This is a genomic window from Paenibacillus sp. UNC451MF, from assembly GCF_000686845.1.
Classification (GTDB): domain Bacteria; phylum Bacillota; class Bacilli; order Paenibacillales; family NBRC-103111; genus Paenibacillus_S.
Genome location: NZ_JMLS01000009.1, coordinates 230,687 through 288,357, shown reverse-complemented (window position 1 = coordinate 288,357; position 57,671 = coordinate 230,687). Strand labels below are relative to the sequence as shown.

Below are 57,671 nucleotides of genomic sequence, written 5' to 3'. Positions count from 1 at the left end.
CGGACCAGATAACGGATTTGATCCACCAGCGCTTCGATACCGAGCTTACCCTTGAGGCTTGCGCAAGGCAATTGAATTACCACCCCAACTATTTGGGGCCGCTGTTCAGTAAGGAAAAAGGAATCAGCTTCAGCGAGTACCTGCAAAACTACCGTTTGCAGATGGCGAAGCGATGGCTGGTCGAGACGGATATGAAGATCGCGGATATTGCGGAAAGACTAACCTACACCAACCCTCAGAATTTCATCCGCTTTTTTCGCAAGATGGAGAACATGACGCCCGGACAATACCGGGAATTGCACTGCCATCACAAAATATGAATTCAATTGAAGACTCCCTGCGGTAGGGGGTCTTCTTCATTTTGATGCTAAGGGTAACAAGAGGTTTCCACGGCCTTGGCCTCATGATTATTCCACACGTGATGATGATTATAGCCCCAACAGAGGCAAACTCCTTTCCTGATGATTATCCCTCGATTATAGACGTCCGCCTGTCCGCCGCTTATCTTGAAGGTACGCACAAAAAAAGACAAGAAACACGAAGGTGGAGTCGAAGATGAATCAAATCGAAGGAAATCTTGCTCTTGAAATGTCTGCCGTTAAGCCGAAGAAGCAATGTTTCTGGGGCCAGGTACGGAGAAACAAATGGCTTTATGGGATGCTGGCCCCCGGGGTGCTTTACTTCTTGTTGTTCAAATACGCTCCTATGTGGGGACTTCTCATGGCTTTCAAGGATTATCAGCCTTACCTGGGCTTTTTTGGAAGTAAGTGGGTAGGCATGAAGCACTTCGAGCGGCTGTTCCATGACCCGGTGTTCTGGATGCTTCTGAAGAATACCCTGGTGCTGGCCGGGTACAATATTATCTTCTTTTTTCCCGCACCGATCCTGCTCTCTCTCATGATTAATGAAGTGCGCCGTGAAAAATTCAAACGGGCCATACAGACCGTGATCTATGTACCCCATTTTGTCTCCTGGGTTGTGGTGGTCGGCATCGCCTATACCTTTTTTACCATCGACGGCGGATTGGTGAATGAAGCCATCATGGCAATGGGCGGGGACAAGATCAATTTTCTCGCCAGCGCAGGCTGGTTTAGAACCATGATTACATTGGAGGTGATTTGGAAGGAAACAGGATGGGGAACTATTATATTCCTTGCAGCCTTGGCAGGAGTCGATCCCCAGATTTACGAGGCCGCAAAAATGGACGGAGCGGGAAGATTGCGACAACTATGGCACGTGACGCTTCCGGCCATCCGCTCTACCATTATCATTCTTTTCATCCTCCGGCTCGGTACCTTTTTGGACACGGGCTTTGAGCAAATCTTCCTGATGCTGAATCCGATTAACCGTGAGGTCGGGGAAGTGTTTGACACTTATGTATATACGGCGGGGATTACGCAAGGGCAGTTTAGTTTCAGTACGGCTGTCGGCCTTTTCAAGTCGGTTGTCGGATTTGTACTGGTTATCGGCTCAAACTGGATGGCCAAAAAATTCGGTGAGGAAGGGGTGTACTAATTTATGAATCAACAAAACCGAAGCTGGGGAACCCATCTGTTCGAGTGGACTAACGTTGCCATCCTGCTGTTGGTGTCGGCTGTGATGCTCATCCCGTTTCTTTATATCATACTGATTTCCTTCGCGACTGAGCAGGAGGTATTGTCCAAGAGCTTCCTCGTATTTCCAACGGAATTCTCGCTGACGGGCTACCGTTACATCTTCTCTACTCCCATACTGCTTCGCAGCCTGGCAGTGACCATTGGGGTGACGGTGATAGGGACACTTGTGAACCTGCTGATGACGGTGCTGATGGCGTATCCGCTTGCCCGCAAGGATTTGTACGGACGCCGTCCCGTCATGCTCATGGTTATCTTCACGATGGTGTTCAACGCCGGTATCGTGCCTACCTTTTTGATTGTCAAAGCGCTGCACCTTACTAATACCTACTGGGCGCTTATTATTCCTGGCGCGATCAGCGCTTTTAATATGATCATCATCAAAAATTTCTTCCAGCAGCTGCCTGACGGTTTGGAGGAATCGGCCAAGATCGACGGTTGCAATGACCTTGGGATTTTATTCCGTATCGTCATCCCGCTATCTCTGCCTGCTATTGCAACCTTTGCGCTGTTCTATGCAGTAACTCATTGGAATACCTTCCTGAGCGCTATTTTGTACATCAACGATTCGAAGAAATGGCCCATCCAGGTCCTGTTAAGACAGATCGTGATCTTGTCGGAGAAGGGGTTGTCCGATATGAACGAGGCGCCTCCTCCGCCGTCCAAGATTATCAACATGGCGGTTATCGTGTTCTCCACCGTCCCGATTTTGTCGGTTTATCCATTTTTGCAAAAGCACTTCGCTAAGGGAGTGCTGCTGGGTTCGGTTAAAGGATGAACCTGTTCATCTTTTGATACAATATGTTCAATATTATGAGGGGGAGTAAGATTTGAAGCAGTTAAAGCACAAAATGTCCCTAACGGGTCTCACAGTAATTCTGACGGCCGCCAGTTTGTCGGCATGCGGAGGCAATCCGGAAGAGAAGAACCCGAATGCAACGCCAAGCGGACGATTAACATTCACGATGATGAACCAGTATTCATCGACCGAGCCTCCCAAGGCCGACAATCCGATTATTAAGAAGATCGAGGAATACACGAATACCAAGATCAATGCCACTTGGGTTCCGGCGTCTGCTTACAATGACAAGGTTAACGTCTCCATCGCCTCCAATGATCTGCCTCAGGTACTGATGATTGCGGATACCAAGTCCTCATCCATCATCAATGCAGAGCGGTCGGGCATGTTCTGGGAGATCGGACCCTATATCAAGGAATTTCCTAATTTGAGCAAGTACAACGCTAGTGAGCAGGTACTGAATAATATCTCTGTGGATGGCAAGGTTTACGGTTTGTACCGCGCCAGAGCGCTGGCCCGCCAGGGCATCAACTTCCGGCAGGATTGGTTAGACAATCTGGGCTTGCAGCAACCCAAGACCATCGATGATCTCTACAAGGTCATCCAGGCATTCGCATTAAACGATCCGGACAAAAACGGCAAAAACGATACCTTCGGGCTAGTGGAGGCCGAGGATTCCGGAGGCGCAGGCGCCATGGGTCTCACCGGCTTCCAAACCATCGCCTCTTTCTTCGGAGCGCCTAACCAATGGGATATTCAGGATGGCAAAGCAGTTCCCATGTTTATGACTAAAGAAAATATGGAAGCCATGAAGTTCTACAAGAAGCTGTATGACGAAAAACTGATTAATCAGGATTTTGCGGCAACCAAAGTCAGCAAACAGCAAGAGCAATTTTTTCAAGGCAAGGCCGGTATGCTATTCACTACCCTTGACTTCGTGATCACAGGAGGAAACGAGCTGAAGAAGGCCAATCCTGCCGCCAAGATCGATATTGTCAGCAAAATTCAGGGACCTAAGGGAGAGCGGGTATTTGCAACCACGGGGTATAACGGAATGTTCGTGTTCCCGAAGGCCACCGTCAAGTCGGAGGCGGAGCTGAAGCAGCTTCTTGGTTTCTTCGACAAAATCGTCGATGACCAAATGATGTATACCTGGACGTGGGGGATCGAGGGAGTCCATTACACCAAAGGAGCGGACGGAGAACCGGCCATCTCTGACCAGACGGCGTATGCCAATGAGGTATCTCCTCTAAAGCAGCTGCCTACCTATGACGGTGCGCTGATGATCTGGAAGGGGAAGGGAGAAGCGGACAATAAATTCCGCACTATGATGAAAAACAATGAGGCCATTGCCGTATCGAACCCGGTGGAGCCCCTGATCTCTCAGACCGCTGTGGAGAAGGGAACGGAACTGAACAAGATCATTGCCGACGCCCGTGTCAAATTCATTATGGGAACCCTTGATGAGGCCGGCTTCAATAAAGAAGTGGAGAAGTGGCGCTCTCAGGGTGGGGACCAGATGATTAAGGATTATATAGAACTGTATACGAAGCAGGCTAAGAAATAATACGGCTATGTAAAGAAAATGAGGGGTGTGTTATGAGCGAGTCTTATGATTTTGATATTATCATCGCGGGCGCGGGTGTAGGAGGAATTAGCGCGGCGCTTGCTGCTGCAAGATTGCAGATGAGGGTGCTGCTGATTGAGCAAGCCAAGGAAGTGGGGGGGACAGGTGTATTCTCCAGTGTATCGCTGGTATGCACCTTCCGGGATTCCTGGGGAAGACCGATTACCAGCGGCATTCACCGGGAGTTGTTTCCCGCCTCATACACGCATTACAATGAGAAGCTTGTTCCTACTTATGATGAGCAGGAGTTGAAGGCTGCATACGAGAGGCTATTGGCTTCGGAACCGACCCTTACGTTGTGGACCGACTGTAAGGTTTCCCAAGCGGATAAGCAGAACGGACGAATTGTCCGTCTACATATCCAGGGCAGCCGAACAGCTACAGTTACTGCCAAGATATACCTCGACGCCACTGCCGACGGCAATCTTTCCGCGTTGGCGGGATTGGAGTACAAATTGGGCAGAGAAGGCGATGGTAGGTTGCAATCCGCTACGGCCACCTTCAAGGTCAGCGGCATAGACTGCTCCCTGCTGAAGGAGCCGGATATTCGGCAATGGTCGGCCATACATTCGTTACGCAGGGAGCTATTGCCTTATTACCTCGACATGAAAGCGGCAGGCCGCACTGGCAACCCCCGACAGGGCATCACTTGTTTTCCTTATCCAGACGGCAAAGCCCTGCTGTTCAATTCTACTTCGGTGCTGGATGTAGACCCCACCCGCCCAGAAACGGTTACAAGAGGCAGAGAAGAGGGAATTCAGCAGGTGCAGGAGTTGTTTGAGGCCATCCAGCAGCATCCCGCTTTCCATAATGCGAAGCTGGATTACATTGCCCCCAAGCTCGGTGTTCGAGAGGGGCGGCGAATTGTCGGAGAATATGAACTGACCGCAGAGGACTGCCTGCAGAGCAGGCGCTTTGACGATATGGTGGCGGCATGCGCCTATTCCTTGGACATTCATAGTCCGGACGGAGGCGCCTCTAGGCTTGAAAGTATTCCCGAGCCAGGCTATTACCATATCCCATACCGTTCGCTTATTCCCAAGGGCTGCGCCAATCTATTACTCAGCTCCCGTTGCATCAGCGGCACCCACGAAGCTCACAGCTCCTACCGGATCATGGCTTCGGTCAGCGCCATCGGAGAAGCAGCGGGAACAGCAGCAGCGCTCTGTGTGTTCCAGGGTCTTCAGGATGTCCGGGAGGTCAAACCATCCCACATTCGTTTCATTCTCCAGCTGCGGGGTCAGTTTATAGAAGGAGAGATGGAGCGGATTCCGATGCCCGCAAGCTCTGCATGGGCGGCGGAAATGAGTTAATAAGGAGGGGACAGCAGCAGCGGCTCTAGTAGCCTAGTGAACAACGAGCGAAGGGTCCATCTGTCTGGAAAAGCGTAAGCGTTCGTTCGCCTAAGAAAATCGGATTCGCTCCATAATCAGGAGTAAAAAATCCAAAGAATCCGATTTCCACAGCGATTGGAAGATCTAATGGACACCGAAGCGGACGAGAGCAGACAATTAGACCAACTTTGGTAACCGCTTACATATAACTTGCGATTGGTTTTCAAGCCAAGATAAGGGAGTGAACGTGATGTTCGTGAAAAAGTGGATGATCCGTTTGATGCTTGTTTTGCTTTTGTCAGTCAGCGTTTTTGGGGAGATGGCGCTCCAGGTTGTCGCTGCCCAGCCGCAGGCCGACGTCATATTTAGTTCGCCCCCCGTTTATAGCGGCGTCAGCAAGGCTTGGCCCGGCGACGCGGACAAAGATCCGACGCACGCCGCGACGACCAGGAACGGTACGGCGTGCTGGACAACGTCACAAAATCCGCTAAATCCCTACGTCTATGTTGATATCGCAAGCTCCGCGAAACCCGCGGGAGCGACATACGCGATTGTGTCCGTTGATTACTTTGACGCAGCGGCGACAACCATGGCCATCGAGTATGACGGCCAGAGCAACGCATACCAGGCCACCCCGTGGATGCCCACGAGCGGCAGTCAGACCTGGAAGAACCAGATCTTTGAACTGAGCGGAATCAAGTTCGCCAACGGCACGAACGGCGCAGATTTCCGTCTGCGCGTTCATAGTCTCAACGGTGTCATGCCGGAAATGTGCTTCGCACGAGTCCAAGTCACCTTTGCAACGACTCCAGCGTTGGCAGTAATGAACCCGAGCCTGCTCTTCACAACCAATTCCGCAAACTTGGATTTCGGCACGGTGGGTGACTTTGTCTCATATGACATTTCAGATGATCAGGGCGTGAGTTTTCGCACGGGATCTATACCCGTAGGCTCTGACGGACATGCGTTGCTATCCGTGCAGGACCTCGGGCCGGGATTCTACAACCTCACTTTCTCAAGCCTGATTGATGGTCAGACACTAACACGCATCACAACGTTTGGCATTGTGACTCCCACCCCAGCGGGTGCCTTGAGTCCTGACTCCTTCTTCGGGATCGACTCTCATTTTGGTCACTACAAATCCCTCGAAGATGGACTCATGAACGCATTGGCGACAATCGGCTACGGCCACATTCGAAGCGACATTAACTGGTCGTTAATTGAAAAGCAGCCAGGCGTGTACAACTGGGCCGGGTATGCCTTTGAAGCCAAGTCACAACAGGCTCTTGACCTCGGCATGACTCCCCAGGGAGTCGTGGCATACAACAACGCCAATTATGACAACGGGAAAACGCCGAGCTCCGCGGCTGGTCTGGCCGCATTTGGTCAGTTTGGGAAAGCTGCCGCCGAGCACTATAAAGGCAAGGTACGCGATTTCAATATCTACAACGAGTTTAATGGCACCGGCTTCAACAATGGTGCTTGCGGTACTACCGCAGCCTGCTATCTGCAGATGCTTCAGGCCATGTACGGACCCATTCACGAAGGAAATCCGGACGCGAACGTCATGGGCCCGATTGCAACCACCTTTGACGATAACTGGTATAGTGCCTTTTTCGCTGCCGGCGGTATCAATTACATTGATACGTTTGCGACGAATGTCTACGGCTACGCTTTGGAGGGGGCAAACACCCCGCCCGAGCGCACACTGTTGGTATCGAAGCTTCCTGCGTTGGTGCAGCAGGTGAAGCAGGCGGCTGGAAATCGGCACGTCCCCGTGTGGATTACGGAGAACGGCTGGCCGACGTATGCCGCCGCCTCCACGGAGCCCCAGCAAGCGGACAACCTGGTGCGTGCTCAGGTGCTAGTGATGGCAGCTGGCGTGGACGTCTTTAACTGGTACTCGGCTATGGATGACGGTACGGACCCCAATAATAGGGAACATCACTTTGGGTTGTTCAGGCAGCCCGTCGATGGCGTACTTGGCGTAGCTCCGAAACCGGGAGCTGTCGCAAACGCCGTGCTCATTCGCGCGGTGACCGGAAAGACGCTTGGTGATCGCGATGACCTTGGCTCCGCTACCGCCTACTCGTATCCTTATGCGGGAGGAGGCTCGACGACTCGGGTGATGTGGTCCACTGGCTCCGACACCATTGCTTTGCACACTACCCAGCCTCTTATTATCACTAATGAGTATGGCTCAACGCAGACGGTGAATCCGACCGACGGCACGGTCGTTCTGACACTTACCGGCAGCCCGATCTACGTCACCGGCAACGTTGAAACCTTGGGCGTGACGCAGTATGCGGTTACGATGAAAGTCGCCGACCAGTCAATCCAAGGAGATACGGTCCCTGTTACAGTGACTGCGGACCGATCGAACCGCAAGACGGACCTTCCCAATGAGTTGACAATCATGGCGAACGGGGCGCAGCCTGTGAAGCTTCGCACTTCCCCAGGCAAAGTTACGAGCGCCACTATCAGCGTTCCGGCAACCACGCTCCTCGGCCAGCGGACTGTAGCTGTCGATGTAACGAAAGTGAAGCCGGGGAACGGAGGCAATAACAATGACAAGCACAAGCCGAGTCTTGTAGCCAGCCTGAGGACGACGACAACTGTCGTCAAACCGTTCGAGATCAGCGTCCAACCTACGATCACGTCGGACGCGACGTCCAGAAGCTACTTTCTCGATATAGCGCTGAAGAATAATCGGACCAGCGTCCTCACGGCGACCCAAGTTACCTACCAAGTAGGGCCGGCATCCGGGACAGTGTCGGATAGGGTGTATGTCCCAGCAAGTGGAACCGCTTCGATGCGCGTTCCGGTCACCGGCATTCCGTTATTCGACTCCTTGAGCTATAGCGTGGCGGTCGACAGCGCCGGCGGTTCGGACGCTTCATCCGGATCGATTTCTTACGCTCCCATCGAGCGCGCGGATCGCCAAACCTTACCCGCAATCGACCTGGCGACGCAAGCAACCTGGGTATCGATATTAGGGGCGCGCAGCGGGAACAGCGACCTAAGCGGTCAGCTGCGTATCAACTACAACAACGACGGGCTTGTGATCGACACCACGATCACCGATGACAAACATTTTGGCGCACGCACACCAAACACCATGTGGCAGACCGATTCCATCCAGTTCAGCACCTACGACCGGGTGCCGGGACAGGCCGGAGGCCAGCGCGTCGAAATCGGCGCAGCGCTTCTCGACAGCGGACCGTCGGTTTACACTTTCGCAGCGCCTGCTGGCCAGCAGGCGGGACCAACTCCTGGCGCCGAAGCGAGCATCATTCAAAGCGGCAGCAACATACACTATGTCATCTCTGTTCCTTGGGCCTCGCTAGGGTTTAGCGGGCCACCAATGCATACCATCGGAATGTCGTTCCTGGTGAATGACGATGATCGGGGCTCCACGGGTGATTCCCGCGATGGTTTCTTGCAGTGGGGATCGGGAGTCGGAACGACACCTAAGGACCCCTCGCTGTTTCGCGACGCACAACTGGTGCAGTAAAGGACGGATCTGATCCGAAGATCATCAGGACTGACCCGGGAAATGGGCAACCGGCTTGGTGATCCGTGAGGAGAAAAGTTCACACTAGAGAAAATCGTAACAACATTAACGGAGCCTCGCGGATTTGCGAGCTCCGTTTTCTAATTAATTCTGGAATATCACTGGCATTGAGGATCCCTAAGTAGAAGCAACTCATAAAAGGACATCGGAAATTTCTGGAGAATTGATATTACTAAGAGACTGATTTCAGTCCTGTGAGTGCTGTTCCAGAGTGCTCTGGAGCCTCGTTAACTGAGAACGATGCAGTCAAAAATCAATAGTAAAGGATGGAAACCGATGCTGCCGGATCACATACTTAGATGGGTTGTTGATGCCATTGACCCCGATGCAAGCCTTGTCGCGGAACAAAAGCTCCAAGGGGGGATTTCCTCTTTAGTGTCGGGACTTACATTGCGTGTAAACGGAGTTGAAAGAGCCGTCGTACTGCGTCAGTTCGATAATGCGGAGTGGGTAAGGGATGAGCCTGACCTTGCTTTGCGGGAAGCGGAAAGCTTGCGCCGGGCTGCTCAAGCGCTCAGCTTGCAGACGCCTAGGCTGGTTGCATTCGACAAGACTGGAACTCAATGCGGTGCACCAACAGTGCTAATGACTCGACTCGAAGGCGAAGTTGTATTGGAGCCGAACAATATGACCCAATGGCTGGATGGAATGGCCGAAGCGCTTACCCGGATTCACGCGGTGGATGCGAGCGATTTTCCTTGGAAATACAAAACCTATTGCGATGTTTCCACGCTGGATACCTCATCTTGGTCGCAGATCCCGGATAAATGGCAGATTGCGTCTAATATTGTTCAAGGCTCCAGACCTGTAGTTACCGAGCGATTCATTCACCGGGACTACCACCCGACCAATATTTTATGGAAAGGTGAAGAGGTAAGCGGCATCGTAGACTGGGTCAACGGCTGTGTCGGTCCGGCAGGCATCGATGTGGGGCATTGCCGTGTCAATTTAGCGCAATTGTACGATGTATCGACTGCAGACGCATTTTTATCTGCTTACCAAAGCCATGCCGGGGCGTCTTTTTCCTATGATCCCTACTGGGATCTTGTCAGTTTGATCGATTTTGCCTACTGGGAGCCTGAAGTGTATGGCGGATGGACAGCTTTAGGTATGACAGGACTAACCAAACAGATGATGATTGAACGTCTGGATTCTTACTTGGTCAGCCTGTTAAATCGTTTTTCCTAAGAATAGCCATGACGCAAAATGAATACAAAAGAAGTGCGTGGGCTCTGTTGGCTCACACACTTCTTTTTTTTGAAGCATCTCCTTCATCTGGGAGGCAGGCTTGATAACATAGAGTTTCACTCGTTTCGGGCAAGCTCTTTACGTACGATAGGTGCAACGCGGGTACCTAGCAGCTCGATAGCGTGCATGACATCACGATGCGGCATAGTGCCTACGTTCACATGCAGGAAGAAACGGGTGACGCCCAAGTTTTTGCGCAATAATAGAATTTTTTCCGCCACATATTCCGGATCTCCGACATAGAGTGCGCCTCGGAGGCTGCGTGCGGCATCAAAGGTGGAGCGAGTGTAGTGCTGGCCCCAGCCTCTTTCACGTCCAATGACGTTCATTTGAGCCTGCGTTGAAGGGAAGAATAAATCCGCAGCCTGTTCCGTTGTATCTCCGACAAATCCGTGTGAATGAGTGGCAATTTCCAGTTTGTCAGGATCGTGTCCTGCACGTGCGGCAGCCTCTTTGTAAAGAGTGACTAGCGGAGCGAAGCTCTCAGGCATTCCGCCGATTATGGCGAAAGCGATTGGAAGACCAAGCATGCCGGCCCGAACAGCCGATTGGGCATTTCCGCCGCTTGCGATCCACACCGGAAGAGGGTCTTGGACGGAACGGGGATATACCCCCAGGTTATTGATGGCAGGACGATGGCCGCCGTGCCAAGTTACTTTCTCCGATGCTCTGATCTTAAGGAGCAGCTCCAGATTCTCTTCGAACAATTCATCATAATCATCCAGGCTGTACCCAAAGAGTGGGAAGGATTCAATGAAGGAGCCCCGACCAGCCATAATCTCAGCCCGACCATTAGAAATGCCGTCAAGGGTGGAAAAAGCTTGATACACGCGCACTGGATCGTCCGAGGACAATACGGTAACAGCGCTCGTGAGCCTGATCCGCTTGGTCATGGCAGCTGCTGCAGCCAGTACAACAGCAGGCGCGGTACCGGCATAATCGGCACGATGGTGCTCTCCGATGCCATAGACATCAAGACCGACTTGGTCGGCAAGTACAATCTCCTCAACCGCATCGCGCAGCCGCTCTGCATGACTGATGGTTTTACCGGTTACAGGGTCGGGCGTAGCTTCCAGAAATGTGCTGATTCCAATTTCCATGTTGTTTGATACGTTGGCCATTTGGATTGCCTCCTTTAATACTTATACTTTACTCATTTTTTTATCGTTTCTCAAATAAAGTAAGTTGATAATATATATTGTAACATATTTAAGGAGTCTAGCCATTGGAACCTATAGTAAAAAACTGATTAGAATTATGAATCCCGTTAGTAGAAATATGAAAGGATGATTCAATTGATAAAAGTAAGACATCTGCAGCCAGCTGAGTATGATTTTTTCATGGATATGCACTATGAATCCATTCATATAGTACAGGGTAAGCCACCCAAGGATGAGCTGCTTAATGCTCCGAATTTAAGGAAATACAACGAGTATTGGGAAAGGAAGGGGGATAGAGCAGTAATAGCTTTAATTGACGATATCCCGGTGGGGGCCGCATGGTATAGATTATTTGACGAGTCCAATCAGGATTATGGCTTTGTGGATGTTAAAATCCCGGAACTAGGGATTCTAATACAAAAAGAACTGCAAACAGACTGCCGGGATACTATGTATTCGGCAGTTTGTTCTATTTATGAAGCACCCCATCTCCTTAGAGGCAGGATTGACGCCATCAGGGTGTCAGAAGGTTTCTCATCTTAGAAACGGTATCTGCATCTTCTAACGGTAAATTGATCGTCACCGTGAGGTTGGGGGATGTCGTTGAAAGAAATGAGATCTGATCGAATACCAGTCGCCCCGCTGACGGATGCTCGTTGATTTTTTTTCCTTCGGGACCGCTCAGAACGTCATGCTGCGGCCACCATGATCTGAATTCCGCGCTGGCTTGATTCAATTCCTCGATAAGCTCACCCCACCAAGGGTCACCGACGAAATTACCGTATTTAGCACGAAAGTTAGCCAAACGATGGCGCGCGTGATTCTCCCAGTGTTCCTTCAGTAATTGTCGGACATAAGGCGATGTAAACGTCCGCCAGACGGTGTTCCGTTCACGAGCTGACATAGCTTCATAATCCCCGTATACGAGGCAGGCCGCCTTGTTCCAGGCAACGATATTCATGCGCTGATCCGTTACATAGGCGGGACTTGTCCCTTGCAGATCAAGGAATGCTTGAAGCGTCGGGCTTATCCTGTCATCGAACGGTGTTACTTCCGCAGGCAACTGTTGAATTGCTAACATGAATAAATGCTTGCGTTCATTGTTATCAAGCTGGAGAGCGCGTGCAATGCTGTCCAATACTTGAGCGGATACCTGAATATTTCGCGCTTGCTCGAGCCATGTGTACCAGTCCACACTGACACCTGACAGCATTGCCACTTCCCCGCGACGTAGTCCAGGCGTGCGACGTCTGCCTCCGCCAGGCAAGCCGGCTTGCTCGGGAGTAATACGTGCGCGACGGGTTCGTAAAAACTGGGCCAGCTCATGAAGCCGTTCATTAGATGTTGGTTCCATCCGGTTCACCTACCCTCAATAGTTGATTATCGTAGGAGAAATTCTCCTAGGATAAACCCTCATCTTATTTCACTCCACCATCCATTATACACTGTCCGTAAGAAATGGAGCTCATGCTTCCAGTTTACGATGAAAGGAGATTTACTATGGAAAAAATCATGCAACTACAATGCGGCAGCACCAGTAAGTGGATGAAAGTGCTGCTTCTTCTTGGAATTTCGCTCGGCTACTTCATGGTACTTCTGGATACGACAGTGATAAGTATTGCTCTGCCAGCGATTCATAATGAATGGGGTGGAGGAATGGACGGCCTGCAATGGATCGTGAATTCTTATACCATTGTCTTCTCCGGATTGCTGCTCTCTATGGGAGGAATTGCCGACAAATTGGGGGCTAAACGAGTGTACCTAGCCGGTCTTACATTATTTCTTGTCGCATCGGCGGCCAGTACCGTCGTTCCGTCACTCTACCTGCTTATTGTCATGCGCGCGATACTCGGTATTGGAGGAGCAGCGTTGATGCCTTCTTCGCTTTCGCTTCTTTCCCATGCATTTCCCGAACCGGTAGAGCGTGCGCGGGTACTAGGCATTTGGGCGGCGGTAACCGGGATAGCCATGGCGGCAGGTCCTGTAGTCGGTGGCTTCCTGGTTGACTCGTTCGGGTGGCGCAGCATCTTTCTTCTTAATGTGCCTCTCGCCGTCGCTAGTTTAACGATGACTTCGCTATTGATCACCGAAACGAAACGAAAGCGGGGGAACGGCTTTGATTGGACAGGTCAAGTCTTGGCCATCGCGGCCATATCTGCACTGTCCTTTGCGATAATGGAAGGGGAAACGTATGGGTGGAAATCAGCGGTTATTTTAGGGGCATTTGCTTTGGCGCTGCTTAGTTTCATTCTTTTCTTGATCGTAGAAGCAAAAGGGAAGGCACCGCTTCTTCCGCTCACCATTTTCAAAAATGCCACTATATCGGCAGGAATGGTTGCCGGTATGGCGATTAACATCGGTTTGTCAGCGATTCTTTTTGTCCTGCCCTTATTTTACGAACAAGTAGGCGGATTATCCGCTCATTTAGCTGGACTTGCGCTCCTGCCGATGATGATTCCTCTTGCCGTCAACCCTATTCTTACCGGACGTATTGTTGGACGTATTGGAGCCCGAATACCCATGACCGCCGGATTCAGCCTTACGGCACTGGGGATATTGCTGCAAGTGGGAGTGGACGCTAACATGAGCTATGTCCTTTCCTGGGTTGGATTGCTCTTGATAGGCTTCGGAGTATCCTTCACAATACCTTCGCTAATGGCGGCCGTAATCTCTGCTGCACCCAAGGATCAAACCGGTACCGTATCCGGTGCCCTCAATTCAAGCCGACAAATCGGCGCTACGCTCGGCGTTGCTTTCGCTGGCTCCATTGTGAGCGGTAGCGAATCTTTCATTGCCGGGATGCAGGATGCTTTTATTGTTTCAGCTGTAATCTTACTAGGCGGCGGCATACTTTCTTTCTTTTATATGGGTCGTCCGAAGCTGTAGATTTTATAATGTGCAGCACTCTTCCGAAATCTATTGATCTCTTCTGAACGCGGGAGTATAATCTCCAAATATTAGATGAAGGAGGGGGATTAAATGAAAAGAGTCGATGTAGCATTAGTATGGATAACCGATGACGCAGGCAACATCCTTATAGTTAAAAACGTGAAGGCAAATACAAGCTACTGGGATCTTCCAGGAGGCGCGGTCGAAGAAGGGGAAACTTTAGAGCAGGCGGCCATACGCGAAACGAGAGAGGAGACAGGATTTAATGTCGTCATCACAGGCTTGAGCTCGCTGAGAGAGAAGTTCTTTGCTAAGGCAGGTGCACACGCCTTGATTGTCACTTTTTTTGCCAAAATCACGGATGGGGAAATGAATATTTATGGTGATCCCGATCATGATATCGCAGGAATTAGATGGGTAGACATGAACCATGCCAGACGACTGATGCCTGTCCTGTTCGATGAATTGAGGCTAGGTGTAGACAAGCCGGCCGCTTTCTATGCATTCGAAGGAACTAGGTAGCTGGATACTCCGCAACGGCAGTAATGATCAATGAATCGCCACCCATAGAAGAGAAATTCCGGAACAGAACAGTAAAATATCTAGCACATATTGAAATGAAACGACGCTCATTCTCTGAACAACAACCTTGGCTACTAAGGTGCCGAGCATAAGTGAGCTGCCGACGATGACTCCGTTGAGGATCATGTCTGCCGGGAGAGCTCCCAATTCTTGAAAAGTGACGATTTTGCTGAAATAAATGACGAGCGAGCTCGCTGCTTCCGTGGCTAAGAATGCTCCCTTGGTTAGCCCGTACGAAGTAAAAGCAGGCACACTGAGAGGTCCTGTGGATAGAACGATCCCAGTCAAAAAGCCGATGAAAGCCCCAGAGACAGAGAGCTGCCATAGAGAGATACGTATATTTTTTGATTTTAACCAATGTCTAACAGGAATCATCAGCAAGAAAAATATAGCCAGCCCGATATCGATAATATGAACTGGTAATATCCACAACGTCCGCGCTCCTAATGCGGCAGCCGGAATGCCCGGGAGAGAATATGCGGCAAATGCCTTCCATTGAATTTCCCGCCGCCAAGTGACGACTCTTGCAATATTCGCCATGACAGCAGCTACAGCCATAATAGGTACGGCTTGCTTAGGTCCAAAGGCAAATACTAGAACAGGCATTAACATAATAGAAGAGCCTGTTCCGATGATGCCGCTTATCGCACCCGCTGCGAGGCCTACTATTAATACAAAAAAATACGATTCCAAAAGAACACTCCCTAAGGGTCTGTCTTAATAGAAAGCAATAGATTGAATGCATAACTGATTGTACCAAGGGCTCCCCTAGAGGACAAGACATAGAGCCCTTTCGGGCAAATTCTATGAATTGGCTAAGGAGGCGGAAGCGCATTACGAGAAAGTGGCAGAAGTTATCGTCTATTCCAACAGCTGTTTCCTCACCCACACGGTGGTGAACCGAACGATCCAGAGAATGCTAAAGAAGCGATTCGATTCGATTACTAGAGCTTGCTAAAGCAAGCGAAACATCAGGCTTTGCCGTTCTGGAACGGATGTACGAGGAGATTTCGCAGGTTTATATGAACTAGATTTGAAAAAGTCGTACAACCAACAAGAGAGGGACGGATCATATGCGCCGTACTATTCATCCGTTCCCTCAATGCTGCTGAGTAAAGCACATTACTCCAGTGTTCTCAGTTCTTTCTCAATCAAAGTATATACGTCGTGTCCATCTTCAAATACGTCCGTCATGGCGTAAAATAAGTGGATCATGCCTTCATAGCGTTTTAATGTCACTTTAACTCCGCTCTCAATCAGCTTTTGTCCGTACTGTTCACCTTCATCTCGCAATGGATCATATTCAGCGGTTACGATCAAAGCTGGAGGCAAACCTTCCGTTTCACCGAAGAGAGGTGAAGCAAGCGGATTGGTTTTATCTCCATCATCGTTGAGATAGTGATTCGCGCAGTAATTGAGAAGCTCACTGGTCAGGAAATAGCCGGATCCGTAAGCTTGCTTGGATTCGTATGCACCAGCCCAATCGGTCAAAGGGCAAAGCAGAATTTGATAAGAAATCGTCGGCAGACCATTCTTGTGCGCTTGCTGAGCGACTACGGCCGCCAAGTTGGCTCCTACGCTCTCCCCGGAAACAACCATCTTTTCGGCATTGACACGAAGTGACTCTGCATTCTCATATACCCATTCAGCAGCATACAACGCTTCATCCACTGGTACCGGAAATGTATACTCTGGAGCTAGGTGATAATCTACCGATACGATAGCATAACCGGTTGCTGCTGCCAATTTGCTGCACATAGGATCATAATCATCAATACGGTTGAAGACGAAGCCGCCTCCATGATAGAACATAATAACGGGAAGCGTATTATGTTCAGTCGGTCGGTACATTCTTACTTTGAATTCACCATGAGGACCTTGCAGTTGAAAATCTTCTTTCTTAACCGACTCGAAGCTATCCGAAATTGCGTTAGCAATAACGGCTTTTCTGATTTCCTCTGGCGACATAAGGTGGAGAGCAGGGAACCCCGAAATATCCTCCAAAAATTGTTTGGTTTGCTCTGGCATTTTCATATGTGTTACCTTCTTTCTTGTAATTTGAATGGTTTTTATTTCTGTAATTCAACATTAATTCATAACCGCATTGTTGTTAAGAAGGCACTTTAAAGTGGCTTACCGACTTACAAGTGCCTCCATCCTATCCGATGCCAAGGAGGTAGAGGAAATGCTGCATCTAGAAACGGATCGCCTATTTTTGAGAGAATACACAGATGAAGATTTCGAACCTCTTCACGCTATTTTTTCAGATCAAGAAATGATGCAATATTATCCGGCGCCCTTCAGTATCGATAAGACGCTGAGCTGGATCGAACGAAACTATACAAGATACCAAACCGACGGCTTCGGACTGTGGGCCGTGTGCTTGAAGGAGACCGAAGAATGTATCGGCGACTGCGGCCTTGTGAAACAAACGGTTGAAGGCAGCATGGAAGTGGAGATCGGATACCATATTCATAAACGATATTGGGGTGAAGGCTACGCAACAGAAGCGGCCATTGCCTGCAAACGCTACGGTTTTCAACAATTAGGCTTGAATAAGCTTATAAGTATTATCAACCCTGGCAATCTAGCATCTATCCGTGTCGCCGAAAAGATAGGTTTTACGAAAGAAAAAGAACTATTTATTTTTAATAAGCATCATTGGATCTATTCAGGGGTTGCGGATAAGTGATACAGAGATACATATCTATTTCTCAGCAATGGCTAATCGGGACTCAGAGACATGATTTCTAGATACATACCATACTCCAAGGAAAACGAAGGCTCCTCCTACAAGATGAGCCATAGAGAAAGGTTCGTGCAGTACAGCATACGATAGTAAGAGCGTACTGATAGGGATGCACCCGGTATATACTGCGGCAGTTCCGGCAGATACTTTGGCAACCCCTCGAAACCATAATAGATAAGCTACTGCCGTGACGAATATGCCGTAATACAGCACCAGTCCAATTTCCTCCATGCTTATGCGTGTGAAATCATACTGACTGGCTTCAACCAAAGCAAAGGGTGCAAACATAACGAAGGAAAACAAGGTCACATAGGTTGTTCCGATTAATGAGGACACGCTGCTTGCAGTCATTTTGCGCAATATGGTAAGCATAGCTTCTCCGCACACCGCCGCTAGAATGAGAATAAGTCCAAAGGACGAGCCCAACGTAGGAGTCAAGGGCGGTGACACGAACCAGCCGGGGAGCTGAATACTGATGATCCCGAGTAGTGAACACATAATGCCTATAGAAAGTTTTGCCGTTAATCGTTCTTTTAAGAAAATAAAAGAAAGCACGGCTACGGCAGCCGGAGTAAAGCTGGTCAGGATACCTGCTTCTGCAGCCGGTGCCGTCTTTAATCCGTAGAGCAGTAGAACCCGGAAAAGAAACATGCCGAGAAATGATTGTAAAAATAAATACAGCAAATCTTTCTTTCCAAGCGACAACTTGGCGGTGCGGCTCATCCACACGATTGGGATTAACAGCATTAAGGCAATGGCCAGGCTCACGGCTTGTGATAGAAATACAGGCATTTGCATTGTTGTCCATTTACCGGCTACTACGGAACTTCCGATGAGGATAGCAGCAGCAGTCAACTCCAGGTAAGCAATAGTACGAGAATTTATCAAATCGAGCAGCTCCTTCATGATTTGGTCATGTATACTGTAGCAATACATACTGGTTCGCTGTAGTGCCATTGAGCGAGCACTTTGACAGTACCACTTTAAAAAGGAGGTATAGGGCTCTTGTGGTTTTCCATCGAAAAAAATACGAAGGTACCTATGTTTCGCCAAGTATTTGAGGCATTTCGAGGGGCGATATTATGCGGGAGGCTGCAGTCCGGTCACAAGCTGCCCTCTACACGGGAACTAGCTGCAGAGCTCCAAGTTTCACGCAACGTCATTCTTGAAGCGTATGAGTTATTACTGGCCGAAGGCTACATAACAGGTCGGCATGGAGCTGGAAGCTATGTGGCGGAAGGAACGTATTTACTTGGCTACAAGCCTGATATTTCGGGGCAATTAAAGGCCTCCGTCGTTCCCGATAACGAGATAGAGAACGGTGAAGATGTAATCTCTTTCCGTACGGGACTTCCCGCAGTGGACCTGTTTCCAATGAAACTATGGGGATCCATTCTTCAGAAGGTATGTGCAGATGCTTCTACCGCTCAATTAGGATATGGGGATTCTTCCGGTGATCCTAAATTGCGCAGCATATTGGCTGATCATTTGTGGAGAACAAGAGGGGTTATTGCCAAGCCGGAACAAATCATTGTTACCAATGGAGCGGTGCAGGCACTTGATCTCATCGTGAGAGGGCTGTTAACTGCAGGCGATGAAGTGGTAGTCGAGGAACCATCCAATGTAGACTTGAAAATTATTTTGTCATCGACAGGGGCTGTGCTGCAACAAGTACCCGTAGATGATTTAGGTTTAATGACGGACAGGCTCCCTGCGAAGAGCAGTCCAAAGTGTATTTATGTGACGCCATCGCACCAATTTCCGCTGGGCGGAATTATGCCGATCCAGCGGCGAATCGAGCTAGTGGAGTATGCGCGCCGACGCGATAGTTATATTTTGGAAGATGATTACGATAGCGAGTTCCGGTATGACGGCGCTCCTGTTTATTCACTGCAAAGTCTTTGCACGGATAGAGTCATCTATATCGGGACGTTCAGTAAGGTCATGTTTCCTTCGCTTCGAATCGGATTCATGGTGGTTCCTGAGCCTTTGGTGCAAGAGTGCAAGCGGCTGAAGCGGCTGACCGATTACCAGACGCCGAGTCTTGATCAGCTTGCGTTGGCTCGTTTTATGCAAGAAGGCCATCTTAATGCTCATATTCTCAGAATGAAGAAATTGTATCGGAAAAGGCGAGAGCTTCTAATTGACGCTCTGAACAAGCATGTAGATGAACCGTTTCGGATTTGCGGCCGGTCCGCAGGCTTGCATTTGGTTGTTGAATTTGATTCACAGCTTGCATCAAACTTGAACGACATATGGAGAGAACAGGGAGTCATAGCAATGGTTATATCTGAAAAACGGCTGCTGCTTGGATATGGTCATCTGAGTGGAGAACAGATTGATGAAGGAATTCGCCGTATAGGCTTATCTATAAAACACAGTGTAGGGGTATTTTGAGTTATTTTTATCGATTAGTTGGGGAGTGATTAGCCGCTTCAGTCAGAAGCGGTTTTTTGCGTTGAATAAAGTGAAAACCAAAACAAGACTTGCACACAATATATTTATGCGATATATTGCATATAACACTAAATGACTAAAGGATGATCTGAATGCCAATTCCTACTAACTTTTCTTCGCCAATCCGCATGTCGGCCAAAGAACGCGCTTTTTCTCAAATTCAACGCTGGATAATCGAGGGTACGCTTCAGCCAGGGGAGAAATTAATCGACGCCGAGCTAGCGGAATCTCTTGCTGTGAGCAGAACCCCGATACGAGAGGCGCTGCAGCTTCTGGAGGTTCAGGGGCTTGTGTCCATGCATCCAGGTAAAGAAACGAAGGTTACGAATATTGAGAAGGACGACATTTTGAAAATGTATCCTACGCTTGCAGCACTCCATGCTTTAGCCGCAGAGATGTCAGCGAAAACGATCCAGTCGCAGCAGCTTGAAATGTTGAAGGAGCTTAATTTTCAATTCTCCAAAGCAATCGAAACAGCACAGCCTTATCAGGCTATGGAGTTTGACGAGCAGTTCCACAATCTGATTGTAGATACATCTGACAATGCATATATCGCATCCTTCAGCGCTTCTTTGCAAATTCATATTAGACGATTCAAATATGTGTTCTTAAAGCAGCAGGTGACAGCGACAGTAGCATCCGTCCAAGAACATGCAGCCATTATTGAAGCGCTTGAAAAGCACGACGGTGAAGCGGCCTCGGCTATGATGAAGCAAAATCTGATCCGTCCAATGAACGAATTGCACGCGTTAATTTAATTTGGAGAGGACTGAGGGAATATGACTGACCAGGACACCAGAGATTTAAGGACTAGAAGTCACGTTATTAGTGAAGGAGTGAACCGGGTACCTAACCGCGCCATGCTTCGTGCTGTCGGGTTTAAGGACGAGGACTTCAAAAAGCCGATGATCGGTGTGGCAAGCACCTGGAGCGAGGTTACTCCATGTAATATCCACATTAATGATTTAGCCGTTGAAGCCAAAAGAGGGGTTCAAGCGAGTGGGGGAGCCCCGTTGATTTTTAACACAATTACGGTATCCGACGGCATTTCCATGGGACACGAGGGGATGTTATATTCGCTGCCGAGCCGGGAAGCCATCGCGGATTCTATAGAGATTGTGACGAACGCCGAACGCTTTGACGGTTTGGTAGCAGTCGGAGGCTGTGACAAAAACACTCCTGCTTGCCTCATGGCTATTGGTCGAATGAACATTCCCTCCGTTTATGTATATGGGGGTACCATTCAACCAGGCAAGCTGGATGGTAAAAATGTTGATATCGTAAGTGCCTTTGAAGCAGTCGGACAATATCATGACGGTAAAATGACGGAGGAACAGCTGCACAAGATTGAATGCAGTGCTTGTCCAGGAGCCGGAGCCTGCGGCGGGATGTACACGGCTAACACAATGGCTTCCGCTGCTGAAGCGATGGGAATGAGTTTGCCGGGATCTTCATCCACTCCTGCGATATCTCCCGTTAAGGCGGAAGAATGTGCCGCTGCAGGGGAGCGGGTCATGGATCTTCTTGAAAAAAGAATCTATCCGAGAGATATCATGACAAAAAAAGCTTTTGAAAATGCGATTACCCTTGTTATGGCGCTGGGCGGCTCGACGAATGCGTTCCTGCATTTGATCGCGATTGCCCACTCTGTTGACGTAGATTTGACCTTGGATGATTTCGAGCGGATTCGCCTGAAAGTTCCGCATATTGCGGATCTCAAGCCGAGCGGCAAATATGCGATGCAGGATCTTAGCGATATTGGTGGCGTGCCGGGCGTTATGAAGCTACTGCTGGAGCGAGGACTTCTTCATGGTGATTGCATGACCATTACGGGAAAGACGTTGGCAGAGAACTTAGCGGAAGCAGCGCCGCTGCATGAGGAACAAGATGTCATCCGTTCCTTCGATAATCCTCTGAAGACCAATGGTCCTTTGGTTGTGCTTAAAGGGAATTTAGCGCCAGATGGCGCCGTGGCCAAGATGTCGGGGATGAAAAAGCTGCGCTTTTCTGGTCCTGCTCGAGTCTATGATAGTGAGGAAGCGGCAACGGAAGCGATATTGAAGGATGAGATACGGAAAGGCGACGTATTGGTCATCCGGTACTGCGGTCCTAAGGGAGGACCAGGTATGCCTGAGATGCTGTCGGTCACGGCCCTGATTGTCGGCAAAGGGCTTGGCGGGGAAGTCGCGCTGATGACGGACGGAAGATTCTCCGGCGGTTCTCACGGCTTTGTTGTTGGGCACGTGTCTCCTGAGGCCCAGGTAGGCGGGCCTATCGCCCTTCTGAAGAACGGGGATATCGTCACGATCGACAGCGAGACGCAGGAGATTACCTTTGAGATTACCCCAGTGGAGCTGGATAAACGCAGCAAAGCTTGGGTTGAACCGCCGCTTAAAGCATCCTCGGGAGTTCTTGCTAAGTATGCAAGGCTAGTCTCATCTGCTTCCAAAGGAGCTGTCACGGATTTATTTGATTAATCCTTATGAAAGGGAGGGGGAAGCCCCTCCCTTTTTTTCATAACGACAAATCGCTTGCCTAAGCCTAATTGTACGGTGGATCCCGGTCTAGCTGCAGAGCAGATAACAGTTGAGAAATGGAGTCAATATTTAACAGGCCCTGCATTTTGAATGGACGCTTTTACCGTGATATGAACCTCCGACTTAGCGAAGGTGGAACTCCAAATTTCCTGTATCTTCTTGTAGTCGTTGTAGTGGTAGGCTCTTGCATAACGACCCATTCCGATAGGATCGATAGCATGCTCTTGAAAGATTCGAATTAAGCCCTCGAACTGCTTTTGGGCTTGCTTCGAGATGATTTGCTCCAGCTGCTCAGCCGTATACAGCTCACTGATAGGATATAGCACCTCCGATATTCCAATCGGCATTTGGATGTGGAAATCGAATCGAAATTTACCGTTTTGGAAGGTCGTTTTTATTTTGCTTTTCACTTTATCGGAGGAAAAACTGATTCTATTCGTTTCGAGCGGGCCGGTTTTCGGAACTCCGGGGATAGGAAGCGTCAGGCTAACCGTCCCTTGGGTATGGTCCTGCAAAATACTCAACAAAACCGTTTCTTGTGCGTCCAACGATAAGATGTATTTTCCCTTTCTGTCCAATAGGGCGGTTCCGAGAAGCCGTACTTCGTTCGAATGACCAAGCCCTACTTCCGAGATGGAAGGAGTAATCCCCTTTTCGAATATTTGCCAGTGTAAATCCTGGATCGTCGTATTAACAGTCTCGCTGCGGGCGCTTTTCGTATCGATCATTTTGCGCAGCAGCATAGGGAGCATAGGCTGATCCTTCGGATTCAAGTGAATGATTTCGGAAAGTGGACCGTCGTAGGCAATCATCCGGATGGTTAATGGATTCTTAGCATCTCGAAAAAACACATCCAACAGCTGGAACCAATTAGGGTGCTGCAGCACTTTTTTGCTGATTAGCATAACTTGAGCTTTTCTGGCTTGGAAGGTGCCCGCAGAAAAAGAGTCCGCTTTCGTTCTCGTTTGACGGAAAGTGTCCCCGGCTACGGTAATCTCATGATTAGGCTTCTTGACATTTTTTTCGAAGATTGGATAAATATCATACAGCAGCAAATGGTTATCTTTATCCATATCAATGCCTAACAAGAGGGCCAAAGAAGCGTCTTCCATATCCAATCTGTCATAACAGCCGGTAAGAGAACACATGGCGATGAGCAGTATGATAACCCACAGGCATATTCGCTTCATCCGCTCTTCCTCCATTGAAAACGACGATGCACCGCCAAATAAACCAATAAACCTAATGGAAGGGCGTAATCGATAGCCATTGCATAGAAGGACATATATTTCTCCAATTGGTCGCTCTGATTAAAGCCGGGGATGAAGATTAATGCGCTTATACCCAACAAGATACAAAGTACTCGTAAATGGCCGCGATGGTCCTTAAGTCCAAGGAGCCAGCTGGTTGAGAATACCGTCATGTACATGGTAGAAATCCACGATAAAGAAAAAAATAACAAGTAAAACGAGATAAATAATACTTCAATTCGTTCGACGAATTTAAACTCGATCGTTTTTAATACATTAATGACAGGCTCGTTATATTCCTTGATCTCGTCGGGGCCGTAGTACATTAAGCAAATCAGTGTAATTAGCAAAAATACGAGCAGGGTCATCGTATTGGAGATCACTATGCCGACCGATGCGTGTTGTTTTTTCTGAAGAAAAGGATATAAAATAAATACGATCTCTGTCCCTGAAAAAGAGAGAAACGTATTGCGCAGTGCGGAAAAGATAGGCTCCCAGCCTTCCTTCATAACGGGGAGCAGGTTGAGGTAGTGAGTCTCTTTGAGAGGGAGCAAGTATGCGAAAGGAATCCAGAGAGACATGAAGAACACCAGCTCCACATACCGGCCCAGCACACGCAATCCGTTACGGGCGATGTAATAAGCGGGAACGAGAAGGATTAGCATAATGATATAGCTCGGTGTTTGAGGCAGCAGCCATACTTTCGTATACAGAACAATTCTTACGATGCCGATGTATCCGTAAGAAAAGGTCCAGAAGGAAAAGAATAGGACAGCCGCTATGCTTGCCCATTTTCCGATAAAGCTTTGCAGCAGGTCGAATAGCGTACCATCAGGGTACGATTGCATGATACGAACCATCATGAGGCTAGCTACGATAGAACATAGCCATCCCAAGAGAAGAGAGATCCAGCTATCGGTACCTGCGTGCTCGGCCAGTTCCTGCGGCAGAGACAATAAGCCAAAGCTTACTTGCGTACCGAATAAAATGAGCACAAACTGCAAGGACGTAATTTCATTGAAAGCATACTTCTTCACTGGTTTTCACCTCACTTAACAGGTCCCATGGCTTTAAAGGTTACATTCACCGACACATGGATGTCGGCTTTAGCCAGCGCCTCTCCCCAATGATCCTCTACCTGCGCGAACTGCTTGTAATGATAGGCTCTGGCATACAGTCCGAGACCGATCGGATCGATTTTATGCTGCTGAATCTTCTTGATGAGATTCTCAAACTGCAGCTGCGCTTGCTTGGCAATGATGGTGTCCAACTGGTTTCCGTTTTTGCGCAAATTATAAGGGAACACCTTCTCCGACAAAACGGCGGGTATGTGAACTGTAAATTGGAACTGAAATTTATCGTCTCCATAAGAGGTTTTGATTTTTGTTCGGGCACCTTCAGTGCTTAAGCTGATCATATTAGTTTGGAATGGACCGGTCTTAGGGATTCCGGGAACGGTAAAGGAAAGGCTTGAGCTTTTCCTGGCTTCTTTTTGCAACAGCTTGAGCAGCACGGTTTCCTGGGCGTTAAGGGTTGTCGCGTATTTGCCTTTATGATCTAGAAGCATCGTTCCATTCAGCCTAATATCATTATTTTCGGCAAGCTTAACCTCAGCGATCGAAGGGGTTATTCCCGTTTCGAAAATTTGCCTGTGAAGCTCCTGTACCGTCGTTTTGACCGTTTCCGACCGAGCGCTCTTCGTATCGATCATGCCCTTGAGCAGCAGTGGCAAATACGGTTCATCCGGAGGATTCAATTCGATTAACTTGGAGATAGAGCCATTAATAGCGATGACTCTGTCGGTTACCGTATTCTTGGAATCACGGAAAAGAACATCCAGCATACGAAACCAGTTCTCTTGCTGCAGCAGGCGCTGACCTAGCAGGACCACCTGATACTTCCGGCCTTGAAAGGCACCTGCTGAATGAGCGTCCTGTCCGATTCTGGATTGGCGGAGCGTATCAGCGGGCTCACTGATTTCATGATGCTTCTTCTTGACCGACTTACTGAACTCAGGGCTTGTAATATACACATGAAACTTGTTATTTTCATCAAGATCGAGTCCAAGCGCAAGAGGAATCGTGGCGTCCTCTAAATCGGTTCTGTCACTGCACCCTGTCAGAAGAAGAACTGCAGCAATCGATAGGATACATACTGCAAGCATTCTTGTGTTCATGCGCTCGATCTCCTTTGGAAACGATCATAGATCCAAATGTAGGCTAACAAAAGGAACGGGAATACGTATTCCTGCAGGAAGCCGATGCTGCCGACTATAGAGTCCAGCCTCTCGCTTAGACGGGAAGAGGGCATAAAGAAGTAGGAGGCTACGGCAAGAGCAACCAGCAGAATTCTAAGGTGATTGCGGGAGTCTTGACTGCCCAGTAATCGGCTCGTGCAATACACGCCTACATAAAACGTCGGTATCCAAGACAGGGAGAAGATGAGCAAGAAGAAGGAAATGAACAAAATTTCAACCCGTTCGACGAATTTGAACTCCAGCGCCTTTAATAAAGTAATGACAGGCTCGTTATATTCCTGTATTTCTTTGGGGCTGAAATAAACAAAGCAGGCAACGGTAATAAACAAATAGCCAAGCAAGGTTAGTGAATTCGATATAATGAGTCCGAAGGCAGCCTTCTCTTTGTGCTCCAGAAAGGGATACAAGATAAACGATGCCCCGAACCCGGCGTAAGCGTAAATCGAATCCGGCAGCGCCGAGAAGATAGGACTCCAACCGGTTTTCCAAATAGGCAGCAAATGAAGCCAACGGGCGTCCTTGAATGGAATTAAATAAACGAAAGGAACCCACAAGGACATAAGAAAGATCAGCTCCGCATAACGTCCAAGAATCATAGCTCCGTTGCTCGCGATAATATAAGTGGGGATCAGAAACAAAATCATGATGATGTACGAGGGCGTCTGCGGAAGCACCCAGGTTTTTGTTATAATGATCGCGCGGACAAGCCCGGCGTATCCGAAGTAAATGAAATATAAAGCGAAGGGCGCACCGAACACCCACATAGCCCATTTTCCGATATATCGATTTAACAGCCCAAGCAGCGTTTCCTGGTTCGAGCTTCTTTTCATCACCATAATCAATGCCCAACTGGAAGCGACACTGATAGCCCATCCGATCACAAGCGAAACCCAACCGTCCGTACCGGCTCTCTCGGCAAGGATTCGCGGCAAAGCTAAGAAGGCGACGCTAATCTGAATGCCCGTAGTGAGAAAAATGTATTGTATCGTGGTCATTTTATTGACTGCTTGATGTTTCAATCTCCATCCCCCTTCGGACGGTTGGATCCTTGCTTTTCTAATTGGACAGCTCTAGTGCTGAGCGGTCGCTTCTTCATGAACCATAAGGGAAGCCGCACGAAAGTATCCTTCCAATCTGAAAAGCGAACTGGTGCGAAAGGGCTTCCGTAGGGTGTACCTAACGATTCGAGTGAAATGACATGTCCTATCATGATCATTAATCCGATAATAATTCCGACGACCCCGAACATTGAAGCCGCGATCATCATGGCAAAACGGATCAGCCTTGCGGCCGCAACCATATCGTAATTGGGTAGGATGAACGAGGCGATAGCCGTAAACGCAACGACAATAACCATCGTGTTGCTGATGAAGCCTGCCTGCACTATCGCTTGACCAATTACGATACCCCCTACAATACCAACCGTTTGCCCGACAGGAGCAGGAAGACGGACCCCAGCCTCACGCATCATCTCGAGCGTTACCTCCATAATGATGGCCTCTACGAATGGAGGAAACGGCACGCGACCTCTGAATTCTCCGATGGATAGCAGCAGCTTGATCGGAATGATTTCATAGTTGTAGGAAATGACCGCAATATAGAAGGCCGGTAAAAAAACGGCAATGGAAAAAGCGAAAAAACGCAGCAAGCGGATAAAGGTCGCAATCGACCAACGGGTACTGTAATCGTCAACCGCCTGGAAAAATGATGCGAAGGTAGCAGGACCGATCAAAACGCTAGGTGAACGATCCACAACCACAACGAATCTTCCTTGCAATAAATGCGAGGCTGCGGCATCGGGACGCTCAGTTAAAATGTACTGAGGAAAAGGAGAAAACGGATTGTCCTCTATCAGCTCAGCCAATTCTCCAGTGTTGATAATAGCATCGATCTCAAGCTGACGGATGCGATCCTGCAGCTCCTGCAGCACCTCCGGATGAGCGATGTCGCCCAGATACATGATAGACAGCTTGCTGTTTCCTCTACGTCCAACCACAATCTCCATGGTGTTTAGCTCACGGTTAGGGATATAGCGGCGAATAAGTGCAATGTTCTGGGTACCTGTCTCTACGAAGCCTTGATGCGCTCCTTTTAAGGAAGCCTCCATCTGGGGGTCTTCAATGGCCCGCTGCGGCCAACCAGCCGTGTCAAGACTATATGCATCAGCTCGGCCATCTACGAGGAGTACACTGTTGCCTTGCAGGATGATGTATTCAATTTCAGAGTACCGGTTTTTCGTTTGAATATGCCCGATCGTTAGTGCAAGGCCGAAATCATCTTCACTTCCTCCTGATTCGAACTGAAGGGGGCGCAGCACGTTGTTGTTGATCGAGTTTTTATCAGTAAGTCCGGATAAATAGAGGAGTGCAGCGCGCTCTCCCGATTTCTTAATGTGCAAGAGACGGACGACAAGGTCGGGATTTTTGGCGAACATTTGCTGTAAAACAGCCACATTCTGAGTTACATTATCTGTGATATAATCATTCACTGCCTGCTGTTGGCTTGGTTTGTAGGCGGAAGCATATTTGCTTTTACCCAGCCAGCTTGTGAAGCGCATCTTGGTTCACCCCCTTCGTATCGCTAGTTATCCAGCTATTCCCTCAGAGTTATAATTTGCCTAGATGCCTATTTTTATGAAAAATATTTCCGCTCAGTGGAGGGCCGCGATTCAAAATTTGCATTTGACTAATCAGCTGCATACAATAAAAGAGTAAGGAATGAATGTTCATTCATTTTGGCGGAAGGAGGATGATAGATGGAAGCGACTTTAAGCAAGCGGGATAAGATCGTGGAAGCAGCTCTTAGTTTGTTCGCTGAGCGGGGATATGATGGGACTACGGTGCCTATGATTGCCGACAAAGCGGAGGTTGGAACAGGCACGATATATCGGTACTTTGAGAATAAGGAAGCGCTGGTTAATGCATTGTTTCAAGACTGCGTCAAACGGTTTAATGATGTGGTAAAGCGTGATTTTCCGGACTCCGGTAGTGTTCGTGAACAATTCCAGCATGTGTTTCATGGGATGGTTCGCTTTGCTAAAGAAAATATTCACGGATTTTATTTCGTAGACACTCACAGCAATGCGAGATATTTGGATCCAGAGAGCCGGGAATCGTTTCGTCAATTGATGGATTTTTTCCATGCTTATGCTGCTAGGGGTATACAGCAGGGGATGATCCGACCTTTACAAGCGGATGTATTGATTGCTATTGTATTCGGCGCATTCACCAAGGTGTTCACTCTGATTCGCGCAGGTAAGCTGACGGAAACACCGGAAATGCTGCGGCAGATCGAGGAAAGCTGCTGGGATGCGGTTAGCGTCCATGCAAATAAGGAATGACAAGAAGCCTATAGATAAGCAAAGAATTGTGCAGAAAGACTAATCTGCGTAGTTCTGAAGATAAAACGGAATGAATATTCATTCCTATGGTTGTTTTTGTATAATAAAGTGGATTGGTGGAAACTTATCAAGATGACATTATGACTGAATGGAAAATAAAGTCCCATAGGAAAGGATGAACACCATGTCTAAACCTGAATCTGTTACAATCCCTCAGCCTAAAACCTTTGGACCCCTCGGCAACTTACCGCAATTGAATTTGGATGAGCCGGTTCAATCGCTGGTGAGGGTCGCTTATGAATATGGCCCGATATTTCGATTCGATATGCCGGGAAGAAGCGAGATCTTCATATCCAGCCTTGAGCTGGTTGAGGATGCTTGTGACGAATCCCGGTTCGATAAAAGAGTATGGGCACCTCTTCGCAAGGTGCGTGCTTTTGCCGGAGATGGTCTGTTCACGAGCGAAACCGAAGAACCTAACTGGCGTAAAGCCCACAATATTTTACTGCCGAGCTTCTCACAAAGAGCGATGCAAGGCTATCATGGAATGATGGTCGATATAGCGGTTCAGCTTATTCAGAAATGGTCACGCCTTAATCCGGATGAAAGTGTCGAGGTTCCTGAAGATATGACCCGCCTGACGCTCGACACGATCGGGCTTTGTGGATTCAATTACCGGTTTAACAGCTTTTACCGGGAGCAGTCCCATCCATTTATCACCAGCATGGTGCGGGCATTGAACGAAGCAATGAACCAGCTGCAGCGTTTGGGATTACAGGATAAACTGATGGTTATCACGAAGCGCCAGTTCAAGCACGACATTCAGGTCATGTACTCATTAGTGGATAAAATTATTGCAGAGCGCAAAGCGCACGGAAGTGAAGGCGGCGACGATCTGCTTGCTCATATGCTTAGTGGTAAGGACCCGGACACCGGAGAAGCGCTTGACGATGAAAATATCCGTTATCAGATTATCACCTTCTTGATTGCTGGACATGAGACGACCAGTGGATTGTTGTCCTTTGCCTTGTATTATTTATTGAAAAATCCCGAGAAGCTGCAAAAAGCTTACGAAGAGGTCGACCGTGTCCTCAAGGACCCGGTTCCGACTTACGGACAGGTTAGAGAGCTGAATTATATACGAATGATACTGAATGAGGCTCTGCGTCTTTGGCCTACGGCTCCCGCGTTTTCCTTGTTTGCCAAGGAAGATACTTTGCTGGCAGGCAAATATCCGATGAAACAAGGAGAGAGCGTCAGCGTTCTGATACCGAAGCTGCATCGGGAGGCCGGGGTGTGGGGCACGGATGCGGATGAGTTCGTTCCAGAGCGATTTGAAGATCCGAGTAAAATTCCATTTCATGCATATAAACCTTTCGGAAATGGTCAGCGTGCATGTATCGGGCAGCAGTTCGCGCTTCAAGAAGCGACACTGGTTCTTGGCATGGTGCTGCGGCATTTTGAAATTATAGACCATACGAATTATCAGTTGAAGGTAAAAGAGACTTTGACGTTGAAGCCCGAAGGCTTCACGATGCGAGTTCGGCCAAGAGGGGCTCAGACGCTATTCTCGTCCGTTAGCGCCGGGGCGCCTGTTGAGAAGCGTACGGTACAGGCACAGGAAGCGGCATCGGTTGCAGTAGAAGCTGCTCATAATACACCGCTTCTTGTACTGTACGGCAGCAATCTCGGCACGGCAGAAGGGATTGCCAGAGAGTTAGCGGATAAGGCACGATACCAGGGCTTCCGAAGTGAGGCAGCACCACTGAACGATTATGTAGGCAAGCTGCCCAAAGAAGGGGTCGTCTTCATAGTAAGTGCATCCTACAACGGCAAGCCGCCTAGCAATGCGCGCAAGTTTGTACAATGGCTGGAAGGCGTCGAGCAAGGTGAGCTGGAAGGTGTGCGTTATGCGGTATTTGGCTGCGGCGATCACAATTGGGCTAGCACATACCAGCATGTCCCTCGGACGATTGACGAGCAGCTGGAAGCCAAGGGAGCTACCCGTCTCGTTGTACGAGGAGAGGCTGATGCTAGCGGCGACTTCGAGAAACAGGTCGATGAATGGAGTGAACGGCTGTGGCCGGACGTACTTCATGAGATGGGCTTGAAAAGCAGCGGCAAGCCTCAGCAGGAGACCAGCACCTTGAGCATGCAATTTGTGAGCGGGCTGGTCGGAACGCCATTGGCCGACAGCTATGACGCAATGCTCGCGACGGTTGCGGAGAATAGAGAGCTTCAGAAGGAAGGAAGCGAACGAAGCACTCGGCATCTAGAAATTGTATTACCGGAAGGAGTGACGTACCAAGAGGGCGATCATCTTGGACTCATTCCTGAGAATGCACCGGAGCTTATTGGACGGGTGCTGCGCCGCTATGGGCTTAACAGCAGCGATCACCTTATCATTAGCGCTAGCGGACGCAGCGCTGCGCACCTGCCGCTGGATCGGCCGATCAGCGTTCACGATCTGCTGAGTCACAGCGTAGAGCTTCAGGAGGCGGCAACACGGGCGCAGCTGCGGGAGCTTGCTGCTTTTACCGTATGCCCTCCTCACAAGAAAGAGCTGGAGGCGCTCCTTCAAGAAGAAACCTACAAGGAGCAGGTACAGAGCAAACGTCTGACGATGCTCGAGCTGCTTGAGCAGTATCCTGCTTGTGAGCTTCCATTTGAAAGGTTCGTGGAGCTGCTGCCGCCGCTGAAACCGCGATACTACTCGATTTCAAGCTCCCCTAGGCTTCAGCAGGATAAAGCGAGCATTACCGTTGGAGTTGTTCGCGGTCCGGCCAAGAGCGGACGGGGGGAATATCTGGGCGTAGCCTCGAATTACTTGGCGAGACGGGAACCGGGAGATGCGATTGTCATGTTCGTCCGAACTCCGGAGTCCGGCTTCCAGCTGCCGGAGCAAACGGAGACTCCGATCGTGATGATCGGCCCGGGTACGGGAGTGGCGCCGTTTCGCGGCTTCCTCCAAGCTCGCCGCGCTCTGAAGCAGGAGGGGAAGACCCTCGGAGAAGCACATTTGTATTTCGGCTGCCGCAACCCTGAGCATGATTACTTGTATCAGGAGGAGCTGGAGCAGGATCAACGCGACGGGCTTGTGACGCTTCATACGGCTTTCTCGCGTGTAGAAGGGCAGGCGGGGCCCCATGTTCAGGATTTGATGAAGCTGGATTCGGCACTACTCATCGGTGTGCTGGATCAAGGTGGCATGCTATACGTATGCGGGGACGGAACCAAGATGGCCCCTGAGGTTGAAGAAACGATTAAAAAAGCTTATCGAGAGATTAAGGGAGCTTCGGAAGAAGCAGCGGGCGCTTGGCTGCAAAGCCTGCAGAACGAAAGCCGTTACGTGAAGGATGTCTGGTCTGGAGTATAGAGAAACAAGACCCATGCGAGTAATCGCATGGGTTCTTTGCTGTATAGCCCCGAACGGCTCTCTAGAGGATCGGGTCAGTCATGTATGATACAATGGAATGAACAAGAACATTTGAATTTAAGTGAAAACTGCGGCCTTAATAGCCGCACATTGTGAAGGAGGCAATCCCCTGTGAAGCGAATCGAGAAGCTGTATTCCCTTCTGGAAGACGAAGCTTTGGATATCCTATTTATCACACTGCCCAAGCTGGTTTATTATTTTACTGGTTTTTATTCGGATCCGCATGAGCGATTCATGGCGCTGATCTGCGTTAAGGGAGAGGAGCCTATATTGATGGTTCCCGTGCTTGATTACGAGAAAGCGGTACGTTCAACAAGCATAAGCCGCGTTATTTCACATCAAGATGCGGAAAATCCTTATGAGGTTTTGAAGCGTCATCTCCATAAGGGAGTGACCCGAATGGGGATTCAAGCCGAGCACTTGAATGTGAGGCGCTACCTTACCTTGAAGGAAGCAACCGGTGCTAAGGAAGTCGTTCAGCTGGATGACCGGATTGCTGATTTTCGGGTCATTAAAAGCCATCAGGAAATTGAAGCGATCCGTCGCGCAATTCACTGTATAGAGGAAGCTGTCCGGGATACCGTGAAGCTGGTTAAACCCGGCGTAACAGAAGTGGAGCTTGTGGCCGAGCTGGAGTACCGGATGAAGCGTCTGGGTGCAGAAGGTCCTTCGTTCGATACAATGGTGTTAACCGGTGAAAAAACCGGCCTACCGCATGGGATGCCAGGGACGGACGCTGTCCGTGAAGGAGAATTCTTGCTTATCGATGCCGGTGTATTTATTGACGGTTATGCTTCAGATCTGACACGGACATTTGCTGTAGGGGACGTCAGTCAACGGCACAAGGAGATATACGATACCGTACTGCAGGCCAATCTCAGGATGATTGAAGCTGTGCGGCCTGGAGCTACGTTCGGAAGTCTGGACATTGCCGCCCGAAGTGTAATTGAGAATAAGGGGTATGGCGAGTACTTCATTACCCGGGCTGGACATGGATTTGGATTGGAAATTCACGAGTACCCGTCCATTCACGGCGCCAACCAGGACCTGCTTCGCGAAGGCATGGTGTTCACAGCGGAGCCGGGGATTTATATTCCTGGACTTGGAGGAGTGCGTATCGAAGATAATGTGCAGGTCACCAAGGATGGTGTCGAAGTGCTGACTTCGTATCCTAAAGAGCTGACGGTCATTGGCGTGTAGCTTTCTTTATGAGGAAAAGGAAACAAGAATAAGGGCTGTCGCTTTTCCGCGGCAGCCCTTGATGGGTTATAAGGTTAATAATTAAGGTATACCTGAAGGCTTAGCGCTCGCCGTTCCAAGAGAATCCGATAGCGTTAAGGAATGCTCTGGCTAACGTCATATGCCCTGTCATGTTCGGATGTACACGGTCCCAAGCCAGAGTCGCCGGATAGATATGCTCCAGAACAGGCTTAAAGGCTTCTTGTGTATCGATGAAAATAGCGCCGTATTGGTCAGCGATTTTCTTGACGACCGCTCCGTATTGATCCATAGCAGCGCGCATGCCGTCGTTAGAGTTAGGCTCGATATAGTACGGGGTCATTAAGATAAGACCCTTCAGCGAAGGCTTGGTACGTTCGACAAGCTCACGCAGTGTTTGCTCGTATTCTTCTATGTAAACGTGCTTCTCGATCAGCTGTGGCAAATCGTATTGACGCCACACATCGTTGATACCGATCATGATCGATAGCCAATCCGGCTTCAAGTTTACTACATCGGTTTCCCAACGTTCCTTCAGGTTACGTACGGTGTTGCCGCTGATTCCCATGTTCGTGACGCGAATGCCAAGCTGCGGATAGACCGACTGCAGGAAAGAATCGACCAGAGCTACGTATCCATTACCGAGCGAATCATTACGTCCTTCGCCCTCGGGCTTTTTTCTGCCGCAGTCGGTGATGGAATCTCCAATCATAACGAGTCGATCTTGTTTTTGTAGTAACAAAGAGTTTCATCCTCTCTTAGGTATGGTTATTTTTACATAGTATTCTCTGCGTTGGTCCCGTTTCCTGCTTGTTATTTATGCCGTTTTTTTAATTATGAGGAGACTAAATAGGAGCAAAGCTCGCCAGACTAACAAGAGAGGGAAATAGTGGAGGTGAGTTGATGAGAGGATCATTTTTGCACATATTACTTAGCTGCACCATTGCGTTCAGTCCGCTAGCGCTATCCGGCTGTACTACAGGGTCACAACAAGGTAATTCGGCTGCCCCGTCGCCAAGTTCTGCACCAAAACCTACAGCAGCCCCAGACCCGATCCGGGAATTGGTAGATTCGATGACGATCGAGGAGAAAATCGGACAAATGGTGCTGTTCGGTGTTGACGGCACCGTGCTGGACGATACAATACGCAAGCATATTACGAAGGATCATGTCGGAGGATTTATTTTTTTCGGACCTAATATTAAAGATAGTCATCAAGCATGGAGCCTGTTCAACTCTATGCAACAAGAGAACGTATCCGGTAAGCTGCCGCTATTCCTAAGCGTGGACCAAGAAGGCGGGAGAGTATCGCGAATGCCTAAGGAAATCCCAGCATTTCCTACAAGTCAGAGCGTTGGTAAGACGAAAGATCCAGCATATGCTTACAAAGTGGGCAGTGCCCTTGGCCACACCTTGGGGGCATTCGGGCTGAATGTAGATTTTGCACCAGTTCTCGATGTGAACAGCAACCCGAACAATCCGGTCATTGGAGATCGATCCTTCGGCGCCACAGCTGAAACCGTGAGTAGTATGGGCATTCAGGAAATGAAGGGGATTCAGTCTACCGGCATCATTTCTGTTGTAAAGCATTTTCCAGGCCATGGTGATACATCAGTCGATTCACACAAGGATCTGCCCGTCGTGCAGCATGATCTGGAGCGGTTGAGAACCGTGGAGTTTGCACCTTTTGCAGAAGCCATCCGCCAAGGAGCCGACGCCGTGATGGTGGCTCATCTGCTCGTCACAAAGCTCGATCCGCAGTTACCTGCTTCGATATCCCCTGTTATCATTCAGAAATATTTGAGGGGAGAGATGGGGTTTCAAGGCGTTGTCATCACGGACGACATGACGATGGAGGCTATTGGGAAAACGATGCCGATCGATAAGGCTGCCGTTCAAGCGATCCAAGCGGGTGCGGATATTGTTCTTGTTGGACATGAGGCTGAGAAGGAGCAAGCTGTATTAAACGCGCTACTCCAAGCTGCGAAGTCAGGGACCATAACGAAGGAAACGATAGATGCTAGCGTGTATCGAATTGCGAAGTTGAAGAATAAGGCGAAGCTATCTATGGAGGGAGTTGCAGAGCCGAATATTGCGAAACTGGGTTCGGATATTAAATCGGCTTTGAGCAGGGAAGTGAAAAAATGAAATTAAGGTGACATTTAAGGCTGCCGGGAGGCGGCCTTTTTCCGTTGGATAGGTTTTCGGATTCAAAATGTTAAGTTGCGGATATTTCACTGACCTAAGTCTGGTATAAAAAAAGAGACCCACTGGCAACGGGCCGCGGGTCTTAAGGTTTATATATTAAAAAGGGGGTCATGGATTATTATAGCCCAGGAACATTAAAGGAAGATGAATAGTATATTTCAGTTGTATTACAAATTAGGACAGTTCGATTGGTTTAATTGAATTGGCCTTCATGGCAAACATAGCCTCAATCCTTACCAAAAGCTGGGTTAAGGCCTTGTTTTTTTGTGTATTCCTAGGGTTTTGTGGGAGGATTCCCACTTCTTAACTTGGAATAGCTCTCATCAATGAAATTTACCGGATTTTAAAGGCTTTTAAATACTATATAACTATCATATAATAGTAGATATATTAAATTATTATAGAGACAAATTATGACCACGTTTTAATTGATCCAGAAGAAGTGTGTGACTATGTCGCACACTAGCTTGCTGTGGAGTTTAAGCAGGAGCGCCTATATCTTTTCTTCAAATACTAGCGTGTAAGGACGGTAAACATGAGTAACAGACAAACTAGAACAGACGTTATCTTAATTGGTGCCGGAATCATGAGTGCGACTTTAGGGTCATTGCTGAAAGAATTAGTACCGGACTGGGAAATTAAAGTGTTTGAGAGACTTGAAAAAGCAGGAGAGGAGAGCTCTAACGAATGGAATAATGCGGGAACGGGGCATTCTTCATTGTGCGAGCTTAACTACACCGTCGAAAAACCGGACGGATCCGTAGATATTAGCAAAGCTATAAAGGTTAATGAAGAGTTCCAGCTTTCAAAGCAGTTTTGGTCTTATCTTGTACAAAGCAACCTGATTAGTAATCCGCGGGACTTTATCGTGCCAGTGCCTCATATGAGTTTTGTACAAGGGGAACAAGATGTAACCTTTTTGAAAAAGCGTTTTAAAGAACTGTCTAACAATCTTCTATTCCAAGGGATGGAATTTTCCGATGATCCGGAAAAACTGATGGAATGGATTCCGCTTATGATGAAAGACCGAAACTTGAATAAACCTATAGCGGCAACAAGAAGCGAATCTGGAACAGATGTCAACTTTGGCGCTTTAACGCGGTTATTGTTTGACCACTTAAAGAGTAAAAATGTAGACATAAAATTTAAAACTAATGTGGATGATATTAAACGTACTAGCGACGGCTCGTGGGAATTGAAAGTGCGGAATCTCGATAGCGGTAACGTCGAACGGCATACTGCAAAATTCGTTTTTATCGGCGGCGGGGGAGGAAGCCTGCATTTGCTGCAAAAATCCGCTATTCCTGAAGGAAAAGGTATTGGAGGATTTCCGGTAAGCGGACTATTTATGGTGTGCCAGAAACCGGAAATTGTAGCGCAGCATAATGCAAAAGTATACGGCCAAGCTCCGGTCGGCGCTCCGCCTATGTCTGTTCCGCATCTTGACACAAGAGTTATCGACAATAAAGAATCGTTGTTATTTGGACCGTTTGCAGGCTTTTCACCCAAGTTTTTAAAAACCGGTTCCATGTTTGATTTGATCACTTCCGTAAAACCGCATAATCTCATCACTATGATGGCGGCAGGGGTCAAAAACGCTTCATTGACAACATACCTGATCAAGCAAGTTATGTTATCAAAAGAACAGCGCATGGAAGAATTACGGGGATTTGTTCCGAACGCCAAAAGCGAGGACTGGGATTTGTTAGTAGCGGGTCAGCGTGTGCAAATTATTAAAGATACGGCTGCCGGCAAAGGAACGCTTCAATTTGGTACGGAAGTTATTAGTGCCGCTGATGGCTCGATAGCTGCATTACTCGGAGCTTCTCCGGGGGCTTCTACCGCCGTTTCCGTCATGCTTGAGGTCATAAATAAATGCTTCCCGCAGCATGTAAAAGCGTGGGAACCGAAAATTAAAGAAATGATTCCTTCTTATGGAGTTTCATTGTTGAAACAACCAGAGCTGCTTCACGAAATTCATACTTCAACATCGCGGACGCTAGGTCTAAGCGAAGGTACAGATAGCACATCGAACCGTATAACAAATAACGAAGTATTGGTTTGATAACCTTAAAAGCCCGGCAATACGCCGGGCTTTATATTTTGCTTTTTAGTTTCGGGCTGACCTGTTTGGTGGGTATTAAAATATGCTATCAGGCACGTAATAAATTTTCTGCGTATTTTTTTTATTTACTGGGTCTGTAACTATTGTGAAATAAACGTTATCGTTTTTTGTCTGTACTCCCTCGATTTCATGGGTTCCCACATTTGTAATATTCACAAGGCTTTTGTATGCTCCTGTGTTGGACATCATAGCAATCTGCGGAGTATCACCTTCCGCGCCTCCTGACGTATATATTTCCGTATTACTGAGCATATCGGCACCCTGGAAAGATCCGTTCGGTCTGACTATAGCACTGCCCGACTGTGTAAAGCTGGTAAAGCAGGCGCTTTTCGCCGCCGCACTGTCCATTCGTACCTGTTCATTGCTGTCAAGAAGCTGGTTCAATGCTACCGTGTCGTAAATCGACCAAGTTACAGTTCCTTCTGCAGTTTGTACGCGGAAAATAGTGTAGGTGCTATTGCCGCCGGCATCAACACGATAGGTCTCACCTAATCTTGTAGCGGTCTCATTGGCATAATTCATATAGGTGAAGCGATGAAGATCCGTATAATCATATGTCGCGCCGGGAGAGTATTGAAGTCTTGCTACCTGGAGAGACCAGTTATACGATGTTGAAGAATCCGCTTTCGAACTGAAATAAAAGTAATTTATACCATTGTACGTGTACATATCCAGTGTTTGGCAATGACCCGCATTGGTGACGGTCATTTCATCAACGTATGTGGCGTCACTTCCGTTTATGAGCAATCTTGAAAGATAGCATGTTCCCCCGGATCGCTGAGTTACGTAAAGATAGGTTGAAGCGATGTAAGCTTTCTGAACAGCCACGTTGTGATTAAGTCCTTTGAGATTGTATGCTAGTGTTGCCGAAGCGTTTACAGTTTTCTGAGGAGTTGCCGCAAATGCGGGCAAAACAGTCATTCCCATAATAAGAATTGAGAGAGCAACGGATGTGAGTACTTTTAATTGCCTTTTAATAAGGCTTAATGCTTGAACTTGGAACATAAATTTACCTCCTTTGTTGTGCCAATCTTTTCATTCCATCTTGATCCATGCTACTTGGCCATAAACCGCGAGCGGCACCTCCTCCTTGTCGGATGAGCCCGGTCAATAAAATAAAAACCCCAACAATAAGACAGGCTCGCAGGCGAGCGAATCAAATTGTTCGGGTTTCTCATGGGCTCCAACCGTCACATTAGTGTTCATATAAGGGATGAATAGTAAACGCTTTCAAAGCGATTACATGTTCATGCTAACAGTTTGTTTTCAGTAAGTCAAGTGATAATTTCCAAAGTTTTGACGAGATTCCGTTTTCTGGATTACCTCTTTGTTTGCATTTCGATTTTCCGGGTGACTCTTTCTCCCAGTTCAGCAGATGCATTGTGCAGATAGCTCAAAACAATGCTTTGAGTTTCATGGGATATGCCTGCAAGATCGGCAGAAAGGTTATCCACCAAGTGATCTTGCTGCATAGGAGCAAGCGCGCGATAAAATTGGCCGGCTTGTGTAAAATTATCCGGCTTGGGTAGGTCCGACCGTACGAGATGACCCTCTACAAATCTATCGTTGCCGCTGGTCACAAGGGAAGCAGGTGACCAGTTTTCCTGATGGTTGACAGGAATTTTGCGGAAATCCGGCCCCAACCGCCGGCGCTGCGAATCCCAGTAAATATTGGCACGGCCCTGCAGCATCTTATCGTCCGATAACTCGGCTCCTTCCAAAAGGTTGGAAGGTGAAAAGGCCACTTTCTCCACCTGTTCCATATAGTTATCCGGATTGCGGTTCAATACCAGTCGTCCAACCGGCACCATAGGATATTGCTGCTCATCCCAGATTTTGGTGTCATCCAGTGGATCATAGGGAAGAGTGGCTTCGTCACCAGGATTCATCAGCTGCACATAAAGCCCATATTCAACGGTCTTTCCCTTTGCTAGAGTATCATACAGATCCTTGCCTGCAATATCCGGATTTTCGCCGGCCAACCGGGCTGCTTCGTGACGATCTATATACTTATCGCCGGCTAACGGCATCCAATGGTACTTAACATAGCGGCGGACGCCCTGTGCAGTCCTCCACACATAGGTGTTCACACTATGACCCCGGATGTGGCGGAGGCTTTTTACTGTGCCTACGTCAGAGTAGAGCCAGACAAGAAAATTAGTTGATTCCGGTGCTCTGGCTACAAAGCTCCAGAACCGTTCGGGGTCAATCAGGTTGTTTTTCGGTGAGGGTAGGAAGGCTTTGATTGACTCGGGAAAGCGTATGGCATCTCGTACGGAAAACACGGGGATGTGATTGCAGACAAGATCAAAAATACCATTTTGCGTATAAAACTTGGTAGAGAAACCCCGTACATTCCGTGAAGTATCCGGAGTGCCTTTATTGCTTACGGCAAGCGAAAATCTCACAGTGACGGGAACCTGCTGACCTGGATTTTGTAAAAAACAGAGCTTTGTAAATTCAGTCATGGAATGATGGGTCTGAAAGTAACCGAAAGCGCCAAAGCCTTTCACGTGCACCGGTCTTTCTATAATTTTTGTGTGTACAAATGTCTCCAGTGTCTCGTGAAGCACATTGTCCTGTTCCAGTACGGGACCTCTTTCACCTACAGTTTGCGAATGTAGAGCTGCCGGTATATCTCCCGCCCAATGTTCTTTGAAAGGCGCATCGTTCTCCACATTTTGCGTTGAAGGTTTGTGAGGAGCCGTTGATTCTGAGGCATGATTACGGGTGTTTCTTCGTGATTCTAATTGAAACCAACCATTGTTTCCTTCCATAATTACCCTCCAATGTCTATAATTCAATTCTCTCTGATACTATATTGTTTATGCTGACTTCAAATGTAATTATGACTGGAGGTTACTCTCATCCGAGATCAGAGAATGAGTAGAAATAAAGGGGGGAAGCGGCAATATCCAAATACAAAGCATTTCGATATAATACTATAGTGTATTAGCTGAAGAGTACGGATTTAATGAAAGTCAGGCTTTTACTTTTCGTTGTAATAGTTTTACTTGCATGATGCCTTCATGGCGAAGTCTTACAATGTGAAAAGTAAGGGAGAGATTCTACTTATGTATAAACAGAAAACAAAAGAAACGGACAGTAGTGTCATTGAGTTTATTGAGAATGTCGAAAATCTTAAGAGGCGCGAGGACGCCTACAAATTGTTAGAAACATTCACCGAAACGACCGGTTACCCGGCGAAGATGTGGGGACCGAGTATCATCGGCTTTGGCTCATATCACTACAAATACGAAACTGGTCACGAGGGTGACGCACCATTTGTCGGCTTTTCACCTAGAAAAGCCAATATCAGTCTGTATTTTGCAACAGGGGATACGGAGCGAGATGTGTTATTGCAGAAATTCGGAAAACATAAGTCTGGGAAAGCCTGCGTATACATCCAAAAAGTAGACGACATTGATGTTGATGTATTGAAGGCGATGATTAACCAATCTATAAAGTTCCTGAAAGAGACTTACCCAAATTGATCCAGCAATCTAAAGGTGAACGAAAGCTAATAAAAAAACTAAGACGCGACTGCTGGCATCGGCAATTTCGTACACTTCGAGAAATTTTATCCAGTTAATCCTCATAATATAAAAGGGAAACATGTGGAGAAGCTTGCATTGCGAGGCTACTCCTTTTTATTGTTTATTGAAGTAAATGGCAGTTTAGCGGAACAACTGGTTAGCGTCGAGCGTCTATTGATTGAAAGAAAGTTAACAAAGGGAGCTAACTTATGAATTCGATGGAGAAGAGAGGAGGATAAGAAAAAGTGACAAGGAATCTCAAGTATATTTTCGGTATTATTTTGGCTGTATTTGGAATCATTGTTGTATTTGGGCTTATTGTTGCTTTATGGTCTGCCAAATCCTCTTCAACGAACGATATTTATTTAATTCCTGAAGGTTTTGAAGGCAACATCCAGGTGAACTATAACGTTGCGGGTGCTCCTAGTCTTGAAAAGGAAGGTAAGTAAGATGTAATTCCGATTCGATACGATGGAACCTACGATACTTCCAAGCCCGATATGGAATACGGAATTGTAACAGATCAATATTTTTATGTTAGTTATGACGGACGGAGAACTCCGATAGATAAAAGCTGTGTCTATGTTGGTGGGAATGGTTCATCCGAGATAGGTTCCACCATCACAAAACATAACTATCTGAAGATCACCCGAACAAAGTGCAGCGAAGATTTTAGAGCTTGGGGAAAGTGATTCAGCTAACGGGGGATATGAGTTCAATATGTAGATCTTTGCAACGGTCTGCGTTTTCTCTATTAGCATATAAGGGAAAAACCACTCCTAATCATGGAGTGGTTTCTTTATTGATTCTTTGTATCCCACTCAATTTTGCTTTTCCAGTCAGACCACAATGACTTTATCTTATTAACTAACCACTCTCCACCAAACGTTATTGTTCCTTCATGAGAAGCATAGATAATCCAATCCATATTCTGCGAAGTCCAAAACCTTTCACCGTCTGTGAAATCGCCATTGTAGCAATAATAAGGGTACAGATTTGAAACCTGTATGTTATAAGTCTCACCTAATGACTATCATTATGTTTTTTAACCTTCCTTAGGGCATTCATTAATAATAATGATGCCCTGCCCAAGATGTTGTTATCTTTATAAACCATGCCTATTACGACTACGGGATTAATATCGACAAAAGGTCTGATGACCAAGGTACTTTCTAGTCCCAAACCGTTATACATAGGAATAATTCCGATACCAAGACCTGCCTTGACCATTTGCCGAATGACAGAAAAACTCCCCACTTCGATACCCAAAAAAGGATTTTGACCAGTTTGACTTAATATCCTTTCTGATAACTCCCGATAAATACAGGATTGTTCTTTTAGCAGGATGGTTAGTCCTGCGAGGTCGTTCGCCTCGATGCAAGTTTGATTGGCTAATGGGTGATCAGCTCTCAGCATTACCCCCAATTTTTCCTCAATAAGTGGTTCAAACTCCAGCATGAGGTTTTCTGGTGGAGTTGCGCATATACCGAAATCCAATTCACCGGACCGAACTCTTTCCGCGATAGATTTACTACCGCTAACCTCCATGGTTAACTGCACTTGCGGACGAAGCTTACAGAAATCAGCTACGATTGCCGCCACCTTTTCACTCGCGATGGGTTCAATAGCAGCAAAACGAATGGCGCCGCCATCCCCTGCACCGATATCAGAGACAGTCTGCCTTATGGATCCTATCGTTTTCTGCAAAGCTGATGCTTCTCGATAGAGCCATCGGCCGGCCTCGGAAGCAATCATGCGTTTGCCATCACGTACGAATAAAGAGACTCCTAAATCAGCTTCAAGACGCTGAATCTGAAGGGTTATCGTAGAGGGTGCATATTGGAGTTCTTCGGCAGCTTTTTGAAAGCTTCCAAGACGCATAATAGCTTCAAATGTCTTTAATGCTCTCAGATCCATGATCATCACCTTTAGTTTAAGAAATATGAATAATTCATTCAGATAATTCAATTTTACAAAACTTTCTTGCTAATTTACAATAACTACAATAATTATTTTTCGGGAAGAGGGATGTTATGGGTTATAAACCAGCACTCAATTGGATCACCTTATGGGCATCACTTTTATTTGCCTTAATCCTTGGGTTTTCGCGGCTATCCTATGGCTTGTTCTTGCCGGGCATCCAAAGGGAAATAGGGGGGAGCTACGGTGAATTAGGCATGTTAGGAACCGTCAACTTCATTGGTTATTTGGTTGGAACCTTATGCCTCCCACCTTTTATTGCCCGTTTTCCACATAGAAAGAATATCATGAATACAATTTCGTGTTTGTTACTTGGATTGGCAGTGATGGGTTCGGCTTGTAGTGATCATTTCATCCAGCTTGGGCTATGGCGGTTCACGATTGGTTTGTTATCGGCTTTGGCCACGGTGTTGGTCTTGTCTATTGCTACGGACGGGGTTCAACCCGCTGAGCGAGGAATGGCTTCGGGCCTTATATGGTTAGGTGGATCTGCCGGAATTTTGGTTACAGGCTTATTCGCACCTTATATCATAGATCCTTCTCATTTGGATGGGTGGCGCTATGCTTGGGTGGCCATGGGTGTCTTCGGTATTCTTGCTACGATGGGTTTTCAGATGGTAACAAGAAAGGAAAGGTTCGATCGGATAATACCCACACAACCTGAATTGAATCAGCGGGACCAGGAGCAAGTCAATGTGTACAGGCTCATGTTTAGTCCAGAGAGGTTTTTGTTCTTGCTCGGATCTTATTTCTTCTTTGGCTGGGGATATATCATCTATTTCACTTTTTTGGTTCCCTATCTTGTGAATAAAGGAATTCCGTCGATTTATGCTGGGCTGATTTGGTCTGGTATCGGATTTGCAGGATTATTCAATGGTTGGATTGGAGGAAGAGCCATTGACCGATGGCCGAGCGGATATACTCTTGCACTGGGGTTAGCATTAGGCACGATTGGTGTGATAGGAGTAACGACTAATAGTTTCCTTCTTACTTCATTAGGTGCCGTAATTATTGGGTTGGTTTCATTTATTACCCCGCCGTTGATGACGACCGCACTTCTGCATCGTAATGCACCACATAGCGTATATACGGTTTGCCTCAGCATTGCCACCGCTTTTTTTGCAACAGGGCAAATTATCGGTCCCATAGTTGGAGGCTGGGTTGTCGAGCGGTATGGTTTGCAAATTGGCGTAACATCAAGCTCTATTTTTCTGTCACTTGCCGCCGCGCTTGCATGTTTGTATGGACGAAAACAACGAGTTCTTCAGAAACGTAACTACGTGCCGGTGAGTATTGATAATTGATTGTTTCAATAGGATTAGACCTAATAAGAGGGAGAGTACAACTATGGTGAATTCTGACGATAAAACTGTGGCAATTAGAAAATATTTTAAATCGGGAAATCTTCAGCTTTCCTACATTGACTTTGGTGGCGAAAGCGAGAACGTGCTTGTTATGTTACATGGGTACATGGCTAATGCAAGAACCTTTTCGGAGTTGGCCGTCAAATTTAAGGATTGGCGGGTTATATCTCTAGATCAACGCGGACATGGTTGGAGTGATCATCCCTCTGGGAAGGAATACTCAAGGAATGATTACATAAATGACATTCTGAACCTGATCCAAACGGAACTCGGGGGACAACCAGTGACGATACTGGGGCATTCTTTAGGCGGATTGAACGCTTATCAATTCGCAACTCGTTATCCTGAATTGGTCAAAGCCGTTATTGTTGAGGATATCGGTGTGGAAATAAACGCCGATTTCTCCTTTGCCGAGAAGCTCCCGTTTCGATCGGCTTCCTTAAAAGAACTAAGAGATTCACTTGGAAGTGTAGGACTTCGAGCGGTCGATTATTTTTCAGAAAGCGTGCTAGAGGATGAACTAGGCTGGGGATTCAGTACAGATTTAAAGGGACTGCAGATTTCCGTGCCCCAATCCAATGGGGTGTGGTGGGAAGACTGGTTATCTTCTAATTGCCCTATCTTGCTGATTCATGGTAAAAAAAGTTTCTTTCTTGACATGAAACAGGCAGAACAGATGGAAGTAAGGAGGCCTAACACCAAGCTTGTAGTTTTCGAAGAATGCGGCCATGGGGTCCACTCCGATGATTTAGACGGTTTTTATCAAATTGTGAACGATTTTCTTACTGAACAAAATGACAGGATAAACTAGATAAGGTGCAGAGCTCAGACGAAGTACCAGCTGCACTGTGGTCACTCAATGAAGAGGAAAGCCGGCCGTTCATCAAAAGAGCGTTGGAACTGGGCATCAACTTCTTCGATACAGCGAATATATACTCGGATGGAACAAGTGAGGAGATCGTTGGACGTGCGTTGAAAGATTTCGGCGCTACCTCATCGCTCCAATTACTAATCCCAGGCCGGAGGGTCATTCTTATCCCTGGTCCCCACCCAAAATTTCAGTTACGGAAATTAAGTACCAATATTCAGGATACGGCAGCGCAGACAGGAAACAGGGTAAACAAGGGACTTACAGCTAGCCAGCTTGCAAATCAAAGGATTTCCTTTTTGGCTAGAAGTTTTTTATTTTCTACAACCAATCGGTATAAACTAATCCCAAGCAGGCCTATAAGAGGAATATACAGGAATAGAAACGGATAGAAAAGAACATTGTTGATGTTTGTAATGAGAATAACGATTTGTGCGGCAATAAGGGCCGTAAATACACTGATGAGCCTTTTATTCCGATCGATTATGGAATCAATGTCGGTAAATATTTCTGGTTTTGTATCTTGATAGGATTGTCTCCAGATATACCAACCTGCACTGCTGTAAATTTTATCCCAACCAGTATCTTCAAAAATACTCGCGTAGTTACGATCCGCCTTTGGTTGGTAATCTACGCAATAGCTCATTTTCCGTGAGGCGCCTTTTTCAAAGTGGAAACGTAGACCATTCCAGTTTATTCGAGTCAAGTGCCAGCCTTGTGCTTCCATATTTTCCAGCCATGCGGTAATGATCTCCGATTGTGAACTGTCCCACCATTTAAACACCCTTTTGGTCTCATTCATTTAATGATCCCTCTACTTTCTTCGCATTCTGGTATAACTCCGTGATTCTGGCGATCTCTAGCTTGAGCAGTTCCTTACCAGATGAGGTAATGCGATACAGCTTACGTCGTTCTTCTTCAGCAACTGCCTGAATTAAGCGATCCCTCTCCATACGCGATAAGCTTCCATAAATGGTTCCAGGACCAAGATGGATCCGACCTTGTGTTAACTCTTCCACAAATTGAATGATGCCGTAGCCGTGCCGAACCTCGGTAAGGGAAAGCAAAATGTAATAGGCCGTTTCAGACATCGGCAAGTACTGACGGTAGATCTTTTCGCTGTCCATATAATCTCCTTTGTGTTATATCAGTAGATATTGCATCATGACTCGTTATATCGCATCGTGATATATCATGACATGAGTATATCACGATGCGATATAGAGAGCAATAGGCGATAATAAATTGGTTCTAGCGAATCAAGGACTATTGCTCACCACCTTTTGAGAATATGTTCGAGTAGGTAAGATAAAGAAACAAACCAATTGACTCTATACCTTCAAAGGTCAATGGAACACAACATAACGGGTACGATAGTGTGGAGCTGCCGCCAGGACTGCACCTTTTTAATGACCATTGAAGTATTGGGCAGATTTAATTAACATTAATGCTAAATAAATAGATGGAAGTTACATTTCCCTGGAGGAATAAATGGGGTTGAGATCTAATATATGGAATATAACCCGATATAAAGTTTCAATTTTTGAAAGGAGAATCATTATGGGAAGATTTACGATTAGCTCCATGCAAGGTCTTGATCTATAAACAACGGCGGTTGTTTGTATGGAGCTAGGATTAAATTACCGCCTTAATATCTGCGTGTTGCGATAATTGTTTATAGGATAGGCTTTGCAACCTTAAATTTTAAATAATTTTAAGGAGCAGAGCTATCATGAAGTATGTAAACGCCGATATCATTTTTCCAGAAGAACTATTAAAGGAAATACAGAAATATATCCACGGTAGCATGGTTTACGTCCCAACTCCTGAAGGACAACGGAAGAAGTGGGGCGAAAATTCAGGAAGCCGAAAACATTTGAGCCAAAGAAACGAAGCAATACGTCAACAATATACCGATGGTGCAACGATAGATGAACTCTCTGATCAATTCTGTCTTTCCTATGATAGTATTAAAAAGATCATTTATTCAAAAATATAGGTCGTAGAAATCACATCAGATCTTATGATGTGATTTTTTGTGTAATAAATGATTCTGAATTATCTTTTATATATTTTTAAACTGTTTCCTTTGCTACGATTGAAAAAATACCTTTCAGGGAGGACGTTAGGATGCCACTACAAGTTCATTCATATAGCACTGAATTAGAGGAAATAGTTAAAAATTTAAGTCACAAAGCGTGGATACTTTTTAAGCACAATAAAGATTTCGATCATCAAAGGATGAGTTGTGTATTTAATGAGGACGGAATTTTAATTTGTGTGGGATACTTACGACATGGAATAGCTGATGATCACGATGTATTCGAAATCGTTATGTACACTAATGAATATGCTTCAAGCCGTATGAATGAAGTGAGAATGGCTCTTTACCCTATATTCATAGATACCTGTCAAACGATGCGTAATCCAAACAAGAAAACAAGGTTGGTTGCCTGGAAAGATTTTTATGGTGACAAAGAGTTTTACGAGGAGAAGGGCTTTATCCCTTATCAAACTTATTATAAAGCACAACGTTCACTTGAAAAACCCATACCTGAAGTCAGAACGCCAGTTGGAGTTAATGTTAATTACCACCCAATGAAATCCAAAGAGGAAAGAATCCAATATACCGAATTAGAAAATCAATTTTATCAAGGTGTTGTATACAGAAGTGTAAATATGTTGGAATGGATGATGGGTGGTCCAGAGCTACATTCCATTTCTGCATTTGAAGGCGATGAACTTGTTGGCAGCGTTATGTGTTGGCAAACTAGTGCAGTTGACAGATTATTCGTAATTCCGCGTTGGCGTAAAAAGGGATTGGGTGAATTTCTCATAATGAAGGGTTTTGAGTACCACATTAAGAATGGTCGAAACGAAGTTGAGACGCTGGTTAATGAACAGGATAAGGAAGCTATGATGTTGTTAGAGTCAATGGGGTATACCTTTCCTGTAAGATTAGAACTCAAGGCATTGGATGTTTAGCAATATTCATGCCAGCAAAAAAACAAACAACCGTCCCTCATTGGAGCGGTTATTTGCAATTATAGCAGGGGAATCGAACCCCAGCGTGATCTCCGCCGGGCACTCCCACGCGCTGTACGACAGACCCTCGCGTTAATCACTTGCTAGAGTCTGCCCGGTCTCAAGCAAAGTCTTCATGCCGGATAGCACAATCGGCAGCCCATTTTCAAGAATTTTGGCTGTGCTCGCAGCTTGTTCGAATTCATCATGCACAACGGTGACGAGGGTCACGCCGTGAAGCTCGGGATGTGAACCAATCTCCCAAGTAATGCGCGATGGGGTGTCGTTTTCGGTTCCCGGAAACGAAGTAAATCGCCAGCTCATCACAAGTTTACTTGGAGGGTCCAAGTCGAGAATGATCCCTTCGGCTTTTTTCTCCGCTCCGTTCCATAGCTCGAATGGAGACTCGATTTCCCAAGTGGATCGGATGGCGCAGTTGAACCAAAATTTCGATGTTTGGGACGGATCTGTAAGAGCTTGCCACACTTGTTCAGGCTTCGCTTTGATCGCAATCCGGTTTACATTCCGAGGCTTGTTTTCCATATTCGTTTCACGCTCCAGTTCGTTTTGAAGTGATGTTAACCCGATTACCCAGGGTTCGGCGTATTTGCTCACCCATCGCTCATAAATTTGACGGATAGGTACCGCATTCAAATAATGCAGCTTTTCACGACCTGCTTTCCTCGTAGTAATGAGCCCAGCTTCCTCTAGTATATTCAGATGCTTCATGACGCCGAATCTGGACATGTCGAGCGGCGCGCAGAGATCGTTCAGCGTGCGCCCGTCAGAGGCGTGGAGCAAATCCAAAAGCGTACGGCGGCTGGGATCCGCGAGTGCTTTGAATATGTCATTTTCCATTCTGAACACGTCCTTCCCCGACTATTTGAAAAAAGCTGCTTTGAACCCCTTGACACGTTACCATTAGGTAACATATTATTAAAGTAACAAAAGTGACTTTATAGTCACATGTTAGCACAAACGGATTCGTTTGTCAGCCGGCGGCATGCAAATCCCTCTAATCATTAAAACAACCATTTGAGAATGAAAGGGATGTAAAAGATGAAAGTAACCTTGATCGCGGGAAGCAACCGCGCTAACGCAACGAGCACATACCTGCTTAAGTACATCGAAAGTCTTTTGAAAAACCAGCATATTTCGGTCGCACTAATTGACTTATCGGAGCTGCAGCTTCCGCTTTTTTCTCCTGACAATTGGGATTTTCATCCGAACGTCCAACGCGTCTTGGAAGCAATCGCAGAGGGGGACGGATTGATCCTTGCTACCCCGGAATACCATGGTTCCATATCCGGAGCGCTCAAAAATGCCTTGGACTATATAACGCAAGGCCAGGTTGCTGGCAAGGCGGTGCTCTCGGTAAGCTCCGCAGGCGGTCCGCTCGGAGTAAGCTCGCTATCCCATCTGCAGACTATTGTACGCAATTTGCACGGGATTAACTGTTCGGAATGGATTTCGATCGGATATGGATCTAATACTTTCGGTCCCGACGGTGCCCCATTAGATCAAGGAATGCGTGATAGGGTTCGAGATGCGGTTAACAGTTTCATGGATCTGACCCGGAAGCTTTCGGTAAGTGCCGCGGCAGCAAATTAATAGTAAAGGCTTTTTTTTACTTCAATATGTGACTAAATGGTAACGTAATATGTCGAGCATAACGCACCGCGTAGGTTGATGTATCAATTATTTATCGAATAATAAAGGAGATGTTGGGTATGAGAACGATACAACAAGAAAATGCAGCCGTGGTGACTGCTTTTATCGAGGATATTGCGAATCAGAGCGTTATGGATAGTACCGAACAATTTTTTGCTCCGCAAATCGTGGAGGCTTTCACGGGTCGACGTTATACCGTTGATGAAATTTTGGTCCAAGGAGAAAAGGTTATCGCAAGAATCTTCATGACCACTGTGCATTCAGGCCATTTTGCAGGAAATGCCCCAACAGGCAAAACCGTGAAGTTGACGCAATTCCGAGAATTCCGTGTTATCGACGGTCAAATTACCGAACACCGCGGCTGGTTTGATACCGCCACACTTTTACCTCAAATCCAGGCTCAATAACTGCTGATTGAAAACGACCTAACTAACTCTTAAGGAGATGTAGGATTATGAAAACGATAGAACAAAGCAACGTAGAAACGGTAAATTCGTTTATCGAGGCATTTTGGAATCAAAGTGAATTGGATTGCGTCGATCGATTTCTGTCTGACGATTATCAAGAGCTGTCTTATCAATCCAAAGAAGGTCTGAAGCAGTTCGCAGGCAAGATCTTGGAGGCATTTCCCGATAAACGCTACACTGTAGAAGAAATCCTCGGTCAAGGGGATAAGGTACTCGTAAGAATGAGAGTGAAAGGCACGCACCAGGGCATGTTCTTCGGAACTGCTCCTACGGGCAATACAATTGATGTTACGCTATACCGTGAATATCGTGTAATGGGCGGCAAGATTACTGAGCATCGTGGCTGGATCGACATGGTAACCATGTGGCACCAAATTCGGGGTAATGGACCGAAGATAGCGGCGCGGCGGACCATAAGAGGTCAATAAATACATGTGGGGGCAGCCGTCAGGGAGCGGCTGTCTTTTCTTAACTTGCGGCAGCAACCAGGGATAAATGTACAAAAAGCCTTAGCCGTTTGACACGGGACTAAGGCTTTTTGTTGTAATGGAAATGAGGTGAAGCCCGATTCCTATTAATTATCGGGGCAAACGCTGTAAGTTGATCAGGAAAGGTGCAAGCCGATTTGAGCAAGGATGGCGCTGCCTATGTACATCCCGCTAAAGACGAAAATGGCAACGATGGCTACCTTCCAGGATGTTTTGCGCAGGTCGATCAAACGGTCGGCAACGGAAATTCCGGCGAATGTCAGGATCGGCGTCGTGATGGACAGAAAATCAACCGCTTGAATCATTTTGATGAAGGAATCGGAAATAAGACAAAAAACTAGTGAAGTAATCGATACCCAGCCGAGCACAGGGAAATCATGAATCAGCTTGAGCGGTACTTTTTTCATCAAGCCGGAGATCAAAATGCCGATGAAGGAAAACAGCCACAGCACGATCAGCCCGTAAATCGTCATCATCGAAATCGGAGTACCGTGAGGGTTTTTGAGCAGTTTAATTTCCTGTGTGAACAAGATCAGGCATATACTCAGCAGTAAGACCAAAGCGTACTTTGCGTATTTATTTAATCCGCCTTCCATTATTTAGCACCTCTAACCAGTAGTTTATACATGAATCGTTGTATCGGCACAGCTAGGAATACCATCGTGTATGTACCCATGAAGCTGGTCAGCAGTTGGCTTGCCGAGGCATAGGCCGTGATGGTGTCTGCTTTGGCAGGAATTCCGGCGACCAGGGCCGAGGAGGCTGCCGTCATCATACTAGCGGAGCCTACACCCGCCGACATGGCTAATGCTTCTACGTCAAAGCCGAGAGACAGCAGTATTGGCGTGACAATGCTAAAGAACAGCGTTCCGAACAGCGTTCCGATGATGTACAGCGACAAGACACCGCGGCCTTCGTCCGAATCGAGCGTATATTTCTCGGAAATATAGGCAAGCTCACCTTCACGTCCTATCCCGAGCGTCGCGCCGATAGCTTCTCTTCTCAAACCGATCAAAATGGCGATCGGTAGACCGATCAAGACGGTACATAAATGGCCGAACTCCTGGATAACGAAAATCCAGCCGACTTGTAAAATTTCATGAATTTTGGGAGCGACGTCCGCCCCGTATCTAGCCATCAAGGGAAGCATGATGAAGATCAAATATTTTCCTGAGAAGTTGACATTATCTTTGCTGTAAACCTTCTTCAGAATGCCTTTGCGCACTACGGTGATCCCAAGAATCATTGTAATCAGGATTGCGTAGACCAGCGGCAGGAAGCTGATTTTGATCGTACCGAACTTAACGGCCTGAATGCCGATAAACTCTGACACGGTAATGACCAAAAGCGCAAAAACGAGCAAAAGTATAAAATTAGCCTTGGAAACCGTCGATTTCATGATGATCCTCTTTTCCGTTAATTACTATTGCGCAATCGAGTTAATTAATTTTTCATACTCCTCATAGGAACGGCGGTACAGCTTAGATGGATCGATCCGGCCGTTGAAACGTTCAAATACGTCAGCGAGAAATCTCGGGAATACTTCGTATATGAACTCGGGATCGATATCCTTGAAGTCGTCTCCATGGATGGTGCCGGTAAATCCGCTGTAGCCGATTTGAATGCAAGGAATCATGTAAGATAAATCCCCGATATCTCCTGCGGCGCTGATCGGCGTTTCGTTCCGAAAAGCGGCAATTTCGTCATTGGCATGGAACGCTTCGATAACAAATTCGGACAAGTAGCGGTCCTGTACGAACGGCAAATAGCCCATCTGCGTTTCGATCGATACGGTTCCTTGCAGCGCAAGCGCGCTTCCTTTGGCCGCATCGTCCATTTTGACAGCGGCTTCCTTCATGTAACCGACCGTCAGCGTTCTCAGGTCTGATCCGACCTTAATCCGGTTCGGAATGACATTGGTGGACATGTCGGACTCCATTACGATCGGATTCATCCGGACCTTCTCAGAGTCTTTCATTTGCTGGCGGGATAGGCCGAGAGCGACATTGAACAGCGTCGACATGCTGTAGGCGTTTTTTGCAGAGAACGGGTCGAAGCCGGCATGCGTAGCCTTGCCCTCGAACGTATACCGCTTGTACAAAAATCCGGCTAGGTCGCAGTTCGTTTCAATCGTTCGCACTGGGAATTCGCCGCCCATAGCATGGACGCAAACGCCGATGTCGATATCGTCGAACACACCGAGCTTCATCGCCTCCGGCTTGCCGCCGTAATACGAAATCTCCTTATTCTTGAGAAGCTCGTCCCGATAAGCGAGATCAAGATACTCTTCCGCAGGAACGAAGATGAACGTCAGCGTGTAATCCCAAGCCTTGTATGCGCCTGTCGTATAAAAGTATTTGTATAGCGCGAGCGCGATAGCTACCTGGGTATAGTGGCCGCAATTATGCGCCGCGCCCGTAGCTTGATCCGCACGCCAATGCGAAGGGGCATAGACGGCATCCAACTCCGCGATGAAGGCGATATTCAGCTTCTTCCCGCTGCCGAGCGACGTCTTAACCCCTGTCGTGCTGAAGGTTTCGAGTTCGATCTCGGGATGGATGCGAGTCAAAAAATCCACAACCGTCTGCCGGGTTTTCACTTCTTTATAGCCCAGTTCGGGATTGTCGAAGATCGTCCGCGCAATACGTTGAATTTCGTCGAATTGCTCTTTGAACAGCATATTTACCTCCTGATGTCTATTATTTTTCCGCTATATAATATTACTTAAATTAGGTGTGAAAATACATAGTTTTTTTTATATTCATGCAAATAAAGGTTTAAAGAGGAGCAATCCAGTAGGGAAATAGGCCGATAGATCGGTAGAGACAGGGGGAGCAGAACAAGGGTGAACAGTAGTTGAATCAATCGCATTTCACTCTCAGTTGTCAGGCTCCACTGTTTGGGATGCCAAACGATTTTTGTTATGCTGGATATAAATGATTTGGAAATAGGGAGTGGGGAAGGTGTATGAAAAAGTTATTGGTCATAGATGATGAAGCCGATCTTCGAAAACTGCTGACGGATTATTTTGAAATCAACGGGTATTTTGTTATGACGGCTAGGAACGGTACTGAGGCGTTACGTCAAATTGAAAATAAACCGGATCTTGTTCTGCTGGACATCAACATGCCTGAACTTAATGGTCTTGAACTGTGCAGGAAAATCCGGCGCTTTGTGTCCTGTCCTATTTTATTTCTAACAGCCCGCGTTGAGGATGCGGATAAGATAGCAGGGTTTCAGGCTGGTGGGGATGATTATATTCTAAAGCCGTTCAGTATTCATGAACTGGGTGCAAGGGTAGAAGCTCATTTACGCAGGGAAATGCGAAGTCAAAATAAAACGTCGATAAAGTTTAGTGAGGACTTGGTTATTGATTATTCAGCTCGTACACTGTTCATCCATGATGAACCAATTTCCTTGGCAAAAAAAGAGTTCGATATTGTAGAGCTGTTTTCCACACATCCTGGAATGGTGTTTGATAAAGAACATATTTATGAAAAAGTATGGGGTCTGGGGGAAGAAGGCGACGGCAGCGTGATAGCGGAACATATCAGGCGAATTCGTGCCAAATTGAAAGAGCATGGCTGCGAAAACATGATTGAAACCGTCTGGGGAGTAGGATACAAATGGCGAAAATCATAAGTCGGCTGCGATTGAAGAACATGACCTTACTGCAATCAATTATTTTATTATGCTGCCTTACGCTCATTACCGTTCTAGCCGTCATTGTATTGGAGTTTAGATGGGCGGAAAGCATACGGCTACAGTTTCCTGACCATTCTTTCGTTCACGATTGGCTGTTGACTTCCCTTGTTTCGATGGTGCTGCTAACGGTTGCTGTCGGTATAGTTCTAATGGCCAGCATCTTTTATAGATGGAAACTAAAAAAGCCGCTTGAAATCCTAATGCAGGCATCGGAGAAAATTTCGGCAAACGATTTGGGGTTTCATATTTCTTATGAAGGTAAGGATGAGATGGGCGAGTTATGCCGTGTATTTGAAAAAATGCGCAGTCAATTGGAGAAAAACTATAGAGTATTATGGCGATCGGTTGAAGAACGCAAAGAACTTAATGCTATTTTTGCACATGATCTAAGGACACCCCTTTCTGTCCTGAAAGGATATTCCGAGTTTCTGACCTCGTATTTGCCGCAAAACAAAATATCCGAAAATCAACTCTTGGACATGATTCAAACTATGAACGTCCATATTGTACGTCTGGAAAACTATACTGAAGCCATGAGTTCGATTCAAAAGCTGGAGGACATGCCGGTACATACCCAGACGATGGAAATGGATCATTTAACCTCCTTGCTGAATGATAGCGCCCGACAAATAACTAGACAATGCAACAAGACCTTTGGCATGTCCATGGATGTAAATTCGAAAAAATTAGTTCTCGATATATATTTGGTGATGCAGGTATTTGAAAATTTGATGGCTAATGGAGCACGTTATGCTGCCAGCCATGTGAGTATTCATTATAGCGTCAGCAAGGGCCTTTTTTCCATAACAGTCACGGATGACGGCTCTGGCTTTTCTGAGGAAGCGATTCAAAAGGCTGTCCTTCCTTTCTATCGGGAAGAGGTATGGGGTGCGAATGAGCACCATGGACTAGGACTTTATATTTGCAAAGTTTTATGCGAAAAGCATGAAGGAAATCTACTTGTAGAAAACGGCCCCAATGGCGGCGGGAGCGTTACAGCAAGTTTCTTTACGGGGTTGATAAATAGTTGAAAATTATCAATTAACATTTTCTTATCAATGGATAAGGGAGTGCTGCTATGACAACCGCGAAAAAGAAACTGATTTTATGCTTGTGCAGTGTACTGCTGATGTTTTCAATTCTGGTTAAACCTGTTTTTGCAATCGAAGTTCAAAACAAAGCAAGTATATTACAAAAAATAGATAACTATGTCGAAAATAACATGAAAGTCAACAATATTAAGGGTGCGGCACTTGCAGTAGCCAATAACAAAGAGGTGTTCTATGCAAAAGGTTATGGTGCATATTCAGATGGTCGCGAAATCACGGGCCGTACTCCCTTGCCCATTGCTTCATTAAGCAAATCTTTTACGGCACTAGCCGTCCTGCAGTTGGTGGAAAAAGGAAAAATCGATCTTGACGCGCCATACGCATCATACTTTCCCGACCTCTCGCCTGAGGATGAACGTGTTCGTACTATTTCGGTCCGGAATTTGTTAAATCAGACAACGGGTTTTAATGATAAAGTGAATCCCGACATGACACATTCCCCTCAATATCAATCGCTGCAAGAGATCAACCAATCGTTGAATACCGTTAAGCTTGCAAATGATCCTGGAACAGCCTATAGCTACCACAATCCTAATTATCAGTATTTGGCTCTTCTTGTGGAAAAAGTAAGCGGACAGAACTTCTCTGCTTATCTGGAAAATAATATTTTTCAACCGCTGGGGATGAGCCATACCTTCAATGTCAGTACCACACAGCAAATTAATGAGAATCTTGCCATTCCACGGGGGCATTATCTATTATTTGGCCATCCTGTGAAGCAAGCTGAACCCCTTTGGTTTATTGACGGTCCCGCCGGTATTATTTCAACTGCTGAAGATATGGCAAAATGGATGCTTGCTCAATCTAATAACCTTCTTCTTGACCCCCAACTGATGGAGCAATACCATACTGCCGGACAGAGCGGTAAGTATGGTATGGGGTGGCTTGCAGAAGAGGATGCACATGGGGGCCGGATGATTTCGCATAGCGGAATTTTCTGGACCTACAAAGCGGAAGAAACGATATATTTGGATGAACAGCTGGGCATCACGATGATGTTTAACTCCGGTTTAAACGCTTTTGTCGATTATTCAGCTTTTGTTGACGGGATTGCAA

At 47.1% G+C, this 57,671-nt stretch carries 50 protein-coding genes and 2 pseudogenes (2 of these 52 running past the window's edge); 32 read left to right on the top strand and 20 right to left on the bottom strand.

Annotated elements, in window-relative coordinates:
• The 7 genes from BP97_RS0113855 to BP97_RS0113820 form a co-directional block, all read left to right on the top strand.
• Positions 1 to 320: the end of a helix-turn-helix domain-containing protein gene (locus tag BP97_RS0113855; RefSeq protein WP_028549640.1), read on the top strand. The gene continues 1,969 nt to the left of window position 1, outside the view; the window shows 320 of its 2,289 coding nt (coding positions 1,970–2,289); the start codon falls outside the window, past its left edge; the stop codon is at positions 318 to 320.
• Positions 321 to 588: 268 nt separating this feature from the next.
• Positions 589 to 1,515: an ABC transporter permease gene (locus BP97_RS0113845; protein WP_231506300.1), complete on the top strand. Its 927-nt coding sequence runs from the start codon at positions 589 to 591 to the stop codon at positions 1,513 to 1,515.
• 3 nt (positions 1,516 to 1,518) lie between these two features.
• Positions 1,519 to 2,391, top strand: coding sequence for a carbohydrate ABC transporter permease (locus BP97_RS0113840; RefSeq protein ID WP_036745810.1), 873 nt, complete (start codon positions 1,519 to 1,521; stop codon positions 2,389 to 2,391).
• Between the two features lie 52 nt (positions 2,392 to 2,443).
• Entirely contained in the window at positions 2,444 to 3,979 is a 1,536-nt protein-coding gene (locus BP97_RS0113835; protein WP_051620565.1) for an extracellular solute-binding protein, read from the top strand.
• Positions 3,980 to 4,011: 32 nt separating this feature from the next.
• The gene (locus BP97_RS0113830; protein WP_028549635.1) at positions 4,012 to 5,352 is read left to right on the top strand and encodes an FAD-dependent oxidoreductase; all 1,341 of its coding nucleotides are present in this window, start codon (positions 4,012 to 4,014) and stop codon (positions 5,350 to 5,352) included.
• A 271-nt stretch (positions 5,353 to 5,623) separates the two neighbouring features.
• Positions 5,624 to 8,887, top strand: a complete 3,264-nt coding sequence (locus tag BP97_RS0113825; protein ID WP_028549634.1) for a hypothetical protein — start codon at positions 5,624 to 5,626, stop codon at positions 8,885 to 8,887.
• Between the two features lie 336 nt (positions 8,888 to 9,223).
• Entirely contained in the window at positions 9,224 to 10,135 is a 912-nt protein-coding gene (locus tag BP97_RS0113820; RefSeq protein WP_036745808.1) for a phosphotransferase family protein, read from the top strand.
• A 116-nt stretch (positions 10,136 to 10,251) separates the two neighbouring features.
• On the opposite strand, the gene BP97_RS0113815 is transcribed toward BP97_RS0113820, so the two are convergent.
• The gene (locus tag BP97_RS0113815; protein WP_028549632.1) at positions 10,252 to 11,316 is read right to left on the bottom strand and encodes an LLM class flavin-dependent oxidoreductase; all 1,065 of its coding nucleotides are present in this window, start codon (positions 11,314 to 11,316) and stop codon (positions 10,252 to 10,254) included.
• Positions 11,317 to 11,490: 174 nt separating this feature from the next.
• Here BP97_RS0113815 and BP97_RS36220 point away from each other — a divergent pair, with 174 nt between their 5' ends.
• On the top strand, positions 11,491 to 11,898 hold the full coding sequence (locus tag BP97_RS36220; protein WP_051620564.1) for a hypothetical protein: 408 nt from the start codon (positions 11,491 to 11,493) through the stop codon (positions 11,896 to 11,898).
• Here BP97_RS36220 and BP97_RS0113805 read toward each other — a convergent pair.
• Complete coding sequence (locus tag BP97_RS0113805; protein ID WP_028549631.1) at positions 11,870 to 12,709, bottom strand: helix-turn-helix transcriptional regulator; 840 nt, start codon at positions 12,707 to 12,709, stop codon at positions 11,870 to 11,872. The two genes, BP97_RS36220 and BP97_RS0113805, sit on opposite strands and share 29 nt — an antisense overlap.
• Before the next feature lie 146 nt (positions 12,710 to 12,855).
• Here BP97_RS0113805 and BP97_RS0113800 point away from each other — a divergent pair, with 146 nt between their 5' ends.
• Together BP97_RS0113800 and BP97_RS0113795 are read left to right on the top strand one after the other, a co-directional pair.
• Positions 12,856 to 14,241: an MFS transporter gene (locus tag BP97_RS0113800; RefSeq protein WP_156043209.1), complete on the top strand. Its 1,386-nt coding sequence runs from the start codon at positions 12,856 to 12,858 to the stop codon at positions 14,239 to 14,241.
• Between the two features lie 93 nt (positions 14,242 to 14,334).
• The gene (locus tag BP97_RS0113795; protein WP_028549629.1) at positions 14,335 to 14,766 is read left to right on the top strand and encodes an NUDIX hydrolase; all 432 of its coding nucleotides are present in this window, start codon (positions 14,335 to 14,337) and stop codon (positions 14,764 to 14,766) included.
• A gap of 27 nt (positions 14,767 to 14,793) precedes the next feature.
• Here the strand turns inward: BP97_RS0113795 and BP97_RS0113790 are convergent, their stop codons facing one another.
• Complete coding sequence (locus BP97_RS0113790; protein WP_028549628.1) at positions 14,794 to 15,519, bottom strand: sulfite exporter TauE/SafE family protein; 726 nt, start codon at positions 15,517 to 15,519, stop codon at positions 14,794 to 14,796.
• Positions 15,520 to 15,948: 429 nt separating this feature from the next.
• Complete coding sequence (locus BP97_RS0113785) at positions 15,949 to 16,860, bottom strand: alpha/beta hydrolase (protein ID WP_028549627.1); 912 nt, start codon at positions 16,858 to 16,860, stop codon at positions 15,949 to 15,951.
• A 151-nt stretch (positions 16,861 to 17,011) separates the two neighbouring features.
• Here BP97_RS0113785 and BP97_RS0113780 point away from each other — a divergent pair, with 151 nt between their 5' ends.
• The gene (locus tag BP97_RS0113780; RefSeq protein ID WP_028549626.1) at positions 17,012 to 17,518 is read left to right on the top strand and encodes a GNAT family N-acetyltransferase; all 507 of its coding nucleotides are present in this window, start codon (positions 17,012 to 17,014) and stop codon (positions 17,516 to 17,518) included.
• A gap of 15 nt (positions 17,519 to 17,533) precedes the next feature.
• Here the strand turns inward: BP97_RS0113780 and BP97_RS36215 are convergent, their stop codons facing one another.
• Entirely contained in the window at positions 17,534 to 18,463 is a 930-nt protein-coding gene (locus tag BP97_RS36215; protein ID WP_156043208.1) for a DMT family transporter, read from the bottom strand.
• Positions 18,464 to 18,580: 117 nt separating this feature from the next.
• On the opposite strand from BP97_RS36215, the gene pdxR reads away from it, so the two are divergent.
• The 3 genes from pdxR (at position 18,581) to ilvD (ending at position 22,509) form a co-directional block, all read left to right on the top strand.
• On the top strand, positions 18,581 to 19,972 hold the full coding sequence (gene pdxR, locus BP97_RS0113770) for a MocR-like pyridoxine biosynthesis transcription factor PdxR (RefSeq protein ID WP_028549625.1): 1,392 nt from the start codon (positions 18,581 to 18,583) through the stop codon (positions 19,970 to 19,972).
• A 152-nt stretch (positions 19,973 to 20,124) separates the two neighbouring features.
• The gene (locus BP97_RS0113765) at positions 20,125 to 20,790 is read left to right on the top strand and encodes a GntR family transcriptional regulator (protein ID WP_028549624.1); all 666 of its coding nucleotides are present in this window, start codon (positions 20,125 to 20,127) and stop codon (positions 20,788 to 20,790) included.
• Between the two features lie 21 nt (positions 20,791 to 20,811).
• Positions 20,812 to 22,509 (top strand): dihydroxy-acid dehydratase, encoded by a 1,698-nt coding sequence (gene ilvD / locus BP97_RS0113760; protein WP_028549623.1) that lies wholly within the window; start codon positions 20,812 to 20,814, stop codon positions 22,507 to 22,509.
• Between the two features lie 122 nt (positions 22,510 to 22,631).
• Here the strand turns inward: ilvD and BP97_RS0113755 are convergent, their stop codons facing one another.
• The 5 genes from BP97_RS0113755 to BP97_RS0113735 are packed head-to-tail and all read right to left on the bottom strand — an operon-like array spanning position 22,632 to position 28,633.
• Positions 22,632 to 23,759, bottom strand: coding sequence for a Ger(x)C family spore germination protein (locus BP97_RS0113755; protein WP_028549622.1), 1,128 nt, complete (start codon positions 23,757 to 23,759; stop codon positions 22,632 to 22,634).
• A complete protein-coding gene (locus BP97_RS0113750) occupies positions 23,756 to 24,856 on the bottom strand; it encodes a GerAB/ArcD/ProY family transporter (RefSeq protein WP_028549621.1) in 1,101 nt (366 codons plus the stop codon). The genes BP97_RS0113755 and BP97_RS0113750 overlap by 4 nt, the downstream gene beginning before the upstream one ends.
• An 11-nt stretch (positions 24,857 to 24,867) precedes the next feature.
• Positions 24,868 to 25,995 carry a Ger(x)C family spore germination protein gene (locus BP97_RS0113745; RefSeq protein WP_028549620.1) on the bottom strand — a complete coding sequence of 376 codons (1,128 nt, stop codon included), beginning with the start codon at positions 25,993 to 25,995 and terminating at the stop codon, positions 24,868 to 24,870.
• Complete coding sequence (locus BP97_RS0113740) at positions 25,992 to 27,095, bottom strand: GerAB/ArcD/ProY family transporter (protein WP_028549619.1); 1,104 nt, start codon at positions 27,093 to 27,095, stop codon at positions 25,992 to 25,994. The genes BP97_RS0113745 and BP97_RS0113740 overlap by 4 nt, the downstream gene beginning before the upstream one ends.
• On the bottom strand, positions 27,092 to 28,633 hold the full coding sequence (locus tag BP97_RS0113735) for a spore germination protein (protein ID WP_028549618.1): 1,542 nt from the start codon (positions 28,631 to 28,633) through the stop codon (positions 27,092 to 27,094). Before BP97_RS0113735 ends, BP97_RS0113740 begins: the two co-directional genes overlap by 4 nt.
• Positions 28,634 to 28,831: 198 nt before the next feature.
• Between BP97_RS0113735 and BP97_RS0113730 the strand changes: the two genes are divergently transcribed.
• The 3 genes from BP97_RS0113730 to BP97_RS0113720 all read left to right on the top strand — a co-directional run bounded on the left by BP97_RS0113730 (position 28,832) and on the right by BP97_RS0113720 (position 34,052).
• A complete protein-coding gene (locus tag BP97_RS0113730) occupies positions 28,832 to 29,416 on the top strand; it encodes a TetR/AcrR family transcriptional regulator (protein WP_028549617.1) in 585 nt (194 codons plus the stop codon).
• A 184-nt stretch (positions 29,417 to 29,600) separates the two neighbouring features.
• Positions 29,601 to 32,792: a bifunctional cytochrome P450/NADPH--P450 reductase gene (locus BP97_RS0113725; RefSeq protein ID WP_036745807.1), complete on the top strand. Its 3,192-nt coding sequence runs from the start codon at positions 29,601 to 29,603 to the stop codon at positions 32,790 to 32,792.
• A gap of 171 nt (positions 32,793 to 32,963) precedes the next feature.
• Positions 32,964 to 34,052: a M24 family metallopeptidase gene (locus BP97_RS0113720; RefSeq protein ID WP_028549615.1), complete on the top strand. Its 1,089-nt coding sequence runs from the start codon at positions 32,964 to 32,966 to the stop codon at positions 34,050 to 34,052.
• Positions 34,053 to 34,152: 100 nt separating this feature from the next.
• Here the strand turns inward: BP97_RS0113720 and BP97_RS0113715 are convergent, their stop codons facing one another.
• Positions 34,153 to 34,782 carry an SGNH/GDSL hydrolase family protein gene (locus BP97_RS0113715; RefSeq protein WP_442952364.1) on the bottom strand — a complete coding sequence of 210 codons (630 nt, stop codon included), beginning with the start codon at positions 34,780 to 34,782 and terminating at the stop codon, positions 34,153 to 34,155.
• 191 nt (positions 34,783 to 34,973) lie between these two features.
• On the opposite strand from BP97_RS0113715, the gene nagZ reads away from it, so the two are divergent.
• Together nagZ and BP97_RS0113705 are read left to right on the top strand one after the other, a co-directional pair.
• On the top strand, positions 34,974 to 36,218 hold the full coding sequence (nagZ, locus tag BP97_RS36210; protein WP_081824138.1) for a beta-N-acetylhexosaminidase: 1,245 nt from the start codon (positions 34,974 to 34,976) through the stop codon (positions 36,216 to 36,218).
• A gap of 595 nt (positions 36,219 to 36,813) precedes the next feature.
• Positions 36,814 to 38,343, top strand: a complete 1,530-nt coding sequence (locus tag BP97_RS0113705; RefSeq protein WP_028549613.1) for a malate:quinone oxidoreductase — start codon at positions 36,814 to 36,816, stop codon at positions 38,341 to 38,343.
• Positions 38,344 to 38,418: 75 nt separating this feature from the next.
• Here BP97_RS0113705 and BP97_RS0113700 read toward each other — a convergent pair whose 3' ends face one another.
• Positions 38,419 to 39,408, bottom strand: a complete 990-nt coding sequence (locus BP97_RS0113700) for a helveticin J family class III bacteriocin (RefSeq protein ID WP_028549612.1) — start codon at positions 39,406 to 39,408, stop codon at positions 38,419 to 38,421.
• 314 nt (positions 39,409 to 39,722) lie between these two features.
• Entirely contained in the window at positions 39,723 to 41,180 is a 1,458-nt protein-coding gene (locus BP97_RS0113695; protein WP_028549611.1) for a catalase, read from the bottom strand.
• Positions 41,181 to 41,477: 297 nt separating this feature from the next.
• On the opposite strand from BP97_RS0113695, the gene BP97_RS0113690 reads away from it, so the two are divergent.
• Positions 41,478 to 41,897, top strand: coding sequence for a DUF1801 domain-containing protein (locus BP97_RS0113690; RefSeq protein ID WP_028549610.1), 420 nt, complete (start codon positions 41,478 to 41,480; stop codon positions 41,895 to 41,897).
• Between the two features lie 287 nt (positions 41,898 to 42,184).
• Positions 42,185 to 42,631 (top strand): annotated as a pseudogene (locus tag BP97_RS41565) (DUF6843 domain-containing protein).
• Positions 42,632 to 42,962: 331 nt separating this feature from the next.
• On the opposite strand, the gene BP97_RS0113680 reads toward BP97_RS41565, so the two are convergent.
• Positions 42,963 to 43,856 (bottom strand): LysR family transcriptional regulator, encoded by an 894-nt coding sequence (locus BP97_RS0113680; protein ID WP_028549609.1) that lies wholly within the window; start codon positions 43,854 to 43,856, stop codon positions 42,963 to 42,965.
• 116 nt (positions 43,857 to 43,972) lie between these two features.
• Here BP97_RS0113680 and BP97_RS0113675 point away from each other — a divergent pair, with 116 nt between their 5' ends.
• From BP97_RS0113675 to BP97_RS39670, 3 genes and pseudogenes are all read left to right on the top strand, one after another.
• Positions 43,973 to 45,223: a YbfB/YjiJ family MFS transporter gene (locus tag BP97_RS0113675; protein WP_028549608.1), complete on the top strand. Its 1,251-nt coding sequence runs from the start codon at positions 43,973 to 43,975 to the stop codon at positions 45,221 to 45,223.
• 43 nt (positions 45,224 to 45,266) lie between these two features.
• Positions 45,267 to 46,094, top strand: a complete 828-nt coding sequence (locus BP97_RS0113670; protein WP_028549607.1) for an alpha/beta fold hydrolase — start codon at positions 45,267 to 45,269, stop codon at positions 46,092 to 46,094.
• Positions 46,095 to 46,099: 5 nt separating this feature from the next.
• Positions 46,100 to 46,267 (top strand): annotated as a pseudogene (locus BP97_RS39670) (aldo/keto reductase); the annotation flags it as partial.
• Between the two features lie 167 nt (positions 46,268 to 46,434).
• On the opposite strand, the gene BP97_RS0113665 reads toward BP97_RS39670, so the two are convergent.
• Entirely contained in the window at positions 46,435 to 46,953 is a 519-nt protein-coding gene (locus BP97_RS0113665) for a DUF2812 domain-containing protein (RefSeq protein WP_028549606.1), read from the bottom strand.
• Entirely contained in the window at positions 46,946 to 47,278 is a 333-nt protein-coding gene (locus tag BP97_RS0113660) for a PadR family transcriptional regulator (protein ID WP_028549605.1), read from the bottom strand. The genes BP97_RS0113665 and BP97_RS0113660 overlap by 8 nt, the downstream gene beginning before the upstream one ends.
• Before the next feature lie 605 nt (positions 47,279 to 47,883).
• Here BP97_RS0113660 and BP97_RS0113655 point away from each other — a divergent pair.
• Positions 47,884 to 48,150, top strand: a complete 267-nt coding sequence (locus BP97_RS0113655; RefSeq protein WP_028549604.1) for a CD3324 family protein — start codon at positions 47,884 to 47,886, stop codon at positions 48,148 to 48,150.
• Between the two features lie 131 nt (positions 48,151 to 48,281).
• Positions 48,282 to 49,136 carry a GNAT family N-acetyltransferase gene (locus BP97_RS0113650; protein WP_028549603.1) on the top strand — a complete coding sequence of 285 codons (855 nt, stop codon included), beginning with the start codon at positions 48,282 to 48,284 and terminating at the stop codon, positions 49,134 to 49,136.
• Between the two features lie 132 nt (positions 49,137 to 49,268).
• On the opposite strand, the gene BP97_RS0113645 is transcribed toward BP97_RS0113650, so the two are convergent.
• On the bottom strand, positions 49,269 to 50,033 hold the full coding sequence (locus tag BP97_RS0113645; RefSeq protein WP_028549602.1) for an ArsR/SmtB family transcription factor: 765 nt from the start codon (positions 50,031 to 50,033) through the stop codon (positions 49,269 to 49,271).
• A gap of 201 nt (positions 50,034 to 50,234) precedes the next feature.
• Between BP97_RS0113645 and BP97_RS0113640 the strand changes: the two genes are divergently transcribed.
• From BP97_RS0113640 to BP97_RS36200, 3 genes are all read left to right on the top strand, one after another.
• Entirely contained in the window at positions 50,235 to 50,786 is a 552-nt protein-coding gene (locus tag BP97_RS0113640; RefSeq protein ID WP_028549601.1) for an NADPH-dependent FMN reductase, read from the top strand.
• A gap of 119 nt (positions 50,787 to 50,905) precedes the next feature.
• Positions 50,906 to 51,253, top strand: a complete 348-nt coding sequence (locus BP97_RS0113635) for an ester cyclase (protein WP_028549600.1) — start codon at positions 50,906 to 50,908, stop codon at positions 51,251 to 51,253.
• A 47-nt stretch (positions 51,254 to 51,300) separates the two neighbouring features.
• The gene (locus BP97_RS36200; protein ID WP_051620562.1) at positions 51,301 to 51,741 is read left to right on the top strand and encodes an ester cyclase; all 441 of its coding nucleotides are present in this window, start codon (positions 51,301 to 51,303) and stop codon (positions 51,739 to 51,741) included.
• A 176-nt stretch (positions 51,742 to 51,917) separates the two neighbouring features.
• Here BP97_RS36200 and BP97_RS0113625 read toward each other — a convergent pair whose 3' ends face one another.
• Genes BP97_RS0113625 through BP97_RS0113615 form a run of 3 tightly spaced genes read right to left on the bottom strand, consistent with a single transcriptional unit; the run spans position 51,918 to position 54,481 of the window.
• Positions 51,918 to 52,397 carry a hypothetical protein gene (locus tag BP97_RS0113625; RefSeq protein WP_028549599.1) on the bottom strand — a complete coding sequence of 160 codons (480 nt, stop codon included), beginning with the start codon at positions 52,395 to 52,397 and terminating at the stop codon, positions 51,918 to 51,920.
• Positions 52,397 to 53,200 (bottom strand): DUF3100 domain-containing protein, encoded by an 804-nt coding sequence (locus BP97_RS0113620; protein WP_036745806.1) that lies wholly within the window; start codon positions 53,198 to 53,200, stop codon positions 52,397 to 52,399. Before BP97_RS0113620 ends, BP97_RS0113625 begins: the two co-directional genes overlap by 1 nt.
• Before the next feature lie 24 nt (positions 53,201 to 53,224).
• Positions 53,225 to 54,481: a M20/M25/M40 family metallo-hydrolase gene (locus BP97_RS0113615; protein WP_028549597.1), complete on the bottom strand. Its 1,257-nt coding sequence runs from the start codon at positions 54,479 to 54,481 to the stop codon at positions 53,225 to 53,227.
• A gap of 287 nt (positions 54,482 to 54,768) precedes the next feature.
• Between BP97_RS0113615 and BP97_RS0113610 the strand changes: the two genes are divergently transcribed.
• The 3 genes in view from BP97_RS0113610 to BP97_RS0113600 are tightly spaced (at most 47 nt apart) and all read left to right on the top strand, a layout consistent with a single transcriptional unit that may run on beyond the window.
• Positions 54,769 to 55,443 (top strand): response regulator transcription factor, encoded by a 675-nt coding sequence (locus tag BP97_RS0113610; protein WP_028549596.1) that lies wholly within the window; start codon positions 54,769 to 54,771, stop codon positions 55,441 to 55,443.
• Positions 55,444 to 55,463: 20 nt separating this feature from the next.
• Positions 55,464 to 56,537 (top strand): sensor histidine kinase, encoded by a 1,074-nt coding sequence (locus tag BP97_RS0113605; protein WP_231506299.1) that lies wholly within the window; start codon positions 55,464 to 55,466, stop codon positions 56,535 to 56,537.
• A 47-nt stretch (positions 56,538 to 56,584) separates the two neighbouring features.
• Positions 56,585 to 57,671 carry the 5' portion of a serine hydrolase domain-containing protein gene (locus BP97_RS0113600; protein WP_028549594.1) on the top strand. The gene runs 359 nt beyond the window's last position, so only the first 1,087 of its 1,446 coding nucleotides appear in the window; its start codon is at positions 56,585 to 56,587; its stop codon lies beyond the right edge, outside the window.

Excerpts from the sequence above, each read along its gene's own strand:
- BP97_RS0113845 (WP_231506300.1), top strand. The coding sequence starts at position 589 with ATGTCTGCCGTTAAGCCGAAGAAGCAATGTTTCTGGGGCCAGGTACGG.
- BP97_RS0113840 (WP_036745810.1), top strand. The coding sequence starts at position 1,519 with ATGAATCAACAAAACCGAAGCTGGGGAACCCATCTGTTCGAGTGGACT.
- BP97_RS0113830 (WP_028549635.1), top strand. The coding sequence starts at position 4,012 with ATGAGCGAGTCTTATGATTTTGATATTATCATCGCGGGCGCGGGTGTA.
- BP97_RS0113825 (WP_028549634.1), top strand. The coding sequence starts at position 5,624 with ATGTTCGTGAAAAAGTGGATGATCCGTTTGATGCTTGTTTTGCTTTTG.
- BP97_RS0113820 (WP_036745808.1), top strand. The coding sequence starts at position 9,224 with ATGCTGCCGGATCACATACTTAGATGGGTTGTTGATGCCATTGACCCC.
- BP97_RS0113815 (WP_028549632.1), bottom strand. The coding sequence starts at position 11,316 with ATGGCCAACGTATCAAACAACATGGAAATTGGAATCAGCACATTTCTG.
- BP97_RS0113805 (WP_028549631.1), bottom strand. The coding sequence starts at position 12,709 with ATGGAACCAACATCTAATGAACGGCTTCATGAGCTGGCCCAGTTTTTA.
- BP97_RS0113800 (WP_156043209.1), top strand. The coding sequence starts at position 12,856 with ATGGAAAAAATCATGCAACTACAATGCGGCAGCACCAGTAAGTGGATG.
- BP97_RS0113795 (WP_028549629.1), top strand. The coding sequence starts at position 14,335 with ATGAAAAGAGTCGATGTAGCATTAGTATGGATAACCGATGACGCAGGC.
- BP97_RS0113785 (WP_028549627.1), bottom strand. The coding sequence starts at position 16,860 with ATGAAAATGCCAGAGCAAACCAAACAATTTTTGGAGGATATTTCGGGG.
- BP97_RS0113780 (WP_028549626.1), top strand. The coding sequence starts at position 17,012 with ATGCTGCATCTAGAAACGGATCGCCTATTTTTGAGAGAATACACAGAT.
- BP97_RS0113765 (WP_028549624.1), top strand. The coding sequence starts at position 20,125 with ATGCCAATTCCTACTAACTTTTCTTCGCCAATCCGCATGTCGGCCAAA.
- ilvD (WP_028549623.1), top strand. The coding sequence starts at position 20,812 with ATGACTGACCAGGACACCAGAGATTTAAGGACTAGAAGTCACGTTATT.
- BP97_RS0113755 (WP_028549622.1), bottom strand. The coding sequence starts at position 23,759 with ATGAAGCGAATATGCCTGTGGGTTATCATACTGCTCATCGCCATGTGT.
- BP97_RS0113745 (WP_028549620.1), bottom strand. The coding sequence starts at position 25,995 with ATGAACACAAGAATGCTTGCAGTATGTATCCTATCGATTGCTGCAGTT.
- BP97_RS0113735 (WP_028549618.1), bottom strand. The coding sequence starts at position 28,633 with ATGCGCTTCACAAGCTGGCTGGGTAAAAGCAAATATGCTTCCGCCTAC.
- BP97_RS0113730 (WP_028549617.1), top strand. The coding sequence starts at position 28,832 with ATGGAAGCGACTTTAAGCAAGCGGGATAAGATCGTGGAAGCAGCTCTT.
- BP97_RS0113725 (WP_036745807.1), top strand. The coding sequence starts at position 29,601 with ATGTCTAAACCTGAATCTGTTACAATCCCTCAGCCTAAAACCTTTGGA.
- BP97_RS0113715 (WP_442952364.1), bottom strand. The coding sequence starts at position 34,782 with ATGATTGGAGATTCCATCACCGACTGCGGCAGAAAAAAGCCCGAGGGC.
- nagZ (WP_081824138.1), top strand. The coding sequence starts at position 34,974 with ATGAGAGGATCATTTTTGCACATATTACTTAGCTGCACCATTGCGTTC.
- BP97_RS0113705 (WP_028549613.1), top strand. The coding sequence starts at position 36,814 with ATGAGTAACAGACAAACTAGAACAGACGTTATCTTAATTGGTGCCGGA.
- BP97_RS0113700 (WP_028549612.1), bottom strand. The coding sequence starts at position 39,408 with ATGTTCCAAGTTCAAGCATTAAGCCTTATTAAAAGGCAATTAAAAGTA.
- BP97_RS0113695 (WP_028549611.1), bottom strand. The coding sequence starts at position 41,180 with ATGGAAGGAAACAATGGTTGGTTTCAATTAGAATCACGAAGAAACACC.
- BP97_RS0113690 (WP_028549610.1), top strand. The coding sequence starts at position 41,478 with ATGTATAAACAGAAAACAAAAGAAACGGACAGTAGTGTCATTGAGTTT.
- BP97_RS0113680 (WP_028549609.1), bottom strand. The coding sequence starts at position 43,856 with ATGGATCTGAGAGCATTAAAGACATTTGAAGCTATTATGCGTCTTGGA.
- BP97_RS0113675 (WP_028549608.1), top strand. The coding sequence starts at position 43,973 with ATGGGTTATAAACCAGCACTCAATTGGATCACCTTATGGGCATCACTT.
- BP97_RS0113670 (WP_028549607.1), top strand. The coding sequence starts at position 45,267 with ATGGTGAATTCTGACGATAAAACTGTGGCAATTAGAAAATATTTTAAA.
- BP97_RS0113665 (WP_028549606.1), bottom strand. The coding sequence starts at position 46,953 with ATGAATGAGACCAAAAGGGTGTTTAAATGGTGGGACAGTTCACAATCG.
- BP97_RS0113660 (WP_028549605.1), bottom strand. The coding sequence starts at position 47,278 with ATGGACAGCGAAAAGATCTACCGTCAGTACTTGCCGATGTCTGAAACG.
- BP97_RS0113655 (WP_028549604.1), top strand. The coding sequence starts at position 47,884 with ATGAAGTATGTAAACGCCGATATCATTTTTCCAGAAGAACTATTAAAG.
- BP97_RS0113650 (WP_028549603.1), top strand. The coding sequence starts at position 48,282 with ATGCCACTACAAGTTCATTCATATAGCACTGAATTAGAGGAAATAGTT.
- BP97_RS0113645 (WP_028549602.1), bottom strand. The coding sequence starts at position 50,033 with ATGGAAAATGACATATTCAAAGCACTCGCGGATCCCAGCCGCCGTACG.
- BP97_RS0113640 (WP_028549601.1), top strand. The coding sequence starts at position 50,235 with ATGAAAGTAACCTTGATCGCGGGAAGCAACCGCGCTAACGCAACGAGC.
- BP97_RS0113635 (WP_028549600.1), top strand. The coding sequence starts at position 50,906 with ATGAGAACGATACAACAAGAAAATGCAGCCGTGGTGACTGCTTTTATC.
- BP97_RS36200 (WP_051620562.1), top strand. The coding sequence starts at position 51,301 with ATGAAAACGATAGAACAAAGCAACGTAGAAACGGTAAATTCGTTTATC.
- BP97_RS0113625 (WP_028549599.1), bottom strand. The coding sequence starts at position 52,397 with ATGGAAGGCGGATTAAATAAATACGCAAAGTACGCTTTGGTCTTACTG.
- BP97_RS0113620 (WP_036745806.1), bottom strand. The coding sequence starts at position 53,200 with ATGAAATCGACGGTTTCCAAGGCTAATTTTATACTTTTGCTCGTTTTT.
- BP97_RS0113615 (WP_028549597.1), bottom strand. The coding sequence starts at position 54,481 with ATGCTGTTCAAAGAGCAATTCGACGAAATTCAACGTATTGCGCGGACG.
- BP97_RS0113610 (WP_028549596.1), top strand. The coding sequence starts at position 54,769 with ATGAAAAAGTTATTGGTCATAGATGATGAAGCCGATCTTCGAAAACTG.
- BP97_RS0113605 (WP_231506299.1), top strand. The coding sequence starts at position 55,464 with ATGACCTTACTGCAATCAATTATTTTATTATGCTGCCTTACGCTCATT.